Annotated in this window: 51 protein-coding genes and 2 pseudogenes (1 of these 53 running past the window's edge); 23 read left to right on the forward strand and 30 right to left on the reverse strand. The window is 44.2% G+C overall.

Annotation, left to right across the window (positions count from 1 at the left end; all coding sequences use genetic code 11):
* Positions 1-219, forward strand: a 219-nt coding sequence (locus G459_RS26735) for an integrase core domain-containing protein (RefSeq protein ID WP_035455166.1), incomplete at its 5' end; no start/stop codon positions are given.
* 95 nt (positions 220-314) lie between these two features.
* Positions 315-455, forward strand: coding sequence for a hypothetical protein (locus tag G459_RS29775; RefSeq protein ID WP_157373270.1), 141 nt, complete (start codon positions 315-317; stop codon positions 453-455).
* A 554-nt stretch (positions 456-1,009) separates the two neighbouring features.
* Here G459_RS29775 and G459_RS0104075 read toward each other — a convergent pair.
* On the reverse strand, positions 1,010-1,918 hold the full coding sequence (locus G459_RS0104075; RefSeq protein WP_026966502.1) for a helix-turn-helix domain-containing protein: 909 nt from the start codon (positions 1,916-1,918) through the stop codon (positions 1,010-1,012).
* A 430-nt stretch (positions 1,919-2,348) separates the two neighbouring features.
* Here G459_RS0104075 and G459_RS26740 point away from each other — a divergent pair.
* Positions 2,349-3,229: pseudogene (locus G459_RS26740) on the forward strand (aldo/keto reductase).
* Positions 3,230-3,381: 152 nt separating this feature from the next.
* Here G459_RS26740 and G459_RS26745 read toward each other — a convergent pair.
* Positions 3,382-4,200: an AraC family transcriptional regulator gene (locus G459_RS26745; protein ID WP_051315057.1), complete on the reverse strand. Its 819-nt coding sequence runs from the start codon at positions 4,198-4,200 to the stop codon at positions 3,382-3,384.
* A 207-nt stretch (positions 4,201-4,407) separates the two neighbouring features.
* Here G459_RS26745 and G459_RS26750 point away from each other — a divergent pair, with 207 nt between their 5' ends.
* Entirely contained in the window at positions 4,408-5,637 is a 1,230-nt protein-coding gene (locus G459_RS26750) for an aldo/keto reductase (RefSeq protein ID WP_245588122.1), read from the forward strand.
* Positions 5,638-5,649: 12 nt separating this feature from the next.
* On the forward strand, positions 5,650-6,168 hold the full coding sequence (locus tag G459_RS0104095) for a nuclear transport factor 2 family protein (protein ID WP_026966503.1): 519 nt from the start codon (positions 5,650-5,652) through the stop codon (positions 6,166-6,168).
* Positions 6,169-6,301: 133 nt separating this feature from the next.
* On the opposite strand, the gene G459_RS0104100 is transcribed toward G459_RS0104095, so the two are convergent.
* From G459_RS0104100 to G459_RS0104120, 6 genes are all read right to left on the reverse strand, one after another.
* Complete coding sequence (locus tag G459_RS0104100; RefSeq protein WP_026966504.1) at positions 6,302-6,778, reverse strand: (R)-mandelonitrile lyase; 477 nt, start codon at positions 6,776-6,778, stop codon at positions 6,302-6,304.
* Positions 6,779-6,789: 11 nt separating this feature from the next.
* Positions 6,790-7,884: an alpha/beta hydrolase gene (locus tag G459_RS0104105; protein ID WP_026966505.1), complete on the reverse strand. Its 1,095-nt coding sequence runs from the start codon at positions 7,882-7,884 to the stop codon at positions 6,790-6,792.
* A gap of 18 nt (positions 7,885-7,902) precedes the next feature.
* Positions 7,903-8,349, reverse strand: a complete 447-nt coding sequence (locus G459_RS30350) for a carboxymuconolactone decarboxylase family protein (RefSeq protein WP_245588123.1) — start codon at positions 8,347-8,349, stop codon at positions 7,903-7,905.
* 72 nt (positions 8,350-8,421) lie between these two features.
* On the reverse strand, positions 8,422-8,844 hold the full coding sequence (locus tag G459_RS30355) for a hypothetical protein (RefSeq protein WP_245588124.1): 423 nt from the start codon (positions 8,842-8,844) through the stop codon (positions 8,422-8,424).
* A 266-nt stretch (positions 8,845-9,110) separates the two neighbouring features.
* Positions 9,111-9,818 (reverse strand): LytR/AlgR family response regulator transcription factor, encoded by a 708-nt coding sequence (locus G459_RS0104115; protein WP_026966506.1) that lies wholly within the window; start codon positions 9,816-9,818, stop codon positions 9,111-9,113.
* On the reverse strand, positions 9,815-10,813 hold the full coding sequence (locus tag G459_RS0104120) for a sensor histidine kinase (protein WP_026966507.1): 999 nt from the start codon (positions 10,811-10,813) through the stop codon (positions 9,815-9,817). The genes G459_RS0104115 and G459_RS0104120 overlap by 4 nt, the downstream gene beginning before the upstream one ends.
* A gap of 390 nt (positions 10,814-11,203) precedes the next feature.
* Between G459_RS0104120 and G459_RS0104125 the strand changes: the two genes are divergently transcribed.
* From G459_RS0104125 to G459_RS0104180, 12 genes are all read left to right on the forward strand, one after another.
* Complete coding sequence (locus tag G459_RS0104125; protein WP_026966508.1) at positions 11,204-12,325, forward strand: alpha/beta hydrolase; 1,122 nt, start codon at positions 11,204-11,206, stop codon at positions 12,323-12,325.
* A gap of 28 nt (positions 12,326-12,353) precedes the next feature.
* On the forward strand, positions 12,354-12,803 hold the full coding sequence (locus G459_RS0104130) for a nuclear transport factor 2 family protein (protein WP_026966509.1): 450 nt from the start codon (positions 12,354-12,356) through the stop codon (positions 12,801-12,803).
* A gap of 99 nt (positions 12,804-12,902) precedes the next feature.
* Positions 12,903-13,349 carry a nuclear transport factor 2 family protein gene (locus G459_RS0104135; RefSeq protein ID WP_026966510.1) on the forward strand — a complete coding sequence of 149 codons (447 nt, stop codon included), beginning with the start codon at positions 12,903-12,905 and terminating at the stop codon, positions 13,347-13,349.
* A gap of 53 nt (positions 13,350-13,402) precedes the next feature.
* Positions 13,403-14,014, forward strand: coding sequence for a flavodoxin family protein (locus tag G459_RS0104140; RefSeq protein ID WP_026966511.1), 612 nt, complete (start codon positions 13,403-13,405; stop codon positions 14,012-14,014).
* Between the two features lie 67 nt (positions 14,015-14,081).
* Complete coding sequence (locus tag G459_RS26760) at positions 14,082-14,504, forward strand: helix-turn-helix domain-containing protein (RefSeq protein ID WP_051315058.1); 423 nt, start codon at positions 14,082-14,084, stop codon at positions 14,502-14,504.
* Between the two features lie 95 nt (positions 14,505-14,599).
* Positions 14,600-15,451, forward strand: a complete 852-nt coding sequence (locus G459_RS0104150; protein WP_026966512.1) for an aldo/keto reductase — start codon at positions 14,600-14,602, stop codon at positions 15,449-15,451.
* Between the two features lie 47 nt (positions 15,452-15,498).
* Positions 15,499-17,103: a carboxylesterase/lipase family protein gene (locus tag G459_RS0104155; protein WP_026966513.1), complete on the forward strand. Its 1,605-nt coding sequence runs from the start codon at positions 15,499-15,501 to the stop codon at positions 17,101-17,103.
* A gap of 46 nt (positions 17,104-17,149) precedes the next feature.
* Positions 17,150-18,397, forward strand: coding sequence for a PQQ-dependent sugar dehydrogenase (locus G459_RS0104160; RefSeq protein ID WP_026966514.1), 1,248 nt, complete (start codon positions 17,150-17,152; stop codon positions 18,395-18,397).
* A gap of 66 nt (positions 18,398-18,463) precedes the next feature.
* Entirely contained in the window at positions 18,464-19,582 is a 1,119-nt protein-coding gene (locus G459_RS0104165; protein WP_026966515.1) for an aldo/keto reductase, read from the forward strand.
* Between the two features lie 68 nt (positions 19,583-19,650).
* Positions 19,651-21,897 carry a xanthine dehydrogenase family protein molybdopterin-binding subunit gene (locus tag G459_RS0104170; RefSeq protein ID WP_026966516.1) on the forward strand — a complete coding sequence of 749 codons (2,247 nt, stop codon included), beginning with the start codon at positions 19,651-19,653 and terminating at the stop codon, positions 21,895-21,897.
* A gap of 157 nt (positions 21,898-22,054) precedes the next feature.
* Positions 22,055-22,513, forward strand: coding sequence for a (2Fe-2S)-binding protein (locus tag G459_RS0104175; RefSeq protein WP_026966517.1), 459 nt, complete (start codon positions 22,055-22,057; stop codon positions 22,511-22,513).
* A gap of 12 nt (positions 22,514-22,525) precedes the next feature.
* The gene (locus G459_RS0104180; RefSeq protein ID WP_026966518.1) at positions 22,526-24,793 is read left to right on the forward strand and encodes a xanthine dehydrogenase family protein molybdopterin-binding subunit; all 2,268 of its coding nucleotides are present in this window, start codon (positions 22,526-22,528) and stop codon (positions 24,791-24,793) included.
* Between the two features lie 410 nt (positions 24,794-25,203).
* Here G459_RS0104180 and G459_RS26765 read toward each other — a convergent pair whose 3' ends face one another.
* The 9 genes and pseudogenes from G459_RS26765 to G459_RS0104225 form a co-directional block, all read right to left on the reverse strand.
* Positions 25,204-25,410 (reverse strand): hypothetical protein, encoded by a 207-nt coding sequence (locus G459_RS26765; protein WP_245588125.1) that lies wholly within the window; start codon positions 25,408-25,410, stop codon positions 25,204-25,206.
* An 11-nt stretch (positions 25,411-25,421) separates the two neighbouring features.
* Complete coding sequence (locus G459_RS0104190) at positions 25,422-27,374, reverse strand: heavy metal translocating P-type ATPase (protein WP_026966519.1); 1,953 nt, start codon at positions 27,372-27,374, stop codon at positions 25,422-25,424.
* A gap of 13 nt (positions 27,375-27,387) precedes the next feature.
* Positions 27,388-28,005 carry a hypothetical protein gene (locus G459_RS0104195; RefSeq protein WP_026966520.1) on the reverse strand — a complete coding sequence of 206 codons (618 nt, stop codon included), beginning with the start codon at positions 28,003-28,005 and terminating at the stop codon, positions 27,388-27,390.
* A gap of 249 nt (positions 28,006-28,254) precedes the next feature.
* Positions 28,255-28,671 (reverse strand): Fur family transcriptional regulator, encoded by a 417-nt coding sequence (locus tag G459_RS0104200; RefSeq protein ID WP_035455170.1) that lies wholly within the window; start codon positions 28,669-28,671, stop codon positions 28,255-28,257.
* 12 nt (positions 28,672-28,683) lie between these two features.
* Positions 28,684-28,845 (reverse strand): hypothetical protein, encoded by a 162-nt coding sequence (locus tag G459_RS29780; RefSeq protein ID WP_211234386.1) that lies wholly within the window; start codon positions 28,843-28,845, stop codon positions 28,684-28,686.
* Positions 28,846-29,089: 244 nt separating this feature from the next.
* Positions 29,090-29,482, reverse strand: a complete 393-nt coding sequence (locus G459_RS0104210; RefSeq protein ID WP_026966522.1) for a helix-turn-helix domain-containing protein — start codon at positions 29,480-29,482, stop codon at positions 29,090-29,092.
* A gap of 177 nt (positions 29,483-29,659) precedes the next feature.
* Positions 29,660-29,818 (reverse strand): annotated as a pseudogene (locus tag G459_RS30585) (hypothetical protein); the annotation flags it as partial.
* A gap of 802 nt (positions 29,819-30,620) precedes the next feature.
* Positions 30,621-31,013 (reverse strand): helix-turn-helix domain-containing protein, encoded by a 393-nt coding sequence (locus G459_RS0104220; RefSeq protein WP_026966523.1) that lies wholly within the window; start codon positions 31,011-31,013, stop codon positions 30,621-30,623.
* 22 nt (positions 31,014-31,035) lie between these two features.
* Positions 31,036-31,341 (reverse strand): type II toxin-antitoxin system HigB family toxin, encoded by a 306-nt coding sequence (locus G459_RS0104225; RefSeq protein ID WP_026966524.1) that lies wholly within the window; start codon positions 31,339-31,341, stop codon positions 31,036-31,038.
* 339 nt (positions 31,342-31,680) lie between these two features.
* Here G459_RS0104225 and G459_RS0104230 point away from each other — a divergent pair, with 339 nt between their 5' ends.
* The gene (locus G459_RS0104230; protein ID WP_026966525.1) at positions 31,681-34,002 is read left to right on the forward strand and encodes a PKD domain-containing protein; all 2,322 of its coding nucleotides are present in this window, start codon (positions 31,681-31,683) and stop codon (positions 34,000-34,002) included.
* A gap of 209 nt (positions 34,003-34,211) precedes the next feature.
* Here G459_RS0104230 and G459_RS0104235 read toward each other — a convergent pair whose 3' ends face one another.
* From G459_RS0104235 to G459_RS0104265, 7 genes are all read right to left on the reverse strand, one after another.
* Entirely contained in the window at positions 34,212-34,793 is a 582-nt protein-coding gene (locus tag G459_RS0104235) for an RNA polymerase sigma factor (protein WP_051315060.1), read from the reverse strand.
* 69 nt (positions 34,794-34,862) lie between these two features.
* Entirely contained in the window at positions 34,863-35,033 is a 171-nt protein-coding gene (locus G459_RS29785; protein ID WP_157373271.1) for a hypothetical protein, read from the reverse strand.
* Positions 35,034-35,307: 274 nt separating this feature from the next.
* Positions 35,308-35,940 carry a response regulator gene (locus G459_RS0104240; protein ID WP_026966527.1) on the reverse strand — a complete coding sequence of 211 codons (633 nt, stop codon included), beginning with the start codon at positions 35,938-35,940 and terminating at the stop codon, positions 35,308-35,310.
* A gap of 65 nt (positions 35,941-36,005) precedes the next feature.
* A complete protein-coding gene (locus G459_RS0104245) occupies positions 36,006-39,002 on the reverse strand; it encodes a sensor histidine kinase (RefSeq protein WP_157373272.1) in 2,997 nt (998 codons plus the stop codon).
* 1,280 nt (positions 39,003-40,282) lie between these two features.
* Positions 40,283-41,122 (reverse strand): alpha/beta hydrolase, encoded by an 840-nt coding sequence (locus G459_RS0104255; protein WP_035455176.1) that lies wholly within the window; start codon positions 41,120-41,122, stop codon positions 40,283-40,285.
* Between the two features lie 7 nt (positions 41,123-41,129).
* Complete coding sequence (locus G459_RS0104260; RefSeq protein WP_026966530.1) at positions 41,130-41,522, reverse strand: helix-turn-helix domain-containing protein; 393 nt, start codon at positions 41,520-41,522, stop codon at positions 41,130-41,132.
* A 28-nt stretch (positions 41,523-41,550) separates the two neighbouring features.
* Positions 41,551-41,850 carry a type II toxin-antitoxin system HigB family toxin gene (locus G459_RS0104265; RefSeq protein ID WP_026966531.1) on the reverse strand — a complete coding sequence of 100 codons (300 nt, stop codon included), beginning with the start codon at positions 41,848-41,850 and terminating at the stop codon, positions 41,551-41,553.
* 486 nt (positions 41,851-42,336) lie between these two features.
* Here G459_RS0104265 and G459_RS26775 point away from each other — a divergent pair, with 486 nt between their 5' ends.
* The 4 genes from G459_RS26775 to G459_RS0104285 all read left to right on the forward strand — a co-directional run bounded on the left by G459_RS26775 (position 42,337) and on the right by G459_RS0104285 (position 46,683).
* Entirely contained in the window at positions 42,337-43,194 is an 858-nt protein-coding gene (locus G459_RS26775) for an ATP-binding cassette domain-containing protein (protein ID WP_051315061.1), read from the forward strand.
* The gene (locus G459_RS0104275) at positions 43,191-44,015 is read left to right on the forward strand and encodes a hypothetical protein (protein ID WP_026966532.1); all 825 of its coding nucleotides are present in this window, start codon (positions 43,191-43,193) and stop codon (positions 44,013-44,015) included. Before G459_RS26775 ends, G459_RS0104275 begins: the two co-directional genes overlap by 4 nt.
* Before the next feature lies 1 nt (position 44,016).
* Positions 44,017-44,397 (forward strand): GntR family transcriptional regulator, encoded by a 381-nt coding sequence (locus G459_RS0104280; RefSeq protein ID WP_026966533.1) that lies wholly within the window; start codon positions 44,017-44,019, stop codon positions 44,395-44,397.
* A 102-nt stretch (positions 44,398-44,499) separates the two neighbouring features.
* The gene (locus G459_RS0104285; RefSeq protein WP_026966534.1) at positions 44,500-46,683 is read left to right on the forward strand and encodes a S41 family peptidase; all 2,184 of its coding nucleotides are present in this window, start codon (positions 44,500-44,502) and stop codon (positions 46,681-46,683) included.
* Positions 46,684-47,091: 408 nt separating this feature from the next.
* Here the strand turns inward: G459_RS0104285 and G459_RS28800 are convergent, their stop codons facing one another.
* The 5 genes from G459_RS28800 to G459_RS26785 form a co-directional block, all read right to left on the reverse strand.
* The gene (locus G459_RS28800; protein WP_051315062.1) at positions 47,092-50,256 is read right to left on the reverse strand and encodes an AAA family ATPase; all 3,165 of its coding nucleotides are present in this window, start codon (positions 50,254-50,256) and stop codon (positions 47,092-47,094) included.
* Entirely contained in the window at positions 50,246-50,803 is a 558-nt protein-coding gene (locus tag G459_RS0104300) for an ABC-three component system middle component 1 (protein WP_026966535.1), read from the reverse strand. The genes G459_RS28800 and G459_RS0104300 overlap by 11 nt, the downstream gene beginning before the upstream one ends.
* Entirely contained in the window at positions 50,781-52,118 is a 1,338-nt protein-coding gene (locus G459_RS0104305) for an ABC-three component system protein (protein WP_026966536.1), read from the reverse strand. Before G459_RS0104305 ends, G459_RS0104300 begins: the two co-directional genes overlap by 23 nt.
* Positions 52,111-53,181, reverse strand: coding sequence for a ComEC/Rec2 family competence protein (locus G459_RS0104310; RefSeq protein ID WP_026966537.1), 1,071 nt, complete (start codon positions 53,179-53,181; stop codon positions 52,111-52,113). The genes G459_RS0104305 and G459_RS0104310 overlap by 8 nt, the downstream gene beginning before the upstream one ends.
* Positions 53,182-54,030: 849 nt before the next feature.
* The gene (locus tag G459_RS26785; protein WP_051315064.1) at positions 54,031-54,936 is read right to left on the reverse strand and encodes an ArdC family protein; all 906 of its coding nucleotides are present in this window, start codon (positions 54,934-54,936) and stop codon (positions 54,031-54,033) included.
* Between the two features lie 830 nt (positions 54,937-55,766).
* On the opposite strand from G459_RS26785, the gene G459_RS0104345 reads away from it, so the two are divergent.
* Positions 55,767-56,333 carry a DUF6933 domain-containing protein gene (locus G459_RS0104345; RefSeq protein ID WP_026966542.1) on the forward strand — a complete coding sequence of 189 codons (567 nt, stop codon included), beginning with the start codon at positions 55,767-55,769 and terminating at the stop codon, positions 56,331-56,333.
* 313 nt (positions 56,334-56,646) lie between these two features.
* Here the strand turns inward: G459_RS0104345 and G459_RS0104350 are convergent, their stop codons facing one another.
* On the reverse strand, positions 56,647-57,671 hold the 3' portion of the coding sequence (locus G459_RS0104350) for a PDDEXK-like family protein (protein ID WP_026966543.1). It continues 208 nt past the right edge of the window; only the last 1,025 of its 1,233 coding nucleotides appear in the window; the start codon falls outside the window, past its right edge — the gene reads right to left on this strand; it ends in the stop codon at positions 56,647-56,649.

The following is a 57,671-nucleotide window of genomic DNA, read 5'->3' on the forward strand; positions in this document are numbered from 1 at the left end:
AATGGAATTATCAAAGGAGAATACCTGGATTGCTATGAAGTAAATTCCATACAAGAGGCAAACGAGTTGCTTTCCCACGTTGTCAACCTCTACAACCAAGAACGACCTCATATGAGTATAGGAAACAAAACACCTGAGGAAATCCACCAAACCAATCAAAAAACAGATCGGTTGTGGAAAAACTACTATGCCAAAAATCGTACACTTGTAAACCTATAAAAGGACGAACCAAAAACAGTCAATCAGTATCAGGATTTAAACTATAACCTGTAAACTGTTTTTAGGACGAGTCACAGCCAAACACCGGTGCGCTCGTGAGGGTTAACTCGGATGGCACTTTCACCATCCTCCTCGACGGCCTTAATCAGCCGAGCTCCATGGAGCTCATAGGAAACACCGCTTATGTGGTCAGTCTGTTCGGCGAGGTCACGACAATTGAAAACATCACGCCCTAATGGCGAGTCAAATTGATTTTAACAATAATTTAAACTGCTTCAGCATACTACTTGAAAACAATTCTTGCTTCTAAAAGCATCCCCAACCAGCGCGGAAGTTTACCAGTCAACGCTAAACGCAGTGACGGTACGCTTCCGCGCAATTTCGTAAGAACGCAAAAAAGTCTTGAAAATACATCAGGAAGAATCAACTATTTAGTTGATAAAAATGGCTTGATCTGTTTTGATTGCTACGGCCTGAAAGCGCCGGATTATCTATCCCAAATACTAACCGATCTGAGCTTCGGAAATTTAAATTCAGTTGAATCGTTTCGGATTTCAGTCTCGAACAATTCGTACGGTACGAGGGGAACGACGTGTACGAGTGAATCATCTCCCGTTTTCTTTTTGCTGTTTAAGGAGTTTCCCATGACGCGCTCAACCCAACAATTTCAGTGACTTGAAATTCTTAAATTGTTTAGGCAATGAAGGATTGTAAACAAATAAGATAGGAAAAACCCCAAGCCCACGGGGCCTGGGCTTTCTTGTTAAACAATCTATCTATGTGAGTTCTTTTAAAGCGATGGCCCTTTTCTAAATTGGGTAGGATTGAGATTTAGCTGTTTTTTGAAGAAATTATTGAAATGGGTCACCTCGTTGAAGCCTAAGGAAAAGGCCACTTCGGAGATGCTCCAGGAGCTATGCTTCAAGAGGACCTTGGACTCTTGGAGAATCCTTTCGGAAATAAGCTGGGTGGTGGTTTTTTGAGTCACCGCCTTGACCGCACGGTTGAGGTGATTGACATGGACATTCAGCTGATCTGCAAAATCCGATGCAGAACGAAGGCCAATGCTAGTGTGATTTTCATCGATGGGAAACTGCCGCTCCAGCAATTCTGAAAACAGCGCAGCAATCCGCTGGGAGGCGTTGACGTGTTGTTTTTCGACCAATCCGGCAGGCTGCATCTTCAGGCCTAAATGGATCAGTTCAAAAATCAGATTGCGGATCAGGTCCAGCTTGTATTTATAATCGGAATTGAACTCGTTTTCCATTTTTCCGAATATCTCTCTGACCTCTTTAGCCTGCGGGTCGGTTAATTCAAACAGATGGATTCCTTGGGGTTGGAACACCTCGTACTCTTGAAACTGTCCAAACTGATGAAAAAGCTGGGGATTGAAGATGCAGTAAACTCCCTCTCTGATCCGGTCCAAATGCTCCCATTTATAGGGAATCATGGGATTGGAAAAGGAAAGAGCCTGGTTTTTGACTTCGTAAATCCTGTCAGCGTAGTGCACCTTGCTACCGCCTTTGACCAGCATGATCTTATAAAAATCACGGCGTTTGTAAGGGATCATGGTTGGTTTCCCTTCAACCAATGGCTCCAGACGAAACAGGTTGAAATGGCCGATTTCGCTGCCAAAACTCCCAGGCACACTTTCAAACTTTCGACAGTAAAACTCCTCCAGGCTTTCCGGCTTTTCCATAATTTACTTCCACTCGGGGAATTAGACTATTCTATTTTACAAAAATCCCCAATCTCTATTTTAGAAAGTAACAGGAATCAAATCAAAACTTACAGATTTCAAACAGTTTGGGAGTCCTCAAAGCACCTACGTTTTTCAAACCAAAAAAGAACTCTAAACTCGACCAAAAACGTGGATTCACCCCGGCCTTTGCACTAGTTTCTTTCACGCAATTGTTTGATTTTCATAAAGCATTGTTTGAAAAGAGTTAATTAATCTTGTTTGAAGTACTCAATTTTGTAAGACGTAACACACCAAGTGAATTCAAACAAAACCTACAGAAATCATGCAGACCAGAAAACTCGGAAACACCGGACTTGAAGTATCAGCCCTGGGCTTGGGCTGTATGGGAATGAGCTTTGGCTATGGTCCTCCAGCCGATAAAAACGAAATGATCGCTTTGATAAGGAAAGCGGTAGAATTGGGTGTTACTTTTTTTGACACCGCGGAAGTCTATGGGCCCTTTATCAACGAGGAATTGGTCGGTGAAGCCTTGGATCCTTTCAAAGGTAAAGTCGTGATCGCTACCAAATTCGGTTTTGCCCCGGATAAGGAAGGCCGTTGGAGTCAGCTTGACAGCCGACCGGAACATATCAAACTAGCAGTAGAAGGATCACTGAAGCGATTGAAGGTCGAATCAATTGACCTATTATACCAACATCGGGTAGATCCCAATGTACCTATTGAGGAAGTGGCCGGTGCGGTAAAGGACCTGATCCGGGAAGGGAAAGTGAAACACTTTGGGCTCTCTGAAGCCGGGGTAAAAACCATCCGGCGTGCTCATGCGGTGCAGCCAGTAGCTGCTTTGCAAAGCGAGTATTCCCTCTGGTGGAGAGAACGGAAGAGATTATTCCTACTTTGGAGGAACTGGGAATCGGTTTTGTCCCTTTCAGTCCTTTGGGAAAGGGATTCCTCACCGGAAAGATGGACGAAAAGACTGATTTTGCCCCGACGGATTTCAGAAATACCGTTCCCCGGTTTGCAGCAGAGGCCAGAAAAGCCAATCTGGAATTGGTTCATCAGCTGGAAATCCTGGCGGATGCCCAACGGGCAACCACGGCGCAGATCGCTCTAGCCTGGATCCTGGCTCAAAAACCTTGGATCGTTCCAATTCCGGGCACGACGAAGTTGCACCGATTGGAGGAAAATCTAGAAAGCACATCCGTCCAGCTTTCGACGAATGACCTGGCAATCGTTGATCAAGTTCTGGCTCAGTTGGACATCGTCGGAAAACGCTATTCTGAAGCTTCGCAGAAAATGATAGATCGTTAATCACACTACTAATTCACTGACTCCCGATACTCCTTTGGTGAAATTCCCACATGCTGCTTAAAAAGTCCGGGGAAATATTTAAAATACTTGGATCCCGAGCTATAGGCAATTTGCCGAGTGATTTTTCGGATCGTGGACTCCGAGCAAATGAATTACCCTTCCATCCGTTGTCGGTATTCTGAAGGGCTGACTCCTAAAGTCTTTTTCACATACCTGCTAAAGAATGATTGACTCGAAAAGTGCAATGTATCCGCGATTTCAGTGAAACTAAGATTGGGGGTTTTTAAAAGGATGATGAGTCTTTGGACGGTATAGTTTTGAATCCATTCAGACGATGTTTTTCCACTGGCTTTTTTGCAGACCTCCGTCAGGTACTTAGGTGTGATGGCGAGCAAACCGCTGTAAAACTCCACCTCCCGATGTTCCAGACAATGCCTTTGGACCAATTGTAAAAAGCGCTCAAAGAGAGAGCTTTTTTCTGTGCTGTTGAATCGTTTATCCATCTGATCAGCGAAAAGGTTCCACATCTCCATTACAAAGATTTGAAGCTGAAGGTTGACGATTTCAGTTCTAAAACGATGTGTCCGGCCTTCAAACTTCTCTTTGATTGAACTGAAATTTTGGCGGCATTTCTCGAAGTCAGGATCATTCAAGGCCATCACTGGATGTTCCTTGGAAAATAAAAATCCTTTGATAGCCCAGCCTATATCCGGATTGTTTTTACTCATCAAATCGAAGGAAACAAAAAGATACGTTGCCTTGAAGTCAGGTGAAAACATCACCCCATCGACCAGGCTGGCAGGAAGCCAGATCACCAAGTCATTTTTTTGGATTTGATACATTTTTCCTTCCAACTGGAATTGTCCGACTCCCTCATCGCAAAGAATATGAGTGAAATAATCATTAGAAAAATCACTCAGCCTAAGGTCTTTACTCAATTCTCCTGCCACCACGATGTCCATGTCTTCCATAATTCATCAATCAATCTTTTGCCAGCTCAACATACACGATATGTGGCAAACTTCCATTCCAAAAATGACACCTATTGGTAGTTCGAATTCATCTTAGTTAAAATTACCGTCATATGTGAAAGCATTACCGAAATATATGTCAGAGTAGTTGAAAAGGTGGTAGGTAGCTTTGTATCAGTAAGTTGAATATCCAAAAACATCCACGTCATGGAATCACAAAAACATCTTTTGGATCGCAGAGATTTTCTATCCAAATCCACGCAGGCTGCCTTCATCGCATTTAGCTCCGGCTCACTGCTTTCTGCTTCGATTTCTTTGGCTCAGGCAAAATCCCCGGAAAATAATCTCCTTAATACAACTGGTAAAGTGCAGGAATTTTCCTTGGGGAAAAGAAAGCTGGGATCGCTTGAAGTAAGCGAAATGGGCTTTGGTTGCATGAACATTGCCTGGGCTTATGGCAATCCACCAAGTAAGTCTGATTCGATCAAATTGATCCAAAGCGCTTATGAAGCGGGGCACCGGTTTTTCGATACCGCAGAGATATATGGCCCCCATACCAGTGAGCGCATTGTTGGTGAAGCTTTAAAGTCCTATCGGAATGACGTAGTCATTGCTTCCAAGATCGGTTTCGACATCGACTTCGAAACCGGCCAAATGAAAGGTGGCCTTAACAGCCAGCCCGCCCATATCAAACAGGCAGTGGACTATATGCTAAAACGACTGCAAACTGACCACATCGATTTATTGTATCAGCATCGAGTTGATCCAACAGTCCGAATTGAAGATGTAGCCGGAACAATGGCTGAATTGATCCAGGCTGGCAAAATCCGCCACTATGGACTTTCAGAAGCGGGAGAAGCCACTATACGCAGAGCACATGCTGAGCATCCTGTCACGGCTGTCCAAAACGAATATTCCTTTTGGACACGGGATCCCGAGGCTGAAGTGATTCCTACCTGTGAAGAATTGGGGATTGGATTCGTTCCCTGGAGTTCTCTCGGAATGGGATACCTGACTGGAAAAGTCACTCCAACGTACAATTTTGCAGCAGGAGACATTCGCAAATCGCTCAATTTCCCAAGGTTCACCGAAGAGGCATTGGTTAAAAACCGTAAGATCGTGGATTTGCTCCAACTGGTGGGAGAACGGTATCAGGCCAGTCCAGGGAAGATCGCTTTGGCATGGCAACTTGCCAAAAAACCATTCATTGTTCCGATACCGGGTACACGGCTCATTCCCCACATGCAGGAAAACATCGGAGCTGCAAACGTAAAACTTTCAGCTGCTGATTTGAATGAACTGGAAAATGGATTTACATCCATTGGAGTCTTTGGAGATCGTGCACCTGCACAGTTAAAAGAAGCACATGATATCGGTACCAGTTTGGGTACTTCTTCGAAAGGAACCCACGGAAAAACACCTTTACGTCAAAAATAAATTTCGCTAAATATGAAAAAACTAATCTCATTATTCGCTTTGCTCTTTGCAGTCAACAATTTAAATGCACAAACCATGGAAAAATCGCTTGAACAACGTCTTGCAGAAATCGAGGACAAAATGGCCATTAAATATGTGGTGGACCGATTTTCAAACTTGGCAGACACCAAAGAAATCGAAGAGCAGGTTCTACTCTTCACAGAAGATGGAGTCGTGGAATCTATTTCCAATGGCAATCAATCTTCGAAGTTGGTAGGCCGTCAGCAATTGAAAGAGGTGTTTTCTGGATTTTTGGCTGAATTCCATACTGTCTATCATCACAACGGTCAACAGACTATCGATTTACAGGGAGACAAGGCATCGGCAACTTCTTATTGCCATGTTATCCTCGTCGGAGAGCAAGAGGGGAAAACCATGAAAACAACCCTCTACACCATTTACAAGGATGAGTTTGTCAAGCAGAACGGTCAATGGCTGATCAAGCACCGAACTTCCAATTTTGTGTGGAGAGAAGTTGAGGAGGTGAACTAATTCTGATTCTTGGGCACCAAGGTCTGTAAGGAAACAGACCTTGGTGCGAAGCGGATTGCAAATCTTACGATTTGTAGTTCAAGTTTCCGTCACCAATTCGCTGAAAATCTTAAGCGGGTTAATTTCTGATAGGTTAACGATTATACTCTTCATCGGTCACTTCTTCCAACCAGACCGTTTCACCCTTTTCCCGTCCTGTGATCGCCACCTGCACAAAGGCGATGTCCACACTGGCCCCATGCCAATGAGGGACATTTGGCGGGCATTTTACAGTATCTCCTTTGCGAAGTGTCCTCTTGGACTGTCCTTTTTCCTGATAGTAACCAACACCATCAGTTACCAACAGTATTTGCCCTGCCGGATGGCTATGCCATTTAGTTCGCGCTCCTGGCTCAAAGGTCACATTGCCCACAGATACAGAATTGAGGCTGTCCGCGTCAACAAGCATCTGCAAGTAGGCGGTTCCTGTAAAATTGGTGTTGGTGATTTTCTCTCCCTGCGGAAAGACTAGTACGCTATGCTGATTTGATTCTTCCTTTTTAGGGTCGCTGTTACAAGCCGTGAAAAAGACAAGCGCCAGCGGCAAAATATATGTAAGGGAATACTTCATGGTTCCAAATTTTAAAGGTTGGTTTTATAAAATTCACTCAGTTTTTCTACAGCCTGCGATACATATACCGGATTCCAATAGGTCTGTATATGTGTAGCTCCTTCAATCAGGAACAGTTCCTTGTCTTTCGCATTGACCGCTTTGGCAAATGCTTCATCGGTCATATATTTTGTGTCTGCTTTGCTTCCCGCCATCATGAGCAAAGGCTGATCGATTAATTCAATCTGGTCGGTAGCATCCCAAGTCATTAAATCCATTAGGCTACTCGTGGTGTATAGAAAGGTGGAATTGGGATGGGCGTGGGTTCTGTAATAGTATTCGTAGCCTTCCCGGTACAAGTCGGTTGGAGTATTCGCGATTTCTTCATCCGTTATGCTTGCCACACCTGAATAAAGGGGCTTACCGCCAGTTTCTATGCGAGCATCTTCCTCAACTTTACCTCCTTCAGCTTCCTGAGCCCGGGCATCGGAAGCTTGTTTTAAGCGTTCCTGAATGGTATTCATTTGAGAATTTTGGAAACCATTTCTCCTTACCTCACCGGAATTGAACATACTCAGGGTAGCAACCGCTTTAAAGCGTTTGTCCGATTGGGCTGCCTTTAGGGTATAGCCACCGCCACCACAAATACCCAATACACCTAAGCGGTTGGCATCAACACCCGGATATTGGGTGATAAAATCTGCCGCTCCGTGTAAATCTTCAGTCCGGTTTTGCGGCTTGTCCGTATGACGGGGTTCTCCGCCACTTGCTCCCTGATAGGCAGCGTCAAAGGCAATAGTGATATAGCCAGCCTCAGCCAAACGTTGCGCATAAAGTCCCGCTGTCTGCTCCTTTATACCGCCGTTAGGGTGTGCCACCACTACTGCCGGATACGTTTTTGAAGCATCGTAATTGGCGGGTGTGTACACATTGGCTGCGATTTCGATCCCGTTGAGTTTATAGGTAACAGGATGGATGTTAACCTTTCCTTTTTCATTCCTGGTAATCGCTCCCTCATAGACCAATGTCCATGGATTGGACTCATACTTCTTTTGGTTTGATTGTGCAGTTGCCATAGTTATCACTGTGAATGCTGTCAATACAATTGCTAATGCTAATTTTTTCATCGTTAAATACTTTAAATTTTACTGTTTGCTTTTTAGCACTTCCTCCAAAACTATTTGCGCAGCTCTCGCTTCATTCTCTCCAATCGATGCTTGAATAAGCTCTATGAACTGCTTTAGCTGGTTGGGACTCAAGCCTACATTGAGGCAGATGTTTAAATGAGAGCGCAGCATCGGCTCGACTCCTCCGATACTGCTCAGTACCGATACAGTGATCAGCTCCCTTTCAGCATAGGTTAACACATCACGCTCAAAGATATCTGCGAAGAGATGCTCTTTGAGAAACACCTCAATCTCAGGCGCAAATGCTGCATATCCGGTCTTGGCGCCTGTTTCGGGTAAGCCTGTCAGTTCCTCCAATACTGCTTTACCCCTGTCATATTTGCTACCCTCCTTATCGATGGGCGATGCTGCTGCACCCATTTCGTCAGTGATGCCTTGAGCTTTCCGCTCATCCAATACTGTCATGAAAGTCTGCAATCCCCGAAGGCTCCGTGGAAATCCGGCATAAGCGTAAAGGTGAATCAGAGTTTCTTTGATCTAGTTTACAGTCACGTCCGCATCCAAGCCTGCATTGAGTTCATCTTGCAATTTTCCCAAATCACCCCTTGCAGTCACTGCAGCAATCCTAACAATAGCCTGTTGCTTGCTGTCTAATGTTTGCTTTTCGCCTGTTTGGGCATTCACGTTTGCCGTAACCAGCATGGTAAGCATAAACAGTATCGGTGCTAAGAATTTATCCATCATCAGTTTCATTTTGTTAAATACTAAACCGGTCCCTCTGCATCGATAGTCAGTTAGGGCTTTGTTTCCAAGACCAATCGGGCAGGGTGCCGAATGTGGTTTTAAAGTGCTTTTTTTTAAATCAACAGCCAAGTCCCAAGGATCATCCTGGACTCCCTTCCGATTGGCCGATACGATTTCGTTGCTGTCTCGATTATTGTACAGACCCTGATGGGTCATAGACGCTTAGTCTATTATTCAGGAACTTTCCTGAGCTGTGAATTTGCGGATCCAAAGTTGTGAACTGTGGCTGTCAAGGATGACTCGATCGCGTTTCCGTCCTGTCGGCACAGACAACTGCTATATCCTCTCCTTCACAAAAGGGTAAAGCGCGCCGGACAGAACCGCCTTTCCGGTTTTACCGAAATTAACCAAGAAGACTTAGCGCCCTGAGGCGTATCCGAATGAAGCTTTGATATTCATAATCATCTCTTTTAAGGCAGTTTCTACAACAACTTTCTGTCGCCCAGTTTCTTAAAAAACTCGTCGCGATAGTTCCTGCTGATCGAGTATAACTCCTTTCCAATCAAAACTTCGTTGGACTGGACTTCATCGATATGCCGCATATTGATGATAAAGGAGCGGTGAATCCGGACAAACTCGCCTGGCAAGGCATTGGCAATGCTGGTCAGCGAGACCAGCGACATCACTTTCCTGGTCGCTGTGATGATCTTGATATATTCCCGCTGTGCTTCGATAGCCTGGATTTCCGAAAACAAAAACTTCACTATCCGGGTATCGGTCTTGATAAAGAAGTAATCAACCTTTTCGGCAGGTGGATCCGACCCCACTTGGACAGAAAGGTAGTCGATAGCCTTGTCCACGGCTTTCTTGAACCGCTCATAGGAAACGGGCTTCATCAGGTAGTCGATCACATCCAGCTCATAGCCCTTCAGCGCATAGTCCTCGTAAGCCGTCACAAAGATGGTCAGTGGCTTTTCCGGAAGTTCATTCAGCAAATCCACTCCCGTCATCAGTGGCATCCGGATATCAAGAAAGAGGATATCCACGGGAAACTCCTGCAAAAACCGTAAAGCCTCGGCACCGTTGCTGCATACTCCGGCCAGCTCCAGACTGGGAGTTTTGGAGACGTAGTCTGAGAGCAGCTTTCTGGCTGGCGGCTCGTCATCAACGATGAGACAGCGGTAGGTCATTGCAGATCGATGGTTAATTTAACTTCAAAAGAGGTTGGGTTTTGCTCTAACGCCAAGGTATGCTTATCGGGATAGATCAAATTCAGTCTTTTGCGGACATTGCTCAGTCCCACTCCACTTTCCTCCTCGGCAGTCTTGCGGGCATTGATGATGTCATTCTTGATGTGAAAATAAAGCTGATCGTCGGCGTCGACAGTGATCGCAACTGTGATCGCCCCATCGATGGTATTGCCGTGTTTGAACGCGTTTTCCAGAAAGACCAGAAAGATCAAATGGGCAACTCGATGCCGGTCTTTGATTCCCGTATGGGTGAAAACTATCTTCGGCTTTTCATCCAATTTCAGTCTCCAGAGTTCGATGAAGTTTCCCATAAAAGCGATCTCCCTGGCCAGAGACACAAACTTTCCCTGGTCCTCATAGAGCATGTGGCGCATCATCTCGGACAACTTCATGATCGCCGGAGCAGTATTATTGTCTTTGAAATACGCCATCGAATAGATGTTGTTCAGCGTATTAAACAAGAAATGAGGGCTGAGCTGCAGCTTCAGAAACTTGAGTTCGGAAGCCAACTGGCTGTTCCGGAGTTCGATCTCATTCCGTTGGGCAGAGATCAGGTTCACAATAAACCAGATCACGGTAGAGCTCAGATAAAATCCGATCGCCGGCACTGATCTTATGAAATAGGTGTAGGAAACAGACCGATGCGAGATTCCCTGTATGTGCACCCTGAACAATACCACCAAGACGATCAAAGCAATGGACAACAGGATATACTGGCCATATTTCCCCTTGCCATAAACCTGGGGCAGCAGCCAATAGTAGGTAAGATAGGCAACTGCCGAAGATGCCAAGACATCAGAAAGTATCGCATTCCACAATTCAAAATCAGAATCGATCCAATTGCTCAGCGAGGCATACAAGATCGCGCCATAGCCTATCCAAAAAAGGATATGCAGCGCATAAAATGCCGGTCGCGATATGAATCGGGTTTTCATGTATTGATTATTGTTTTTCAATGGCTACATGGAATCTCGCATGGGCAATAATCATCCGTTTGTCTGACACTTGAGTAATGCTCGATTTCATGCAGGAAATGTAGGACTTTTACTTACACGGGATTTTAACAATCATCGAACAGACCTCTTCAATCTACAGAAGGCAGGTTTTCTCCAATGAGAGGTAAATATCAGCCTCGGATCAAACTTTTGAAAGCCCCATCTTCCATTCGTAGATAGAATCGGTTGTTCGGGTGAAAGAACCCTGCATTCCATTGATTTCCGCCAAACGGCAGGATTATTTTTCGTCAATTAGTACTGTGGCAAAGAGTGGCAACCAAGCTGGGGCTGTTAAAATCCTTGTCGCAGAGTTATTTACCTAAACAGCGTATGACAATCAGATCTAACCCAACAAAAGTGTTTTCCAAGCTGACAGCCGGTGTTATACTTATAATACTGGCATTTAGCAGCGCATTGCCTGCCTTTGCACAAAAGCGTCCTATAATCATTGAAGATCAGGGGAGCTTTGCAGTGGGCGGAACGGTGAAAACCAGTCCCGGAGTATTTGACCCCATCAAACACGGAGCCTTCAATCCCGCCAATCAAAATCAGGAAGGACAGACCCTGCACGGAGATCACGCCTATGTATTCTATCAAATCCCGGAAAAAGCGAAAGGACTTCCTTTGGTCTTCTGGCATGGCTATGGTCAGTTTTCCAAAACATGGGAAACCACCCCTGATGGGCGCGAGGGATTTCAGAATATTTTCCTGAGAAAGAACTATCCGGTTTATATGATCGATCAGCCAAGACGCGGAAGAGCCGCACGAAGTACTGTCCCTGGAACGATCTCAGCAGCTACAGATGATCAGTTGTGGTTTGGGATTTTTCGCTTGGGAGTCGGCACGGAGTTTTATCCGGGCGTTCAGTTTCCCAAAGACGAGGCATCCCTGGATCAGTTTTACCGGCAAATGACCCCCGACACAGGTCCCATTGACATGAATGTGAATACGACCGCCGTAGCTGCTCTTTTTGAAAAGATCGGCAATGGCATTTTGGTCACCCATTCACACAGCGGCGGGCAAGGTTGGCTGACCGCACTTAAAACAGACCAGATCAAAGGAATCATCTCCTATGAGCCCGGAAGCAATTTCATATTTCCGGAAGGCAACGTCCCAGAACCCATTCCCTATGTAGGCGGAACACTGCGGGCAGTGGGCGTGCCGATGAATGAATTCAAAAAACTAACCCAGATCCCGATTATCATCTACTATGGGGACTTCATTCCATCCGAGCCTGTGGAAAATCCAGCACAGGAGCAGTGGCGGGCGGCTCTTCAGATGGCGAAAATTTGGACAAAAACAGTGAATGAAAACGGTGGGGATGTGACTCTAGTCCACCTGCCGGAAATCGGCATCAAGGGCAATACCCACTTTCCTTTTTCAGATCTAAATAATATCGAGATCGCTGATCTGATGTCGAAATGGCTGAAAGAAAAAGGCCTGGATAAATAATCAACAACAGCTACAAACTATAACAATTATGAAAAAGTACCTCCTCGTATTTACCCTGTTTCTGCTTAGCGCATCTTTCTCTTTTGCTCAGTCCGCCGCCGAGCAGGAAATTAAAAAAATCTCCATGGACAAGTGGCAGTGGATGGCTGACAAGGACATCGCCAAACTCACTCCCCTTTTCCACCCACAGGCCAAATTCGTGCACATGAGCGGCACCTGGACTACCGCCCGCGAACTGGAAATCATCGAAACGGGCAGCATCTGGTACAAAAAAGCGGATGTGAAAGATACCGCGATAGAGATCGTCGGCAATACAGCCGTGGTTTGGAATCGAATCACGCTTACTGCCAATGTAAGAGGCAGTGATGTGGTGACGGAATTTACGGTGACCGAAGTCTATCAGAAAGAAGGTTCAGACTGGAAGATGCTGGCATTGACCTTCAGCAGTGTGCGCGACACGCATGAGCTTGAGAAGTAATCCACAGCCCCGGTTAGTGTCTTCACTAACCGGAAATTGAAAAATAAAATCAAGTGAGTGAGGACACTCACTTGGGCACTCCACATAAACCAAATGACCATGAAAAATACCCTCATCACATTGCTTGTTCTGCTACTCGGAATGCAGGCAACACTCGCTCAAAACTCTCCTGAGCAACAGGAAATCATCGAGCTCTCCAAGACCAAATGGCAATGGATGGCAGACAAAGAGGCGGACAAACTCGCCGAGCTCTTTGACGACAAATCCGTCTTTGTCCACATGGGCGGCGCCTGGGGCAAGGAGCAGGAAGTCAACATCATCCGCAGCGGAGGAATCTGGTACAAGAAGGCCGACATTCATGAGGTTTCGGTACAGATCATAGACAACACCGCCATCCTGCTGAACAGAATCACACTGATCGCCGAAGTGGGCGGAAATGAAGTCACCAATCCTTTTGAAGTCACCGAAGTGTACATCAAAAAAGCGGATGGCTGGAAACTGGGCTCGCTTTCCTTCACAAAACTGATGACACCCGGCGGGCAGTAATCACACTCCTTCATGCTCCTTGGGATTTGTAATCCCATTTGACAAAAAATCCAATGAAACTCTTCCTCCTCGGCCTTTTTCTTTTGACATCCCTGACCAGCTCCTGTCAAGCACAGACAGCTGATCCGCAGGGAATGGCTCCCATGGATTCAGAGAAAATCCTCATTGTCTATCTCACCCGCACCAAAAATACCAAAGCCGTCGCCGAAATGATTCATGAGCAGGTCGGCGGAACCATGGTCGAACTGGAACTTGTGACCCCCTATCCGGAAAACTATCGGGAGATTGTAGCTCAGGTTGCCCGGGAAAATGAATCCGGCTTCCTTCCTCCTCTGAAAACCAAAATCACGAATCTGGATCAGTACGAGGTGGTTTTTGTGGGTTTCCCGACCTGGGGAATGCAGTTGCCACCACCCATGAAAAGCTTTCTAACCGAGAATAATCTGAGCGGAAAAACAGTCGTCCCCTTCAACACCAACGGAGGTTATGGCATCGGAAGCAGCTTTGACAAGGTCGCGGAGCTTTGTCCCAACAGTGAGATTCTGGAGGGATTTTCGGTTCGTGGCGGATCAGAACGGGACGGGGTCCTCTTTGTAATGGACGGAGAAAAAGAAGTGGAAGTCAGGCAGGAAGTGGAGAAATGGCTGGACAGACTGGCATTCTAGAGAGTTTGATTCGAAAATTCAACGAGATCATTAAGATTAAAAAATTGAATCAGGAACTGTTAAACCAATGAGTTATTCAAGCACCGAAATCGGAGCAACTATTGAAGAAAAAGAGTCACCGGGGACTGCTGCCCTTCGGATCAGTTCGGCTTTCTTGAAACTTCTGGAAGGACAATTTCCGATCGACAACCTGGGGAGAACTTTAAAATTGAGATCAGCCTCTGATTTCGCCCAGCAATTAAACATCCATGTAAACCATCTGAACAGAGCGGTGAAAGCTGTTAGAAACACCCCCACCACAGTCGTCATCAATACCAGAATTCTAGCTGAATCCCAACGCCTATTGCAGCATAGTGACTGGAATGTATCGGATATAGCCGATGGGTTGGGTTTTACCGAAGTGACACATTTCAATAATTTCTTCAAGAGAAAAACGAATATGAGTCCTACACAATTTCGGAAATCGTCGATTGGACATAAAGACATATAAATAGACCGGGTGACAAGAAACTCCGAGCCCGCGTGGGCTTGGATTTTCTGATTCAATCTTTAACTGAAAACAAGACTTTAACACCAACTACAGAGATGCAAACTGTAACACTGAGCAACGGAATCGAAATGCCCATCTTGGGATTTGGTGTCTTCCAGATCGCCGACTTGGCACAATGTGAACAAAGCGTGGTAGATGCCATTCAGACAGGCTATCGCCTGATTGACACTGCCGCATCCTACCAAAATGAAGAAGCGGTAGGCAAGGCAATCCGAAGAAGCGGGGTATCCCGGGAAGAGCTCTTCCTGACCACCAAACTTTGGATTCATGACGCAGGGTATGAAAAAACCAAGATCGCTTTTGAGAAATCTCTGAAGCGTCTGAACGTCGAATATCTGGATCTCTACCTGATCCACCAGCCATACGGCGACGTCCACGGGTCTTGGAAGGCGATGGAAGAACTCTACAAAGGCGGGAAAATCCGCGCCATCGGCGTCAGCAATTTCCAGCCCGATCGGGTAATGGACTTGATCTGCTTCAATGAAATCGTCCCCGCCGTCAATCAGATCGAGACTCATCCCTTTCACCAGCAGGTCGAAACCCAGAAATTTCTGAAGGAAAACGACGTCCAAATCGAATCTTGGGGACCCTTTGCCGAAGGGAAAAACGGCCTGTTTTCCAATGAACTTCTTGCCTCTATCGGAGAGCAACACCACAAATCCATTGCTCAGGTGGTCCTTCGCTGGCTGATCCAGCGTGGCGTCATCGCCATCCCGAAATCCGTCAGAAAAGAACGGATTGAAGAAAATTTCAAGGTGTTTGATTTTCAGCTCAGCGAAGAAGAAATGGAGTCCATCAAAATGCTCCACCAGGACGAAAGCTCCTTTTTCGACCACCGGGATCCAAAGATCATCCAGTGGTTGGCAAACAGAAAACTCGATATCTAAACAATCCCAGATACAACCCAACACCAAAGACCTAACCATAACCTTACATGAAGAAGATCCTAATTTTAAGTTTCTCCATCCTTGTCACTCTGGCATCGTACGGCCAAGGGCCTTCCGTCCAGACTCACTCCGGAACGGTCCGCGGAGCGACCGAGGGAGATGTCTCCAGTTTCAAGGGGATCCCTTTCGCAGCACCTCCTGTGGGTGAATTCCGCTGGAGACCGCCCCAGCCTGTCAAGGCCTGGGAAGGCGTCCGGGATGCGACGAAATATTGCGCAGATTGTCCGCAGCGGACTTGGCCGGGTTCAACAGCGGTCACGTCTGAGGATTGCCTTTTCCTAAATGTGTGGGCTCCGGCTTCAGCAAGCAAGGATTCCAAGTTGCCGGTGATGGTATGGATCCACGGGGGTGGATTTACCGGAGGCAGCGGCGCTGGTCCCGGATCTGCCGGAGATGCATTTGCCAAGCAGGGCGTCATTCTCGCGACGGTCAATTACAGACTCGGACGTCTGGGGCATTTTGCTTTCCCGGCTTTGAGCCAAGAGCATCCGGAGGAATTCAAAGGCAGCTACGCTTACATGGATCAGATTGCCGCCCTGAAGTGGATTCAGGATAATATTGCGGCCTTTGGAGGCGATCCAAACAACGTGACGATCTTCGGATTTTCAGCGGGTGGAGTTTCGGTCCATTCACTTTTGACTATACCGGCGGCAAAAGGACTTTTCCATAAGGCTATCGGAGAATCAAGTGGTGGCCGTGACGGCGTCTTGACCGGAAGGCCTATAAATAAGGATAATGCCGACGAACTTTATACAATTTCAGCTGAAACGATCGGTGTCAACTTTGCAAAAAGACATCAAATCGAAGGAACCGATCAGGCTGCTTTGGCCAAGCTTCGCGCTTTGCCTGTGGATCAAATTATAGATGGCGGACAAGAAGCCGACAGCCTGGGCAACCGAACCTATTCCGGTCCGATCTTCGACGGCAAACTGGTCGTGGAAACTGCAGAAACTGCCTACAAAGCTGGAAGGCAGGCCAAAGTTCCGCTGATGATCGGAAATTCCAGCGCCGAAATCGGCGGAGCTTTTGTGAGCAGCAGTACTTCCAAAGAACAACTTTTCTCAACTTTTGGCGATCTGGCAGCAGAGGCGAAAGCTGCCTTCGATCCTGAGGGAAGTAAAGATTTCGCTGAGGTCATCACCAAGTTTAACACCGACTGGGTCTGGGGTGAACCGGCACGAATGACGGCAAGAACTTTCGTAGCCGAAAACGAACCCGTTTACATGTTTCAGTTCGGGTATGTACCTGTTGCAAATAGGGAACGGTCTCCGTATGGAGCCGGTCACGGGTCTGAAGTCTCCTTTGTATTCAACACGCTCAATGCCCGATGGGGACCTCCGGCTGAGCCAACTCCTGCAGAGAAAGAACTGGCGAGGATCATGAACTCGTATTGGGCAAACTTCGCCAAGACAGGAGATCCAAATGGAGACAATCTGCCAACATGGCCGCTTTATGATTTGCAAAAAGAAGAGATTCTTGATGTCAGCTTGGACGGTCAAGTGACCAGCCAGCCCGATCCCCGAAAGGCCAGATTTGACGTAGTCGAAAAGGCATTTAAGAATCGCGCCCGCCTGCAATCAAGGGGTATTTAACCAGCTTAAAGTCAATTGTTTTAGAATCATCATTAAAAATCTGACCATGAAAACTTCAAAATTCATTTTCCTATTTTCCATCGCCAGCTTAGGACTCCATGCGAGTTGCTCGGCCGATGAGGCGGTGATGGATGATCAAGACGCTGGTCAAGAGCAAGAAGCAGGCGCTCCTGTCGAAACCAACCGACCAAATGCCACCTACCAGCCCGCCTTCGAAGGTCAGATACGGATTGGCGGAGTGAAAACAGCCACTCCTATCAAGGCCGAGGTTATCTCTTCAGGACTAACGGCACCGTGGGGCATCACCCCTCTTCCGGATGGCAGATTGCTGATAACCCAGAAAGCCGGGCAGATGCGTATCGCTACCACATCGGGTGAATTGAGTGCCCCTATCACAGGTCTTCCTGCTGTAAACCCAGCTAGACAGGGAGGATTGCTCGGCTTGTGCATTGATCCAGATTTCAGCTCAAACAGAATGGTCTATTGGGTCTTTTCTGAGCAAACCGCCAGCGGAAATTTGACAGCAGTCGCTAAGGGGAGACTTTCGGATAATGAAACCACTATAGAAAATCCATCGATAATCTATCGGGCCACTCCGGCGGATAACAGCGATGCACATTATGGAGGACGTATCCTCTTTGATGCCACCGGTAACTTGTTGGTCAGCACCGGTGAGCGCGCCTGGCCAGCCACCCGGGATTTGGCTCAATCAGTTACAACTGGACTGGGTAAGGTTGTCCGTATTACAACCGATGGACAGCCTGCACCTGGAAACCCAACATTCAGCACCGCGGGTGCACTGCCAGAATTATACAGTATTGGTCATAGAAATCCCCAAGGCCTGGCCATTCATCCAACAACCGGTGACTTATGGTTAAGTGAATTTGGACCCAGGGGCGGAGACGAGATCAATCTTGTACAGGCAGGGGCAAACTATGGCTGGCCCGTGATCACCTATGGGATAGATTACAACGGTCAGCCGATGGGTGCGGCAATCCAGCGTCAGGAAGGTTTGGAGCAACCGGTTTATTATTGGGATCCGGTCATTTCGCCCAGCGGAATTACATTTTACAAAGGAAACCGAATCCCGGAATGGGAGAATAATCTCTTCGTCGGAGCTCTGAGCGGGACGCACATCGCCCGCCTTGTCATCGACTCCAACAACAAAGTGGTCGGAGAAGAACGATTATTGGTCGGCGAAAATCAGCGATTCCGGGATATCACCCAAGGCTTGGATAACGCGCTTTATGCGATTACCGATGCTGGTAGGTTGTACAAGATTGACAGAGAGTAGAGTGAGATTGAGTTAGCGCCTAGCGAGGCCAAATTTCAAAATCAGACAGATTAAAATCGACAGAACATGAAGCATCAAACAATATCCAACCGCCGGGAGTTTTTCAGGAATGCGGCAATGGCCGGAGCTGGACTGGTGATGACCCCTACCCTAGCAATGGGTTCAGGCGATGACACCATACCGCACCTGAAAAATTCCTCTCCGGCTCTTTCCACCCGAAAACTCGGGGGATTGGAAGTGTCGGGAATAGGGCTGGGATGCATGAGCATGATAGCGGGCACTTACAATCCTACACCTCCAAAGGATGAGATGGTCGCCCATCTTCGTAAAGCGGTGGAAAGAGGCGTTACCTTCTTTGACACTGCAGAGGTGTACGGGCCGCACGGAAGTGAAGAGGTCGTCGGCGAAGGTTTGGAGCCATTTAAAGGCCAGATCAAGATCGCAACCAAGATCGGTTTTGAGATCCAAAACGGTCAGCGGCGGGGACGAAACAGCAATCCTGAGTCGCTTAAAAAAGCGGCGGAAGGTTGCCTAAAAAGACTTCGGATTGAGACCATTGACCTGCTTTACCTTCACCGATGGGATCCACAGGTTCCGATTGAGGATGTAGCTGGAGCAATGAAGGATTTGATTGCTGCGGGAAAAGCCGCGCATTGGGGACTGTCGGAGGTAGCTCCAGACACCTTGCGAAAAGCCCACGCGGTACTTCCTGTTGCAGCCCTACAGTCGGAATACAACATGGCCGAACGGGTGGTCGAAAACCAAATTCTCGACACCTGTGAGGAGCTCGGAGTTGGTTTTGTTCCCTGGGGTCCGACACACCGTTCCTTTCTCACGGGACGATTCAACGAATACAGCAGATTTGACGACCTGGACCGCAGGTCGCAGCTTCCATTCTTCTCAAAAGAAGGCTTTGAACAAAATATGCCCTTCCTGAGAATCGTCAGAAAATGGTCTCAGGCAAAAGGAATCACCATGGCCCAGTTTTCACTGGCTTGGCTATTGGCCCAAAAACCCTTTATCGTACCGATCCCTGGGACAACAAGTCCACAACATTTGGCTGAAAATATCGGAGCACTGGAAGTGAAATTTACGGCGGCTGAATTGAATGAAATCCGGGCAGAAATCGAGAACTTCAAGCTACTTGGTGTCCGGGCACCTGAGACGGCTTTGGTGGATCAATAAAAAGCAATCCTTAAATCGAAGAGGCGTTTTTGAACAAATAAACCAAATCAGTACTAAATCATCCAAACATGACCAATTCCAACGGAAAACTCAACCGAAGATCCTTCCTCAAAGTCTCTGCTTTGGCGGGCGGGGGTATGATGCTGAGCTTTAACTTGCTGGCAGGTTGCAAACCCAACTCGGAGGAAACTCTTGGTCTACCCAAGGAATGGTTTAGGCTAAACGGTTTTATCAAAGTCGGTGAAAATGGGTTGGTCACACTCATGTCTCCCAATCCCGAGGGCGGACAAAACATCAAGACTTCCATGCCCCTGATCGTCGCAGAGGAACTAGATGCCGACTGGACCAAAGTGGTAGTGGAACAAGCACCGCTGGACACGGATAATTTTACCCGTCAATTTATCGGTGGAAGTCAGGCCATCCGTACGGGTTGGACGGTGCTCCGCACTGCCGGTGCCACTGCACGCCACTTATTGATCCAAGCAGCCGCCCAAACCTGGAAGGTTGAGGCTTCGGAGATCACGACCGAACCCGGATTTTTGGTCCATAAATCAAGCGGTAAAAAAGCCCATTTCGGAGAGATGGCATCCTTGGCGGCTACATTGCCCGTCCCTGAAGAGGTTCCCCTGAAGGAGATCTCCCAATTCAGGCTGATAGGCAAATCCCACAAAAATGTAGAAGCCAAAAACATCGTGACAGGAAAACCACTTTTTGGGATTGATTACAAAAAAGCTGGAATGCTCTATGCCATGATCATCCACCCTCCTGCCCACGGCATGAAGTTGAAGTCATTTGATGGTGCGGCAGCCAAAAATCTTCCGGGTGTCCGGGACATTTTCCAGATCAAATCCCATCAGGATGACTATGAGCGTACCTTTTTCGACACCACCAGTTTCACGGATTTGGTCGCCATCGTGGGCAATTCCACTTGGGAAGTGATGAATGCCAAAAAGGCCGTAAGGGTGGAATGGGAGCCTTTTTCCACCTACGAAGAAAAACGGGATTGGGGAGGAAGAAAGGAAAACCGGACCATCCCCGGCCAATTGGAAAGTGAGCCGGAACAAAGGCTAAAAATGGCCGAATCTTCCAAGAAAGCCAGAACGGTCCGGAAAGACGGCGATCCTGAATCGGCATTTATATCCGCTGCCAAAGTCATAGAACGAACCTATAATGGCCCCTTTTTGGCCCACAACTGCATGGAGCCGATGAATTTCTTTGCACATGTGCAGGGAGACAAAGTCGATTGTGCAGGTCCACTTCAAAAGCCTGAACTGACCGAACAGGCTCTTTCCTCACGACTGGAAATCCCTGTCGAAAACATTAGCATCGAAATGACGCGACTGGGCGGAGGCTACGGCCGTCGCTCCTATGCGCATTGGCTGATCGAGGCGGCTGTAATTTCCCAGAAAGTCAATGCCCCGGTCAAGTTAATTTATACCCGGGAGGACGACATGACCGGAGGAATCTACCGCCCCATGTATCAGGCTACCTATCGCGCGGCCTTGGACAAAGACAACAACCTGATCGGGTTTCATGTGAATGCAGGCGGTTTGGTAGAGCCTCCCTTGTATGCCAACCGATTCCCGGCAGGTGCGGTGGAGCATTATTGGGCGGAGGAATGGACCGTCCCTTCCAATATCACGGTGGGTTCTTTTCGGGCTCCAAGATCCAACTTTATTGCTGCGGCCGAGCAGTCTTTCTTGGACGAAGTAGCCGAGGCGGCAGGAAAAGATCCGATTGATTTCCGTCTGGAGCTTTTACAAAAAGCCAAAGACAAGCCGGTTGGTGAAAACAACGACTACGATGCGGAGCGATTCTCCAAAGTATTGGAACTGCTAAAGGAAAAGGCAAATTGGGGTCAAGCTCCGACGGGAATTTCGCGCGGAGTTTCCGCTTACTTCTGTCACAACAGCTATGCAGCTCAGGTCGTAGATCTAAAAGTAAAAAATGGGCAAGTCGAGGTTGAAAAAGTTATTCAGGCCGTCGATTGCGGCTTAGTTGTCAATCCTGATGCTGCAAAAAACCTATGTGAAGGTGCGGCTATAGACGGAATTGGTACGGCGCTGTTTGGAGAATTGAAGTTCGAGAATGGGGTGCCGGACCGGAGCAATTTTGACCGGTATCGGATGATCCGGATGACAGAAGCTCCAAAAGCGATTGAGACCTATTTTGTGGAAAATCAGCTTGACCCTACGGGTTTGGGCGAACCTGCCTATCCACCGGTATTTGCCGCTTTGGCCAATGCCCTGTATCAGGCGACTGGCAAGCGGCTTTACGATCAGCCTTTTGCAAAGCAATTGGAGGATTTGAGCTAAATCAGTTGTCTGTGGTAACACAGACCAAGGTAAAAGCATCTCAATACATCTGAGGTGCATTTCTGCCCAGATCCGCTTGATTTATAAAAACTTATGTTTGATTTCCGTAAGTCATCCAAAACGGAAAACCTTAAATTAACACCTAAAATTTATAGCTATGGCCATTTTCAATCTCAACATCAACGGTAAATCCCAACAGGTGGATGCGGATCCCAACACGCCCATGCTATGGGTATTGAGAGATCACCTGGACTTGGTGGGCACCAAATTCGGCTGCGGCATTGCCCAGTGCGGAGCCTGCACCATCCACATGGACGGGAATGCAGTTCGCTCGTGCCAGCTGCCGGTCTCTTCCGCGCAAGATTCTCAGATCACCACCATCGAAGGGCTTTCCGAAGCTGGGGATCATCCCGTACAAAAAGCCTGGATGGAACACGACGTACCTCAGTGTGGGTATTGCCAAGCCGGTCAGATCATGACTGCGGCAGCCTTGCTTCAGCAAAACCCAAATCCCTCTGAGGAAGAAATCGAAAATGCCATGAACGGCAATATCTGCAGATGCGGGACTTATACCCGAATCAAGGCCGCTGTGATCACTGCCTCCCAAAACCTTTAATCCGATAACCGTATGGCAACTTTAAATAAAAAATTGGACCGCAGGTCATTTTTGAAAGTGTCAGCGCTGGCTGGCGGAGGCATGGTGCTCAGCTTTAGCTGGCTGGCAGGGTGTAAACCCACATCAGAAGAGGAGCTTTTGGCTATGCCAAAAGAATGGTTTGAGCTCAACAGCTACATCAAAATCGGGGAAAACGGCGTGGTGACGCTCTTCTCCCCCAACCCTGAATTTGGCTCCAATGTCAAGACTTCCATGCCCATGATTCTGGCCGAAGAACTGGACACCGACTGGAAGAATGTGATGGTCGAGCAGGCGAATTTTTATCCTGAGCGATATGACCGTCAGTTTACTGGAGGAAGCCAGGGAATCCGCCAAGGCTGGACACCCTTACGAACTGCCGGAGCAGCTGCCCGACACCTTTTGGTAGCAGCTGCTGCACAGACCTGGAGTGTTCCAGCATCTGAAATAACCACCGCTGCAGGCATAATTGAGCATAAAGCCAGTGGAAAAAAAGCGCACTACGGAGAGATGGCATCCCTTGCTGCTACTCTGAAAGTGCCTGAAGAAGTGCCTTTGAAAGAGCTGAAGGACTTCAAAATCGTCGGAAACTCGAAAAAGAATGTTGACGCTCAGAAAATCGTAAGCGGAAAACCTCTCTTCGCCCTAGATCACAAAGTCGAAGGAATGAAATATGCAGCCATCGTGCATCCTCCTGCATTTGGAATGAAGCTGAAATCCTTTGACAAAAGTTCTGTCAGTGGAATGGCGGGGATTCAGGATGTTTTCTCTATCCAACTTTTCAAAGACGATTATGGAAGAAACTTTTTCGACACAACTACTTTTCCTGAGATAGTTGCCATTGTGGGCAATTCCACCTGGGAAGTGATGCAGGCAAAGAAAAACTTGGCAGTGGATTGGGAACCCGCTCCTGAATCCGGTTTCGAAATGGCAGGATTTGGTGGCCGGGAAAACATAAAAGTCACTGTACCATCCGGGCTAGAAAACACCAATCGCCACAAAGAACAAATGAAGGAATTCATCACCAAACCTGGGAATGTGGCCAGGAAAGACGGTGACCCGGAAGGCGCGTTCAAAAAAGCCGCGAAAGTGATTGAAAAAACCTATTCTGCTCCTTTCCTGGCACACAATACCATGGAGCCGATGAACTGCTTTGCAGACGTCAAAGGCGACAAAGCAGTCATCTACGGCCCCACTCAGGCTCCGGAGTCTATCATGGGCACCTTGGTTCAGGCTTTGGGATTGCCTAAAGAAAACATCCAGATCAATCTGGCAAGAATGGGAGGAGGCTTTGGTAGAAGGGCGTATAGCCATCACATGACCGAGGCGGCCTTGATCTCACAAAAAATCCAAGCTCCGGTAAAGATGGTTTATACACGTGAAGACGATATGTCGGCGGGTGTATATCGTCCAGCCTATTCTGCAACCTATCGGGCAGCATTGGATGAAAACAATAACCTGCTTGCTCTCCATGTAAAAGCCGGTGGAATTCCTGAATCTCCACTTCACGCCAATCGCTTCCCTGCTGGAGCTTTGGACAACTATCTGGCAGAAAGCTGGGATATCCCATCTAATATTACCATTGGAGCTTTCCGAGCGCCGCGGTCTAACTTTATCGCCGCAGCAGAGCAGAGTTTCTTGGATGAGTTGGCAGAAGAGATGGGCAAAGACCCTATTGAATTCCGTCTGGAGCTATTGAAAAGAGCCGAAAACAATCCTGTGGGCGAGCGAAACGACTACGATGCCAAGCGCTATGCGGGTGTTTTGGAATTAGTCCGTGACAAGTCCAACTGGAACACTCCTGCTGCTGGGGTTCACCGCGGGGTTTCCGCTTATTTCTGTCACAATTCCTATGTGGCCGAGGTAGTGGATACTAAGATTGTGGATTCGAAACCTGTAGTTGAGAAAGTGTTTGCAGCCGTCGACTGCGGAGTCGTGGTCAACCCAGACGCTGCTATCAACATGGGTGAAGGCGCAATCATCGATGGTATTGGAAATGCCTTCTTTGGGGAAATGGCTTTTGAGAACGGTACTCCTTCAAAAACGAATTTCGACAAATACCGCATGATCCGTCACAAGGAAGCTCCAAAATCCATCGAAGTACACTTTGTGGACAGCAAAGAAGATCCGACAGGACTGGGCGAACCCTTCTTCCCTCCTGTCTTTGCAGCTTTGGCCAACTCGCTCTACAAGGCTACCGGAAAAAGGTACTACGAGCAACCATTTGCGCCGCAACTTGAGATGCAGAATCTAAAGATGTAATTGACAACTCAAGGTCGGTGGATAAACAACTACCAATCTGATAAACCAAAGCCTGAGCGAAATCTCAGGCTTTGGTTTTTTATATAAACACGTCTTTATTCATTTACATCTTCGAGGTCACTGATTTAAATTAAAATCACAGGAGATCTAGTTGAATAACAACGTGGCGACTATGTGCCCGACAAAAGGAGGAACCGATAATTTTAATTCATTTGAATCGTTTCGAATTTTCAATCCGTGAACAATTCGTACGGTACTAGGTGTGCGAGGCGTAAGAACTTTACGATTGAGGGCATCCTTCTTTTTCTTTTCGCTGTTTTGATGAGTTTTCCACGCCACTTTCACCCACCTAATTTTTCGGATCCGATCCTTGGTTGGGGAGATTCTAGCCCAGAATTTTCCGTTCCTGACTAAACGCGTACTTTTTCCTGTTTTCCATCCAGCTCATAGGGTTGGATAAGCACTTCAACCGGCAGCTTTAATAAAGCTGATAGATTTCTGATCATTTCAATCGTCAACGCCCGCTTCCTATTTAAAACGAGGCTCACTGTGGTCTTACTTCCAATCGCCGGGATGAGATCTTTTTCCTTGTAGATATGTGCAATAGCAAAGTTCATTGACCCTGCCTTTATGATCGCTGTATCCTAACCGCATTCAAGATCGCCAGCAATGCCACTCCAACGTCAGCAAATACTGCCTCCCACATGGTGGCTATTCCTCCGGCTCCCAGTGCCAGTACAATAACCTTCACTCCAAAAGCCAGGCTGATATTTTGCCATACGATCCGTTTTGTCTGTTTGCCCAACTGAATGGCAGTTGCAATTTTTGAGGGCTGGTCAGTCTGAATCACCACATCAGCTGTCTCAATGGCTGCATCGCTACCTAAACCACCCATTGCAATTCCCACATCGGCCAGAGCAAGGACAGGAGCGTCGTTGATGCCATCACCCACAAAAGCAATGACCCGGCTGGCATCTTTTTTCAGTTCTTCTACTTTTTCCACCTTTTGCTCAGGCAGCAAATCACCAAAGGCTTTATCTATTCCGAGTGATTTTGCCACCTGTTGGGTCACTGCATCCTTGTCTCCTGACAGCATGATCAATTCCTGAACTCCTAATTGATGTAGCCCCTTGATGGCCTGAGCAGCATCTTCTTTGAGTTCATCCGCGATCACTATATATCCCGCATATTTTTGGTCTACTGCTACATGGATAACGGTATTGGCCTCCCCGGATGCATCGGTATGAGTAACTATCCCCTCCCTGTCCAGCAGTTTTTGATTGCCGACCAGCACCTGCTTGCCATTTACAATTCCTTTCAGTCCGTGCCCGGCAATTTCCTCCTGTTGTTCGGGTTCTGAGACCTTCCCTCCTTGCTTTTTAGCATACTCTGTAATGGCTTTTGCAATGGGATGGGTAGATTTACTTTCCATTGCCGCAGCCAAACTCAGCCAATCTGTAGTTATTCCGTCCATGGTCACTGCTTTCTGAACCTCAAACACTCCCTTGGTAAGTGTGCCTGTTTTGTCCATCACCACGGTATTTACACGGGTCATGAGGTCAAGAAAGTTGGAACCTTTGAACAGGATGCCTTTTCGGGAGGCTGCACCAATCCCTCCGAAATAACCAAGTGGGATAGAAACTACCAACGCGCAGGGGCATGAGATCACCAAAAAGATTAAGGCCCGATAAAGCCATGCTTCAAACACATAGTCTTCCACAAAGAAATAAGGCAGGAAGGCCAAGCCGAGGGCCAGAAAGGTGACAATGGGCGTATAGACCCGCGCAAACTTGCGGATGAACTGTTCGGTTTTTGCCTTGCGTGAGGTGGCGTTCTGGACAAGCTCTAGGATGCGTGCAATCGAACTTTCATTAAACCGTCTGATGACTTTCAATTCAATCAGCCTGTCGAGGTTCACCATCCCAGCCAGTACATTTTCTCCCTTGTTGTAGGTCGCAGGTTTGCTTTCGCCAGTGAGGGCTGAGGTATTGAAGCTGCCTTTTTCACTGATCATTTCCCCATCGAGGGGTACTTTTTCTCCGGGTTTCACCTGTATGGTTTCCCCAATCTGTACTTCCTCCGGGTGTACAGACACCGTTTGTCCACCTCTACAAACCGAAGCCGAATCGGGGCGGATGTCCAACAGGGCTTTGATGTTACGCTTGGCCCGGTTCACGGCCGCATCCTGAAACAACTCACCGATGGCATAGAAAAGCATCACTGCCACAGCCTCCGGATATTCACCTATGGCAAACGCCCCCAATGTGGCTATGCCCATGAGGAAAAATTCAGTGAACACATCACCTTTTAAGATGGACTTCCAGCCTTTGACCAATACCGGCCATCCCACGGGCAAATAGGCCAGCACATACCACCCAATGCGGATCCATCCCTGGAAAAATGCTGGCTGTCCCCACTGGTCAGCGGCTATTCCAGCAAGCAGCATGACAAAGCTCACCACACCACTACCCCAAGTCTGCAGGAAAGTTGGGGAGTTTTTTTCCTCTTCTTTTTTTGGTTTGCCTGGATGCTGGTCAATGCTGCAGCAGGCTTTATCGTCTAAGTGATTTGTATCAGTCATCGTCTAATCTGTTTTAATGTGTGAAAAAGGAGATCATGCCAGTGAGAATAAGTATGCCACCGGAAATCAGTCCTGCATTGTGTTCCAATTTGTGCCAGTTGAATCGGTGCAGTCCTTTTTGGGCCAGGTAAACCCAAAAAGTAATACCTAACACGGAAACGATGGTGTAGAGCAGGCCCACTGCCAGGATCATCGGAAAGCCGTGAGTTCCTGCCATTAGGAAGTAGGCTTCAATTTCCAGGCAGGGCGAAAGAAACATGGTGAATACCAGCAAGGTCACAACCTGCGCTGCACCTGCTTTTTCCAGCTTTTGTTTTTCAGCAATGTGAAAGTGGTGGTGACGGTGGTGTTGAATGACAAAATATAAGCCGATGGCTATAAGCAATCCAGGAATGACCCAACGGGTGTAACTGTGTAGTTTTTCCGAAAGTGACAAGCTGAACAAACCCAAAAACACTCCTAACAAAAAAGTACTCAACGAGTGAGCCAAAGCTGCCACCGCCGCAATGCGAACCGTCTTGATTCCCTCCCATCCAAACTTTTCTTTCAGCGCCAGCACCGGCAGCCAATGGCTGGGAATAAGTCCATGAAGGAGACTGAGCATTATTGTGCCGGTGAGTAGAGCGGTCATCTTTTTAATAATTTGGCTTTAACCCTTCCGGCATTGTGGTGCGAAATTTCATGTGTTTGTAATCTATTTTTTAATGGCCACATGGAATGCCCTGAACAATCATCCCCCTGCGTGAGAAGCCTTTCTCATGGGCATTTCATAGGCGTATCATCATCCCAGGGTGAGATGTTTTACTTGATGATCAATTCCAACTCATTGGATATTTGACCCGAAATTACGCGTAGATCCAATGCACAGTAATTGCAATGTTCATTCTGCACATTTCCCGCAAATCCCCTTTACTACCAAGTTGGCTTCTTCTCCTTTGAACATGCTCGGCAGTTCAATTTCCGGGATTTTATACTTGGGCAAACAAAAGGTTTCGCTACACACCCGACAGTGAAAATGCACATGGAGGTCCCTTTCGATATCGCAATTGCAACCCTCTGCGCAAAGGGCATACTTTGGAGCGCCTGTCCCATCGTCTATGCTGTGTACCAGTCCATTTTCCTGAAAAGTCTTCAGAGTGCGGAAAAGTGTCACCCGGTCTGACTTTTCAAAGGTCTTTTCCAAATCGGAAAGGCTGATGGCCGCCTTCTGAACTACCAGTGCTTCCAATACCAACAGCCTCATGGCTGTTGGTCGGATGTCTTTCTGCTTGAGTTTATCTTCGAGTTCTTTAATCATAAGGGTGATTCATTAAAGTCCATGTCCTCCTTCTTCTTCCGTATTTTTGGCCTCAGCCAACAAAGCGCAATCACCTTTCGTGACCAGTTGTATGGCACTCAAGTCCCGCGTTGTGTCTGCCAACGAAATCCGCGTATAGCCGTCTTCGGTACATCCTTTGACGACTTTTAGCATTTAAACGAATTCTTCTGGCTTCAACCATTCATCGGGGGAATTTGCCAAGGTAAATATTCGCACTGTCTGAGACGGGCCAGGTTCGCAAAGGGAATCCACGTATTGGAAGTTACGGATAATGGAAGCCCGTCGTTAAGCAGCTATGCGCGACTGATATTATGGTAAATTAACAGCAAGCGATTGGATTCAATTGGAATCAAAAAAGGTATCCAAACACCTACCCAGAATATTTTTCCGTCTCTGGCTACACGCCCATTTTTTCTTGTTTTCCATCCAGCCCATAGGGTTGAATAAGCACTTCAACCTGCAGCTTTAATAAAGCTGACAAATTTCTGATCATTTCGATCGTCAGCGCCCGCTTCCTATTTAAAACGAGGCTCACTGTGGTTTTAATTCCAATTGCCGGGATAAGATTTTTGTCCTTGAGATCTTTTCTGTCCATTGTTTCTTTTATGGCCTCGATGGGATCGGGTAAGGCAATAGGGTAATGTTCCCTTTCGTATTTTTCAATTAAAGTCACCAGCAATTCTGCCTCCATCCCTTCAGCACTTTCAGGATCCGCTTCGAAGATTTTAGAAAGCCTGGCAAGGGATTCTTCATACTCCTTTTCTGTCGTAATTGTCTTTTCCCATTTCATCTGTTTATAATTTTACTCGATGGCCAGATACCCTGTCCCGATTTTTCTTCGGGAGAATCTCGCAGTGTCGGCATTCATATCAGTATGTGATGTTTTCGCCATGCTCGATTTCATGATTTCAGTTGATTTACGATTTTGAAATTGTTCAACCGTACTTGCGCCCACCTTGTCATATTCTGAGTGTGTCCCGATGAATTTAGTAAACACCCACTGCCGCAAATAGCTGATCTGGACGATTGGCCGATATTTTATAAAAATTCTGTATTTCAATTTCAGCAAATTCGAATCTATTTGAATGGTTTGGAATTTGTCCTCTAACCTCTCAAAATTTACCAAATGCTACCGTTTCACTGAGCATCGCCAATTAGCCGGACACAAAAAGAAAGCTAACGGCTGGACTCCCTCTCTTCCAATCGGGTAATTCCTGTTTGAATTCTAGTTCAATTAAAATGGATTCAAAAAACTGAAGAATGAATCAAAAACTGGGACAAATTCTGGGACAAAAAATGGGACAAGTTTGAGCTATTCAAAACCAATTGGAATTAACGCGAATCCACAACCTGCATCAGAAACCCTATAAAACACAAAAAGTTGACCGTAAAACGATCAACTAATTGTTTAGTAGCGGGAACAGCGCTACAAACTTGTCTTGATTTTCAGTTACTTACGGAAATACTGGGACAAAAACTGGGACAGGTTCATTTTGCTTTTACAATTTTAAATTTATTTGAATCGTATCATTTTGAACCCTTTAAAATGTGCCTTTAAACGTTGTACAGCCCATTTTGTGTTTTTGGTTTTTGAATGATCTTTTTTCTTTTTGATGTGAAAATCAGAAAACGAACCTATTTTATGTATGGTCTAAATTAGAAAATGAACCTTTGAATTCCCCGCTTATTTGAATGTTTTCGCGTTTCTGAGATTTGAATCCCTTTGAATGTTTTTGACTCTCATTTCCACTTCGTAAAACTCGTACGGTACGAGGGGTACGAGCCGTACGAACCGTACGAGTGAAGCACCTCCCTCCTTTTTCTTTTGCTGTTTTGATAAGTTTTCCATGACACTGTCACCTGGCTAATTTTTCGGATCCGATCCTTGGTTGCAGAGATTCTAGCCCGGAATATTTTTCCGTTCCTGACTAGACACGTACTTTTTCCTGCTTTCCATCCAATTCATAGGGTTGGATAAGCACTTCAACCGGAAGTTTTAATAAAGCTGATAGATTTCTAATCATCTCGATCGTCAACGTCCTTTTCCTATTTAAAACGAGGCTGACCGTAGTTTTACTTCCAATAGCCGGGATAAGATCTTTGTCCTTGAGACCTTTTCTGTCCATCGTTTCTTTTATGGCCTCAATGGGATCGGGCAAGGCAATAGGGTAATGTTCCTTTTCATATTTTTCGATTAAAGTCACCAGCAATTCTGCCTCCATCCCTTCAGCACTGTCGGGATCTGCTACGAAGATTTTAGAAAGCCTGGCAAGGGATTCTTCATACTCCTTTTCTGTCGTGATTGTCTTTTCCCACTTCATGATTTCACTTTGATTTACGATTTTAAAATTGTTCAACCGTACTTGCGTCCACCTTGTCATATTCTGAGTGCGTCCCGATGAATTTAATAAACACCCACTGCCTCAAATAGCTGATTTGAACGATTAACCGATATTTATTCCGTGCAATGTTAAACACCACCCGATTGTTTTTAACAGGATCTGCATCCGGAAAATCCTGAACCACATCCGAGGGCTTTTGCCATACTGCGTGTTTTATGACAGCAATCCAGGTTTCTATGCTTGATTTTGAATCTGGATGCTTCTGGTAAAACTCCGTCAGATTTTTGATGGCAATAATGTTTTTCAAAGCAAGCTTTTTAATAAACGGTCGAAGATATTAAAAAGTTTTCATTCTGAAAACTTTTAGCGTTAATTTCCCATTCTCTAAACCTTATATGTTTCTAAATACGACCTAGCGGACATCCTTTACAGGAAACTTTTCAACGCTCGGCTTTAGAAATTTAAACTCCTTTGAATCGCTTCGAATTTCCATCCTCGAAAATTCGTAAGGTAGGAGAAGTGAGACAGCGATAGGTACGGATGTAAGATGGTCTTGTCCCCCAACTTTTTTAGACCGATGCAACCCTTCTTGTCATTTTTCAATCATGCTGTGGAAAGTCACTTTTAAAAACTAAACCAACAAACTATGATGACTAAAATCAGACAGATGGCATTTGTGCTGTTTGCTATTTTTGCTTTGACGAGTTGTGAAGAGGAGGATAAAAACCCTATCAATCCCCTCACAGCCCATGCCGGAGATCCTACAGAAGGATTCGTCGGGTACTCCACCATTTTGGATGGCAGTAAGTCCACCAACGCAAGTGGCAAACCGATCTCCTACAAATGGGAGGTTAGCGTAAAACCAGCTGGTGCCACCGCCTCTATCGAAGGACAACAAGAGGTTTTGGCAAAATTCACGGGCAGTCTTCCAGGGGAATACGTCGTTCGCCTCAGCATCTCTTACCAAAGTTGGAAAGACGAAGACACAGTAATCATTACACTGTCGGATGATGGGGAACCCACCTTACTTGCAGACGCTGGAGAAGACCGAAATCTTGAAATCGGTCAAGCTGTAACTTTGGATGCAGCTCTTTCTACTTTTGAGGGAACTGGCGTTCAGATCCTTTGGGAGATCGTCTCTAAACCGGAATCCAGCATAGTCGCTATTCATAATTCCACCAATTTACAGGCCACATTTAATCCTGATAATGCAGGTGAATATGTGTTTAAATTGACGATGACCAAAGGGTCTTTGAAATCCCAGGATGTGGTGAAGATCACAGTATTGGCCAATGGAACAGGTGGTCCAATCATTATCAACGAGGACATCCTTCAGGATCGAACCCTCAGCAATGTGTTTACTTCCGATCCGGATAAGCTTGATTACCTTGTCACTAAGGATATAACAGTTCGTGGAGCAAAACTAACCATAGAACCGGGGGTGCGAATCGGCTTCGAAGAAGGCACGGGATTGGTGATTGGAGAAAATGGATCTTTGAAAGCCTATACCATGCTTTTCGAGACCCTGCCGATCATTTTCCAGGGAAAAGAGGCTCAAAAAGGATACTGGGATGGAATTCACATTTTATCACAGAATCCTGCTGAATACATCACAGGCATTACTGTCCGTGACGCCGGAAAATTGGGCTATGGAATCAAAGTCGAACCAGGAGCCAACCTATACCTGACCCACGCTAACATTCACCACAATGAAGGCATTGGAATTCAATTCGAAATCGGATCAACTATTTCTGAATTCAAAGCCAATAAGATCAACGACAACAGCCAAGCTCCACTCCGTATCCCTGCCAGACTGATGGGCCAGCTCAACTGGTACTCTGAGATCGAGGGGGGAGCAATTCAGATCACCGACGGGAAAATCCTAAGTGGGACGGAAAATTACTGGACAAGCTATGCTGAGGGATACGATATTTTAGAAGACTTAGTAATCTACAATAGCTCCACGCTAGTCCTAGGCCCAGACACTCACCTCTATATGCCAAATGACAAAGCTATTCGAGTCATTTCGGGTTCAGCGCTTCGGATTGTGGGAGAAGAAAACAGTCCAGTTATCATAGAAGGAAAGACTAAGTCAAAAGGCTCTTGGAGGGGTATCTTTATTGAAAATTCACAAGGCAAAGTAAGTAGCATAGGCTTCGGTCATATCAAGCACGCCGGCAGCAATGCAATCGCAGGTCAGGAACCAGCAACCATCAAATTAGGAAATGGAGGAAACCTGAAGATTTTCAACACCACTTTGGACGAAGGAAATGGGTATGGTTTGGAAGCGGTTGCCAGCAATATGAAGCTTGAAATGACTGACAACACGATCAAAAACCACCTGAAAAACCCAATTTCAGTGACTGCTCAAATGGTTGAACACCTTGACTATCTCACCAGAATGGAAGAAAATGGCCAAAATGAAGTCTTGGTAGATGGGTCTACTGCTTTGGCCAAGGACGGAGGTGAGATTGTTTGGAAAGGATTTGCCCAGCGTGCTCCTTACTTGGTAAAAGGGATGGGCAGGGATCTACGAATCCAGTCCGGAATGAGAATCAAAGCAGGTGTGGTTATCAAAATGCAGGATGGATCCCGAATCGATGTTCAGGATGCCAATGGTCGACTGGCCTATTTGAATGTGGAAGGGTTACCAGGCAATCCAGTCATTATCCAAGGAGTTAATGACGTCTCCGGATCTTGGTATGGCATCACCTACTCTACCAATCACGCCCAAAATGTGATTAATCAGGCAATAATTGGCAATGCTGGCAAAACGATGGGCAACAACTTTTCGGCAGCCATCACAGTGGACAATGTCCCTCAGGGTTCCCTCCTTATTCAGAACACAAAAATTACAAAATCAGGCCAGCACGGAATCGCTGTGACTAAGCAGTTTTTGGACTTCTTGAGGGTTACTAATCTGACTTTTGAAGGAATTGCCGGTGAGGAAATTTATAACTGGCAATAGTATTTTTAAAAAGGTTATTTTTCAAAGACCTCTTCCATTTGGTAGAGGTCTTTTTCATTTATTTTTTTTCATAAGATCCTGAACTACCCGATCAAAAAAAGACGAGAACCCACAATCAGCGGTGGGGTTCTCGATCAAGTTATCCTGTTGCAAGGATATTGTTTTTTAAACCTGTTTTTTCAGGCTGGGTAAGCAAATTCAACTCAGTTTCAGTTTTGCCTCGGATCAAATTGAAGCAGTTTCTGAAGCTGTGCTCTTGCGCGACTGAGCTGGGACTTCGAGGTATTTTCGGAAATACTGAGTTGCTTTCCAATCTCTAGGTGACTCCAGCCTTCCAGCACGAAAAGTTCGAATACTTTGCGATAACCGGAGGGCAATTGCTGCATGGTATTGATCAGATCTTCCCAATGCAACCGGTCATCAGGACCGGAATGGTTTGCCGGGAAATTGATTTTTTCCAATGCAACTTCTTTCCACCAGTGCGATTCCTTTTCCAAATGCATCAGGCATTCATTGACAACGATTCTCCTGATCCACCCTTCAAAACTGCCGGTGTTTTTGAATTGAGAAATTCGTTCGAAGACCTTTCGAAATGCAACCAAAAGGACATCCTCTGCTGCGGCTGTGTCTTTTACATACCGAAAGCAAATGTTTCGCATTTTGGGATAAAGCCGATCAAACAGCTCGCGCTGAGTCCGGGAATTTTGAGCCAAACAGCCTAAGTAAAGCTCTTCAATTGGAATAATGGTAAGCGTGGGTATGACTTGCCATGTGGCCAAAGGGTTTTCCATAACAAATAGTTGGATAGTTTTCAAAAGTTGGTTTCATTTTCAAAAAGGGCCTTTGGTTGATAGAATCTTTCACGCTTTTCGGGACACCCTGGATGTGGGATTGACCTCACATAAATGTGTGGTTTTATACGCAAGAGATGCTTTGACAGGGGTTTTGTCGGGAGTGGTTTCCTGACTTTGTCCACCTATACAAACCGTCAAAGCCCAAACCAGCAAGATGATCTTAAAAAACGTCTTCATCTGTTCATATTTTGTTTTTCAGTGTCAGATGGAATCTCGCGTTTTGAATATTTATCCCTGTGGGACGTACTCATCACGCTCGATTTCATGTGATTATAATTTGTCCTTGATTTTCAATGAGTACAGGACAAAATTGATCAGAATAACACCTCACCGAAATCACATAAATGGGTGGAAAAAAGCGAGTTAAGATGTGCTTCCTTTAGAATATGTGATGCCTAAAAACGAAAAAAGCTCCATCGCTGGAGCTCAAAAAAGTATCGATAAAAATAGACTAGACGATGTTATCCCGAAAGGCCTTTGCAACGGCCTCACTTTTGGAGTTTACATGGAGTTTTTCATAGATCTTCTTGATATGGGACCGAACCGTATCCATGGCGATAAACATCTCCGAAGCGATCATTTTGTAGGAATACCCATTCACCAGCCATTGAAGCACTTCCTTTTCTCTTTCTGTCAGGTTGTAGTCTTTTTCAGCTACTGTGTTCAGTTGAGAAAACATCTTCAGAACTTGGGCGGCTACTGAAGAAGTCATGGGTGCTCCGCCGGTAGAAGCTTCCTGAATGTATTCAAGCAACCTGGCAGGAGGAGTTTTTTTCAAAATGTATCCGTTTGCCCCGCTTTTCAGCGCATCAAAGATGTTTTGGTGGTCATCGAATACCGTTAGCATTAGCACCTTGACTTGATCTTCTGTCTGTCGGATGATTTTTAATCCTTCCAATCCATTTACCCCCGGCATATCAATATCCATCAGGACTACATCCGGGCGGAAAATTTTGATTTCATGAGCGACGTTCGAGCAATTTTTAAAAGCGGCCAACACGCTAAACCCCTCACTCCCATCGATCAGCATGGTCAACCCTTCCCTGAGCTGGGGATTATCTTCGTATATCAGCAGCTTTATCATGTCTAAACAGAATAGTTAAAATTACGGAGGCTACAGCGCTCCATCAATCACATATTGATGTGGAATTATAGCGTTATTCTCAAAATCAACTCAGTTCCATCTCCCGGTTTTGAGTTGATTATCAGCGAGCCATTCAAATTTACAGCGCGTTTTTTCATGTTTTCCAGCCCATTGCCCTCATCGAGATCATTGATATCAAACCCCACCCCATAATCTTTGATCTTTAGGGTGAAGTAGCTTCGTTCCAAAGAAAATGAAATAAAAAGCCTTGTGGCTTTGGAATACTTCGCTGCATTGTTGATTCCTTCCTTGAATATCAAAAACAAATCCCGACGGGCATCCATGGTGAGTTTCATGCCGAAGACTTTTTCATCGATTTCCATGTTGAACAGGATGTCCTTGCTTTCCAGCGCTTGATTTGCAAATTCTCTCATCCGGGCAATGAGTTTTTCCATCGTATCATTTTGCGGCTTTATGCTCCACACGATGTCATCCATGGCTTCCATCATCCGCTGACTATTCTCTGAAATCTTGGAAATGTATTCGCTCGATTTGGCTGGATCGGTTCCGATTTTGGTTTTGGCCATGGAGCTCAGAATGTTGATCGTACTCAATGTAGAGCCCATGTCGTCGTGGAGATCTCTCGCCAGCCGAGTTCGGAGATTGACCACAGCTAGGATCCGATTGACATTCATGCGATAGATGAGGTAAACGATCCCTAGAAAAATCAAGCCTAGCAGAGCTTTGAACCACCAGGTCTGAACCAAACTTGGCTTGATCTGAAAAGGATAGGCAGCAATTTCAGAGACAACCCCAAGTTCATTGGCGGTTTTTACCTCAAACTGATAATCTCCAGGAGGCAAAAGAGAATAAACTGCCTGAAAACTCCCTTTAGCAACAACCCAATTCGGATCTGCTCCAACCAGCCGGTAGTGGTAAGAAAAGCGGTCCTGAAGCTGGAAATTGAGCAAATTGAAATCAAAAGTGAGGCTGTTTTCCTGGGAAGAAAATTCACGGCGGGACTTATCTACAGTGCCGTCTCCTACATATTCTCCAAATAAACTGACCGTCGTGATGGTCGGTTTGGGTGGAGAGAGATTGCGGTCGAACTGCTCCGGATCAAAAATCAGCAATGAATTATTGCTGACAAAAGCCAGTTGCCCATCTGAAAATTGGGTGCCGGAATAGCCATTTGTAGGAAGGCCTGCAAAGAAATGGTTTCTTCCAAAAGAAAAAAATGTATTGGTCAGCGCATCAAACCGCGTCATTCCGTTTTGAGTATAGATCCAAGCTAACCCCGAAGCGTCGGACTCAATATGTGAAATGGCATTGCTGGTCATTCCTTCAGAATAGGAAAACACTTGATTTTTATCCGTAACTGCATTGTACTTATTGAGCAGTTCAAAGCCCATGAGGAAAATACTGTCATTGAGCTGATGAATTCTTTCGATTTTATTTGAGCTGAGAATCCGGTCATCAAGATGCTTGATGACTTTTCCATCCACCGGATTTAACACATAAACTCCCTCGTTTACTGTTGCTGTCCAGATATTTCGATCCTTGCTTACGAGTAATTGGGGAATGGAGCCGCCCAATTTTTTAACTCTTCGAAAACCATCATTGCGAAAACCTTCCCCCGAAAAACTGACCACTAACCCATTTTGAGTACCAAACCACAAGTTTCCCTGATTATCCTGGTCGATCGTCCGGATCGTCGACTCTTCAAAGACCTCAGGATTCAGAAAAATGGATTTTTTAGTCTCTAAATCAATAATTTGAAGATTTCCTTTCTGCAATCCTACCCAAACTACTCCTCTCCTTTTATCCTGAAAAATATCCCAAACCTGCCGAAACTCTGGGCCTTGTGGTAAATTCCGCTGTGTCCACTCAGAATCTGTTTGTCCGGATTGAGGTTTATAGATTTTTATGCCTTTTCCCCAGCTTCCGACCCAAACGGTCGTATCACCTTGATAAATGACCTCTTCTACTGCCTGAAGTTCATTATTGCCTTCTTGTGTATTTAGCTGTAAAAAATAGATATCCGGGGTGTCAAAATGGATAAAATATAGCCCATGATCCGTCCCGAGCCACAATCCTCCTGAAGGGTCCCAAATTGCTTTGGATATCCTGTCAAAATTGAGATCACTTTGGACTAACCGAGAAAACCGGCCGGTTCCTCGATCAAAATCTGCCAAGGTCTGGATTCCATAGCGCCAAATTCGACCGTTTGGCAATTCAATGACCCCGTATGCTTCCTGGTAATTGTCATTTCCCGGATCGATTTCGGTAATGTGATTTTTATAACTATTTGTCTTTGGGTCGTAGGAAACCAAAAATTCATTTGGCCCCCAATAATTCACCCAAAAAAGTCCTTCCTGATCTTCATATACATTGACTACTTGCTTTAAACCAGAATTATTCAACAGCGGCAGGTTTTCAGGATTGTTGGTTGAGGTGTGGATCTTCCCCGTGTTAGGATCATAGACAGCAATCCCTTCCATGCAACTCACCCAATAGCGACCTTGTTTATCCTCAAATATTGAACTCGGTCGCCAACCGTCAGGGATTTTAATCGGTAAATTTTTATCGGTGATGACACCCTTTTCCTGATCAATCCACAGGATTTTGTCACCTTGAAAAATCACAAAGACATTTCCATTGCTATCTATCCAAAGGGATTCTCCCCTTGCTCGGGTTTGTTCATTTTCAAAGCCAAAAGGAGTGAACTGCTCCAATTCGGGAATATAGGTCCCGTATTCATTTCCGACCCTGAGCCACAATTTTCCGGTGGGATCTTCCTGAATTTCATATACCGGAAGGCTGGGCTGGGCCTTCCCTTCTTTTTTTATCTGATAGTTCATGAATTTCCGCCCATCAAAACGCTGCAGCCCGTTGATTGTGCCGACCCAAAGAAACCGGTTTCGATCCTGATGAATAGTGAGGACCTGATTCGCTGACAATCCCTCCGAAAGTCCAAATCGGTTTACAAAAAATCGCTTGGCTTCTGCAAAAGCCAATGTGGACAGTAACCCAAAAATGCAGATCAGGAATATTTTTTTCAAAAGTTTAGAATTGGCTTTTTTGATCCGACCCGACTGTGGTCATGCAGGTAAAATCGTACCACCTTAAAATTACAGGTTTAGCTAAATTTTAATTCACAAGGCCTCACAAATCACATTATTATGTGAGGACTATTCCGGCAATTTTCCGGGCTGAGTCAGGAGAATCCAGCATTGAGGAAAATCACCTTAGTGAGGGTTCAATTTTTCCTAAAACCACACCACCTTTATTCGACACGTTTTTTAAGGATCGATGCACTCAGCATCTTGCACTCAACGTCCAGCATTAATTAACTTGCTATGACCGGTGCGCTTGGAGCGGAGAACCCGTTTCCTCATTTATGCTGTAGCTCAGGTGATATGGATTGTATATATCCTTACCATTCGGTCAAAGAGAAAACCTAGACTTACAATAACGATTAACCGATATTTTCTATAAAAATTCAGCATCTTAATTTCAGCAAATTCGAATCTATTTGAATGGTTTGGAATTTGTCCTCTAACCTCTCAAAATTCGCCAAATGCTACCGTTTCACTGAGCATCGCCAATTAGCCGGCCACAAAATAAAAGCTAACGGCTGGACTCCCCTCTCTTCCAATCGGGTAATTCCTGTTGAATTCAAGTTCAATTGAAATGGATTCAAAAAATGAAGAATGAATCAAAAACTGGGACAAATTCTGGGACAAAAAATGGGACAAGTTTGAGCTATTCAAAACCAATTGGAATTAACGCGAATCCACAACCTGCATCAGAAACCCTATAAAACACAAAAAGTTGACCGTAAAACGATCAACTAATTGTTTAGTAGCGGGAACAGGACTATTTTATGGTATTGATTTATAGGAATTTATGAATATATGGGGACAAATCGGGGGACAGGTTCATTTTGCTTTTACAATTTTAAATTTATTTGAATCGTATCATTTTGAACCTCTTCAAATGTGCCCCTAATCGCCGTATAACCCATTTTGTGTTTTTGGTTTTTGAATGACCTTTTTTCTTTTTGATGTGAAAAGCAGAAAAAGACTCTATTCTGTGAGGGTCAAATTTTAGAAAATGAACCTTTGAAGTTTCTGCTTATTTGAATGTTTTCGCGTTTTTAGAATTGAACCCATTGGATGGTCCTTACTCTCATTGCCACTTCGTAAAATTCGTACGGCGCGAGGGGTACGAGCCGTACGAGGCGTACGAGTAAAGCACCTCTCCTTTTTCCTTTTGCTGTTTAACAATCATTCATTGGCTCTTTTACATAACAAGGTTTCCCGATTTGATTCCCTTTATGCTAACAAGCCGTTGCTTTTCCCAAAAATCTATCTACCTGATCCACAAACCATCCACCAAATCCCTTATTGTCATAATCCACCTGAAATCCGGTTAGGTGATCACCTTCATATTGGATTATCGAGCAATTAGTGCCAAGTTTCTCCTGAAATTTCAACGCTGAATTGTGAGTCGTAACATCATCATTCGATGCTGTTAGAATCAATAGGGGACAGTCGATGGATTCAATAGATTTTTTAAACTCACTGCTGTTTTCTGGAAGGAGAATCTCTTTACCTTGTTGTCTATAGTAGCCCACAATTCCATCCGGATCTGTAACAAAGCCTTCTCCAATGATAAAATCAATATGATCCTTTATCTGGGGATATGCCCTTGAGGCTATGGTTGTTCCCATCGACATTGCCCAGATTCCTAGTTTCTTGTTTGGGATCTCTTTTGAAATGGTTTCTACAACAGCTTCAAGATCCAAAGCAAATTCTTTATAGTAAAGGAGTTCCTTCTGAATTTCAAAATCTTGGCTTTTTCCGAATCCTCGATAATCAAATGTGACTACGGTATAGCCAGAGTTTGCTAAGATCATCGAATGGTAAACGAAATAGGACATATTCCCCGCATCGGGATAAGCTAGAATCAATACTGTGTCCTTGTCATTTTCCGGCTTGGCCTGGTAAATCCAAGTATTGATACGAAAACCATCACTGGTTTGGATGTCAAGTTGCTGGTAATTCCATTTGACTGAATCTGGGGTACGGATGTATTCTCTGTCTGGGTTGATAGCAAAGACGGGATTGACTTGAAATAACGTAATGATTAATATAAAAGCTGAGGCTATTCTTTTCATAGTAGGTTTATAAGCTTACTTTTTCCTGTTTTCCATCCAGCTCATACGGTTGGATAAGCACTTCAACCGGCAGCTTTAATAAAGGCGAGAGATTTCTGATCATTTCGATCGTCAGCGCCCTTTTCCTATTTAAAACGAGGCTGACCGTAGTTTTACTTCCAATTGCAGAGATGAGATGTTTGTCCTTAAAACCTTTTCTGTCCATTGTTTCTTTTATGGCCTCGATGGGATCAGGCAAGGCAATAGGGTAATGCTCCTTTTCGTACTTTTCAATTAAAGTCACCAGCAATTCTGCCTCCATCCCTTCGGCGCTGTCGGGATCTGCTTCGAAGATTTTAGAAAGCCGGGCAAGGGTTTCCTTATACTCTTTTTCTGTCGTAATTGTCTTTTCCCACTTCATGATTTCACTTTGATTTACGATTTTAAAATTATCCAACCGTACTTACGTCCACCTTGTCATATTCTGAGTGTGTCCCGATGAATTTAATAAAGACCCACTGCCTCAAATAGCTGATTTGAACGATTAACCGATATTTATTCCGTGCAATGTTAAACACCACCCGATTGTTTTTAACAGGATCTGCGTCCGGAAAATCCCGAACCACATCCGAAGGTTTTTGCCATACAGATTGTTTTGTGACAGCAATCCAGGTTTCAATGCTCGATTTTGAATCTGGATGCTTCTGGTAAAACTCCGTCAAATTTTTGATGGCAATAATGTTTTTCAAAGCAAGCTGTTTAATTAAACGGTCAAAGATGGCTAAAAGTTTTCAGTCTGAAAACTTTTAGCGTTAATTTCCCATTCTCTGGATCTCTAATGTCGATAAATCTCACCCAGTGGACATCCTTTACAGGAAACACTGAAACGCAATTCTCAGCTTTGGAAAATTAGACTCATTTAAATGGTTTCGACTTTGAATCCTCGAAAAATCCGTACGGTACGAGGTGTACGAAGCGTACCGAAAACGTAAGATCTACAAAAAGATAAAAAAAAGGAAACTTGCTGAAACCGAGAAGTAATGGATCTTCATTCTCTCTTTTCATGGATGGGAAGCTAAGGGGGCTTGACTCTCTGTCCAATCAAATGCAGTAGATCCAATCCCGCCATAAATTCCTAGCGCTGCAGACCTTGCTTGAATTTCGGAACTGATTTTTTTGATTTTTGAAATTTGTTTTTAGATTAGTGTCATAATACACTATGACAGCAAAACACTATGTTTATTTCAGTTGATGATCTACACTTTTCTTACTCCAAAAACAACGTGCTTTTCAATGGGTTGGATTGGAATTGTGCAGCTGGATCCATTGTGGGGCTCTTTGGAAAAAATGGAGCTGGTAAATCCACATTATTGAGGTTACTTATCGGATTGTTGTTTCCAAAAGGTGGCAGGGTGAAAATTGGCGATCACTATCCCAAAGAAAGAGAGCCGGATTTTTTAGAACAGGTTTATTTGCTTTCTGATGAAATGAAATATCCTGCTTCGATGAGAGTAAAGTCCTATGTAGAGACAATGGCTTCTTTCTATCCTCTTTTTAGCTTCAGTCAATTTGATAAAATTCTAATTGATTTTGGGATAGATAGGTCAAGCAAGCTGGGAGCACTGTCTCTAGGGCAACGGAAAAAAGTATTTCTTTCATTTGCTCTGAGTACCAACTGCAAGCTTTTACTGTTCGATGAGCCGACTAACGGCTTGGACATTCCTTCAAAAAGCGTGTTCCGGAAGGTAGTTGTTGGCAATCTAACAGAGGATCAAACGATGATTATTTCTACCCATCTCGTGGCAGATGTGGAAAAACTAATTGATAGAGTTGCAATTCTAAAAGAAGGAAAATTAGCGCTGGATGCCGATCTGATGGAACTCTCTGACAGATTTTATTTTGGCAATTCATCAGGGATGGAGGAAGGGGCTTTGTATTCTGAAAAGCACCTGACTGGGTACCAGTTCATCCGGGATAGAAAAGATCAAGAGAAACAAACTCCTATAAATCTCGAACTGCTTTTCAACGCCGTTCTGAACCGAAGTTTGGGTGAATATTCGATTTTCCAATCTCAAAACAGCTACGCTCAATGAATACGAATTCAATAAAACTGCACCGTTTGAAAAATCTTGCTCACTATGAATGGGCAATTGACAGGAAATTTTATCAACAAGGCATACTTGGCGTTTTCATATTCATAGTGGGTGTCTTTCTGACCATTTGGTTTAATAATATCAAAGGATTCATTTGGAGTTCCACGGATTACAATCAAATCTTTTTTGGGGGATTCATTTTTCTGTCAGTATTTGGAATTAGTCATAGTTTCATTGATCTCAGAGAGAAAAACACTTCCATTCGCTACCTCACTTTGCCCGCAAGTGCTATTGAAAAATACCTTGTTCAAGTTTGTTTCCGGTTGGTTCTGCCTCTAATTCTTTACCCCATTCTCTTTTGGCTGGGAGCAAATTTATCCGTAGATGCATATTATTTCATCCAGCATTCGCTATTGAATAAGACTTTGCTTCCTGAGATCGAAAAAGCAGAGATTTTGTATTTATACTGGATTCCAAAATCAAATATGGAGTTGGTGTATTGGGCCATTTTTGGTTCAATTGCTTTAATTCCCACGCTTATGTTCTTGGGAGGCATACTGTTTGGCAAGTGGAATTTTATTGTGATGCCAGCTGCTGTCTCAATAATCCTAGCATTGTTTTTAGGAAGTTATTTTGGCCTGAGTTGGCTTGTGAATGCAAGCGCATTTGGTGCAGAGGGTAATTACGCTATCCGATTTGATTATCCTGAGATTATGGATGGTGTACCCTTACTAGTATTTATTTTAACGATCTTGGTCTGGCTGGGCTTTTTCCTAACATTTCTATTAACCTATCTGAAACTTAAAGAACGCGAGGTTTAAGATGGAGTTTAGCGAATCAAAAAACATATTTCTCCAGATCCGAGATTGGATAGCCGACCAGATTCTACAAGGAAAAATTGTAGCAGGCGAGAAGATTCCTTCGGTACGAGAACTGGCGATGGATATGGAAGTAAACCGAAATACGGTGATGCGAAGCTATAGTTTTATGGAAGAGGAAGGGATTATCGAAAACAAGCGCGGAATAGGTTTTTTCGTAGCTGTAGATGCGAAACGAAATCTACTCAAAAAGCAAAAACAGACATTTTTAAAGGACGAATTACCTTCTATTCTACATCGGATAGAAGTGCTAAAACTTAATTCTGAGGATCTAAAAATCCTCATCCAAACCATTCAATCCAACGATCATGAAAACCAGCAATAAAATTATCGTATCCTTTTTGATTTTCGCTTGGCTTTGTTTTATGACTACTCTATTGATTTCTCATCGATTCGCTTCGTTGCCTATATTTTAAACTATTCCATCATGAAAAATATTTTTGTATTACTAATTCTATCTATATCTCTCAATTGTCATGCTCAAAAAGCGGACAAATTCAATCTTGGATTTGAGAATCAAGAGGAAGGGGATGCTCTTTCAACTGGCTGGTTCCAGTGGGGAGAATATTATTTGAGCACAGATTCTTCAAATTATACTGGAGAAAAGGCAGGAAAAATAGCTTCTGGGGATAAAGTCAATTCTTTTGGTGGAATCGCTTATAAAATTCCTGCCTACTATTCGGGTAGATCCATTACACTAGAAGGATTAATTAAGGTCAATCAGGTACAAAATGGTTATGCAGGCTTATTGATGCGAATTGACGGGAACGGAAGTGTTTTAGCTTTTGAAAATATGGAAAAGCAAAAGGTGACGGGAACAAAAGATTGGGAAAAGTATAGGATTACGCTTAATTACCCAGAACAGGCTGAGCAAATATTTGTTGCCGGGATGCTTATTGGAACAGGTGAAGCTTGGTTTGATGATTTTGTAGTAACTATTGACGGTGAAGATATCCAAGCAATTGAATTGCCTAATGCTATAAGCGATAATGAATTTGATCACGGATCAACTATTGAGCTTGGAGAATTGTCTGCAGAATATGTTTCGGATTTAGAGCTTCTTGGAAGAGTTTGGGGATTTTTGAAATATCATCATCCTGAGATCGCTTTGGGCAATTATAATTGGGATTATGAATTATTTAGATTCCTGCCAAAGTATATGCAAGCTTTTACTAGGAATGATAGGACGGATCTTTTGGTTGCCTGGATCGGTTCTTTAGGGCAATTGGAAAAATGTGAGACATGTGAAATTTCGGTTGAGAATGTATATGTTTCAACAGATTTAACATGGATTGAGGAACAGTCAGAAGATCTGAGAAATGCGTTGTTGACTGTATATGACAGTCGCGCACAAGAAGGTAATTTCTACGTGAGGATAAATCCCAATAACGGTAGCCCAGTTTTTACCAATGAAAATGGTCACACTCAAATGGCTTATCCAGATGATGGCTTTAGATTGTTGGCCCTTTTCAGGTATTGGAATATGGTCAACTATTTTTTTCCATCTAAATATTTAATGGACTATGATTGGGGGCTAGCCTTGAAAAAGTTCATTCCTGTTATCGTTGATGCAAAGAATGAACTAGAATACGAATTGGCTTTTCTTGAAATAGTGGAACATATCCAGGACTCCCATGCATATTTGGGCGGAGCTGCCGATCAAATACGTGCATGGAAAGGTTTGAATTTTCCGCCTGTAAAAGTGAATTTTGTAGAAGGCAAACTATTGGTAACGGAATATCATAGTCCAAGTCTAATGGAAAAAGTAGGGTTAAAGGTTGGAGATATTATTACTGAGATAAATGGTGAAAGTATTGAAGATATTATTGAAAAGAAATCAAAGTATTTTCCAGCGTCCAACCACCCAACAAAACTTAGGAATATTTCATCAGACATCCTACGTTCAAACTCTAGGGAGCTCTCCATTAAATATATATCGCAGGACTCAATAGAGCAAACTAAAACTATTGATTTATATCCGATCGACAGTCTTGAAGTTTCACAAAGAAAAGTTGAAAGATCCTACAAAATGATAAATGATTCTATAGGATATATTACCCTTGAGACGATTAAAGATGAGGATATTGCTCCTATTAAATCGCAATTCAAAAACAATACGGGGATTATTATCGACCTTCGAAACTACCCCGCACTCAATGTAGCCTATAAACTCGGGGAATACTTTGTCTCCTCTCCAACTCCCTTTGTGCAGTTTAGTGTAGGAATGGTGGGGAATCCCGGCACTTTCTATCTTTCAAACAGTATGGAATTAAAAAACAATGGAGAGTTTTACAAAGGGAAGCTAGTCGTGTTGGTTAATGAGGTAACCCAAAGTCTTGGTGAGTTCATCGCCATGTCTTTGCGGGCAGGAAACAATACTACAGTGATAGGAAGTACCACAGCCGGAGCAGATGGGGATGTGTCAACTATTATTCTTCCAGGCGGACTCCAGACCGGTATGTCAGGGGTTGGAGTTTATTATCCCGATGGAAGCGAAACTCAGAGGGTCGGGATTGTACCTGATATTCTAGTTACACCGACTATTGAAGGTATCAGAGGAGGCAGAGATGAATTACTAGAGAAGGCAATCAGGGTGATTTTAAATGACTGATCGTTTTGATATTTCTATTTAATGGAGAGAATCGTCCCAAGTAGAAATACTCTTCATCTCGACAGATTGATTCTCGAAAATTGAAGAGTCATAATTGGAAAACGAACCTTTGAAATTTCTGCATATTAAAAGGTATTTGAGCACAATAACTATTCAAGGATGGAAATTACTCCATGATTTCGAAACAAGTACAGCTCAACTTAAAAGAGCACGAGCAGCTTTTGACAGCTTTAAGGAAAAACATTTCAAAAATTGGGAAGACTGAGGAATGGTTTTTTGCGAGGTTTGACGAAAGTCAAAATGAGAAATAAAGCTAGAATCTACTTACCCTTCCCTTACACACTTTTCGGGACACTACCTTCTGGACAGTTTAATTTCCCCTGGCCTTGGAACGGGTCGGACATTATCCTAATTTAATTCTTCCCGCTTCACCTTACCAAAAGTCTCTAGTTCTATGAATTTGGAATCAAAGAGATTTGTCGGTATTTTTTTCTGTAACAAATTATGGAAATTATCATCGTGTGTTGACAGAATAATTTGTTTCTTATTATTGTAGACCAGGCTTCGGAGCAAATCGATAGTAGATAAAATATTAATACTGTCCATGCTCTGGATCGGATCGTCGATAAAAATACAGTCCACGTACTTGCCACTCTTATCGGTTACGTTTAGCGCTTTGGCTAAAAATATGCTCAGGCTGAGAATATTCAACTGGGCGGTACTGAAATAGAGGTTCGGGATGAGCATTTCTTCTCCGGTACCTCCAACTACGCAAACATTGAGCTTGGGCTTATCGTCCTTAAAATCACACAGGAAGCGGATTTTGCGGTAAGTTGGATGCGGATCGATCTTTTCGTACAGGTCGTTGATCAGGTCCTGGTAGAAGAATGAACTGATCTCTTTGTCCAGGTGTGCTGCTACTTTATTCTTTTCGGTGTTTAGCCGTTTTCTGACGGTATCTTTCAGAAATCCGAGCTGTTCCCTGAGATCCCGCTCTTCCCGTACGGACATCTGATATTTCAAATATGGCAATACTGCTTTGAGCTGCTCTTTTAGCACCTGGAGATCTAGCTGTGTCCTTTGGTCTTTTTCGATATCGCTTTTCAGGCGTCTGTCGAATTCCAGAAGAAAATCTTTTGCAGTATTTGGTTCATCTGGAAAGTAACTGAATTCCCTAATTAGGAAGGATTCGAAGGAACTGATGGCTTCTTCAGCCTGGTTTAAAGATTTTCTTGCCTGTCGCACCTGTGCGTCCACGTCTTCCCGGTTCATGCCAATGATGGGTGCAGAGGTTTCTGCTACCATTAGAGCTTTTTCTGCTCGCTGTTTTTCCAGATCATCTTTTGCATGGTCGAGTTTTGTTGAAAAGGCTTCTAACTCTTCCGGGTCTGGAGTTCCTAGCTCTAGGTTTTTTAGGGAATATTCCAGTACACGGAGATAGTCCTGCCGCTCGGCCAATTCTTCCTGGCGGCTTACAAAGAGCTCGATCTGTTTTTTTGTGGTTTCGAATTTTTCTCTGGCCAGGTCTGCCTTGGCTTTAGCCTCAATCGTATTTTCCTTGGCTGTTGTCAGTTCTTTTTCCTGTTGTCCGATTTGGCGATCTAATTCGGACAGGTACTCTGCGTATGTGTTATTGTTTAAAAGTCCTTTAAAATCAAGCTTGGTCTGGTTGATCTCCGCAAGAGCTCTATCGATAGTTTCCAAGTCTCTTTTCATCGAAGACTCTTCGGCAAGCTGTTTTTTCAGTTTATCGTCAAAGCCGTCCAATTCATTCCTGAAATCAGCTTCCATTTCTTGACGCAGCTGATTGATCGTTTCGAGCGTCTGGTTTTGCTGCTGCTGAAGAATGGTACGCTGTTCCAGCATTATCTGGAGGTCTTTAGCTAGCAGTGTATTTCCGGCAATGTTGCTGGCTAGATCAGAATAAGTTTTGAAATCATGGTTGCACAACGGGCATTCGCTGGTCTGGGTTCTGTTAACGATCTGTGATCCCAAGGCTACCAGTCTTTCAATTTCACTGTTGAATTCTTCCCTGCTTTGGATCTGCGTGTCCAGGTTGATGAGTTGTGCGCGGATTTGATCGTTTCGTTTCTGCTCTTGTTCGGCTTTTTCAATACGTTCTACAAAACTGGCGTATTGTTGATCCGCGGTATTTGGGTATTTTCCGATGGAAAGGCCGGTTAAATTATCCTCGACACGTTTAATGTGTTGCTGCGTGGTAACGATTTTTTGACCGATCTCCGTTAACTTGTCCTGCTCATCGCTTTTTTGGTTGAACAGCTTAGTTTCCTCTGACTGATCCTGTTTTACTTTTTGCTCGATAGACTGGGCATCTTTTTTTCGGTTCAGAGTCGCGGAAATCTGGTTCAGTTTATTGTTTTCCGCTTCTGCAGCCTTTAGGATTGCATTATTCGCTTCAGCAAGCGAAGCCTCAGCCTTATCACGTTGATCCGCTGCATTTCGGGCATTGGTTTTTTCTGCATCAATTTCTTTTTGGGTCTGGACGTATCCAGGAAAAATGCGCTGGATTTCCTTTACTTCTGCCTGGCTCTTCTGGATTTCTGCGACCTGATCAAGCAGGACGTTCAGCTCGTCATTCAATTTGCTCAAGTCGTCGAAACTATTCAGTCGGGATTTGTAGGTTTCGTATAGTTTTCGCACTTCGGGCATTCTTGCCTGCTGGGCCTCGTATTGGTTCAGGCCTAATACCTCTTCGTTACCTTGAAAAGCAAGTTTTATCACATTCAGGACGCCGTTATTTTTGTTGAGCTGGAAGACTAGGGCATGCTGTAATTCGATCAACTGGCTATCATAGTGCACAAAATCTTTATCGCTAAAGTCAGAATCGATCAGCGTTAGCTCACTATAAATGCTTCTAAGGCCGGTGATTTTATCGTTGACCTTTTTCAGGATTTCATGGTCGCCGTTGAACTGGATTTCTTTTTGGACACCTTTAAGATCTGTGGTTAACTGCTTTATCTTCGCATCTGTGGTTTTGATCAGGCTGACTATCGAAGTATAGTACTTATCGAGTTGCTGGTTGCCAAAATAGCTAATAAAGGTTTTGTAACGTTCTGCTGCATCATCTTCTTTTAAAAATGCATCAATCCATTCCTGGGAAAGGATAACTTTCTGGAAAAAATCGTTTTCTGTTTCCTTGCTGTCGAACTTATAATCGACCATACCACTCCGGGGTATGGGGATGTTGCGGACGGTTGGTTTATCAGAATTTGTGGTAAAGAGCTTTACATATCCTTGGGTGGCATCGTCGGCATTGTGGTTGCGCAGAATCTGGTACTTGCTTTTGTGCTCAGGGCTACCTTCCTCGCTGTTAATGTTCTTTTGAGACTTGCTGCTTTCTTGGTTGAATTTCTGCTTTCTCAGGAAACGGTGGATATTGCTGGTATATCCCCATTCTACCGCGTCGTAAAAAGAGGTCTTACCGAATCCGTTTGGAGCATAGATGGAAATGAAGTCCGCATTGCGCTGGTTATTCAGCTGAAAATCAAATGTTCCGTCTTCGGCTTTATCATAAGCACGGAAGGCCTGTATCTCGACTTTTTTAAATTTCATCCTTAAAGCTCCTTTCTATTTTTTTTAGCAGGTCATCATAATCAATCGCTTTTTTCTTTTTATCATCACCGTCAGCGAGAATCTTGTTAAGCACTGCAGTGATTGCCTGATCCTGTACAAATGGACTCGGCGCCGGCTGCGGGGTATTGATGGTGAGGCTGGAATTAGTGATATGGTTAGAAATAATTTCCTCCATTTTTCCGCGATCAAGCGCTCCATTAAATTCTTCTATCACGATCTTCCTGCTGGAGATCGGATCATTTTCTATCCGGTATTTTAATCCTTTCTCCATCTTTTGCTTGCTCAGGTAAAAAAGATAAAGGTTCCAGCGCTCAAAATCAGTTTCGATTTTGGTCTGGTAATATAATGCGACAGCATTGGAAATTTCTTCCCATAGCAACTGGATCAGTTCGTCCGATTCAAACCGGACGAATACCGTTGTTACCCATCCACCATATTCAATCCGGTGGAATTCAACTGTTGCCCCTGGGAAAAGGTCTTTTAATATCTCTATCGCTTTATTTCTAAGGATTAAATACTGCTCCATATTCTAGTTTTAATTTATCTAGGTATTCCTGGTCGGTTTCCAGCGCACTGTACTCGTCATGTTTTCTACTGATGGATTTTCCTTTGAAATAATCCATGTGTACGAACTTGTAGTGATCGAAGGGAAAGATCTTTCCATCGTTAATCTTTAGTTTGTGTCTTTCTCTTGTTTTTCTAGCGCTGGCGATCAGGGGAATGTTACCATCAATAATATACTGATCATCTCTTGCTGGCGGTTTACGGGTAGAAATTACTACCGTTCCCTCATCTGCGAGCCCCAGATAGTCGGAATAGGCGATATTGGAGAGTTCGCTGCTCCAGTCTTTATCCGAATCGGAGTGTAACAGGCGGACGGTATTGAACAAGTCTTCCAGATCCTTCTCCGCTATTATCCTGTCTTGAATGATTTGCATGACTGTTATGAATTCCAGCCAGATTTTCCAGATTTCCTTGCCCTGAAGGATTTCTTCTTTTTGCTCTGCTATCAGCAGCCTTTTTGCAAATTGTTTTTTGATTATGTGTGGCGCTGCCCCGCTTTGGGTAACTGATCTCGCCTTATCTAGCAGAAAAGCTTTTATGCCCGCGATATTGTCTTGCGAAAACCCGGCATCCAGATCGAAAGCCTCGTCCATCAGGAAGGAGAAACAGCTTAGGTGTGCTGGTAACAGCTGGCAAAGTGTATCAGGATTTTGATCAATGATTTCATCGAAGGATGTTAGGGGGAAAAATTCTGCTCTGCCCATGTTTTCTCCAAATGCCCTGGCCATATTGGTTTCAATGCCTGCAATCATTACGTTATTTTGGTGAAGAATAAGTACGGGACCACCGGACTGTCCAGTCACTTCCTCCTGATTGGCGTTCCCTGCTAAGGTAAATTCTCTGGCGTTGTCATTGTGGCCCATGATCTGCGTAATTGCATCTGAACGGAACCAAAGACTTTTGTTGGCTAAATTCGCTTGTCTTCTGGTGGCGGGGTATCCTAATAAAGCATAACCTGCGTTCATTTGCTCATTAAGTTCGTCGCTACGGTAAATTGAGCTGACTCCTTGAATGCGAGGTACGGTGATGATGGCGATATCCAGCTGGGGATGAGGAAAATAGTTTTGACCGAGCGCCAGAGGCTGGAAAGGTATTTCTCTTGCTGTCCAGCTCGCACCGTTTTGTTCAAACCGGGTGAGCATGTTCAGCTGATCGCCCTCATCTAACAGATTGTGCTTTGCGGTAAGGATATAGCTATAGCCGATATCCATTGGCTGAAAGATGCACCCACTGCCGTTATTGACGATCACCACATATGGTCTAAGCTGATCACTCATATATATTGATGTCGTTTGCGTCAAAAAACTGGAATTTATTATAATCTATCCTGTCCTGTGGATTAAAAATTAGACCGGTCAGCTCAGGATAATTGAAATATATCCTGGATTCCGGGTTATTCTCGATGATCCTCGCCAAAAGCACTTTGTCCGGATGACCGTGGCTAAGGCCATGGGCACTGATCACGTACCTATCGGTAGCAATTGCTCTGAGGAGTTCTGAACTCGTGTTCGCTTTACTTCCGTGATGTGAGATCTTGACAAATTTTACCGGTAGGGGATTACTTTTGTTGTATCCCAGTTCATTCAACTGTTTGAGCACAACTCCTGGATGACTGTCCCCTAAAAAGAGATATTTGTCCTGATTTTTGTACGTCAGAATAAATGCGATGGAGCTCCCATTGGCGACACGGTCATCTTCTTCAAAAGTGTCTTTTGCAAGGCATTCTTTTAGAGTTTCTGAGTAGCCTGCATATTTGGCTGAGGTATTGTAATTGGGATCTTCTTTCTTCCAGAGTGTTAACAATTTGGTCATTTTATCTATGTCAGGTGAGAGAAACTCAAATTTGAGCTCACCTAATTCTATACTCTTGCCTCCAAAAATTACAATTCCATCGATCAGGTTATTTTCCTCTAGCCATTTGTTGAAGGTTGCTCCCTGGGGAATACTGGTTTTATAATCCGCTTTGATGTGTAACGAGATCTCAAGCTCTGGATTTTCCGCCATCGCCAAGTGCGCCGCGATGATCTTGCCAGAGTTGAACCAGACCTTACCAATAACTTCGTGAGCACGGGAATCGTCTTGGATCCAGGAGAGGATTCCATCGATGTGGTCATCATCCACGTGAGTCAATATCAAAAGGTCGATTTTTAAATCATGACATCGCAGCTCCTGAACCAATAAATGAAGTTCACCGTATTCTGGCTTGCCTTTTTTGCCTTTGCGTAGGTAGGTTTGCGATGGCCCCCCGTCAATTAGAATGTTTCTACGGACACCGTCCTTATCTCTATAAGAGATTAGAATAGCGTCCCCGTTAAATGCTTTGAGAAATTTTACGTTCAATTTTGTGAAATATTTTTGATACAAACTCCAAATTAACAAGGGTTCCAAATGTGGCTAGTCACATTCTAAATCCTAAGTTAACGATATGTTTGAAAAACATTTTAATGTAAAAGTAAATCAGTTTTTTATCTCACTAAATGAATGATAAAAGGACGAATGTGAATAATGTCTCAATAAAACACTGGTTCAGTCAGCCTTGCTAATTCAATTGAAACTAAATCCCACCATTTTAAGACTCCGAAAAGAATCCTGATTATTAAATAATTAGACCTCTGTTTCAATAAAAAAATCAAAACATCTTTGTGCTTTTATATAAATATACATTTACATTTTTAAATGCAACAACTTTGAATTAGGATCGTAAATTCTTATAATGAAATCTTGAATGCTTGACTATGTGGAATACAATTAAATTTTTAGGAACCCTTTTCATCAGCTTCATTGCGATGATCGGGGCGCTGGGAGCGGAAAATCCATTCCTACTTTTTGCTGTCGCCTGGGGGATATGGATCATTTATATCATCAGCTTGCGATCAAAAAGAAAAAAAGAACCGGACAAAGAGCGACTGATTCGAGAAATTCTGGATAAACTCTAAAAGCCAAAAAGGAATTTCAGTGACGCAAAAGATCCCAAAAGGAAAAAGCAGAATGATGCAACACTGACCAACCGAAACCCCATTCTGGAAAGGAATGGCTTTTTCAAGTGTGCGTCTTGGACCAGTGAAAGAATAAATCCAGTTCCCAGAAATAGGGCAACGATCAGAAGAGAATTCAACATGTTAACTCAAACGGTTAGAACTAAATATGAGTTAAGAAAAAAAATACAACAATCCCAGAAGAAATAGGGGATTACTCCTCCCCTTCTTGGTCAATTCCAAGGATGTAATTGGCTGCTTGGTGAGCCTTTTGAGCAGCATAGATCAGCATTTTTGGATCTTCCTGCAGTGGCTTAAACCATCCTTTCAGATAGGCCAAGGAGTTTTTGAAATTTGCATCCTTGATTCCGGCAAGAGCATTCAAAAAACTGGCTCCCATTTCGGCGATCAATTCCTCTTTTGAATATTCCACAGAACCAAAACCAACCAAAGCCGGTCTTTCTGCAAATCTTCCTAATCTGCTGGAGTGGCCAGTAGAGTGGATCATTTCATGGAATAGGACTGAATAATATTGCTCGTCTCCTTTGAAGGATTCCATATTCGGCATATTGATAAAATCTCTGGAAGGGCTGTAAAATGCATCGTCACCTTCATGAACAATATTCGGACAGGTGGTGTAACCTGAAATGATGGATTCGCAAGTTTCGATTGGGGAAAAAACCCTTTCCCCGGCACCTTCAATGGGAAAATCGATACCTTCAATTTGGTCGATATTAAAAACCGTCCAGATAAATGGAGTAAACTTCCTTCCATAGAGATCCTCGTCTTCTCCAGCTTCGTTTGTGCTTTGCCCTTTGACAAATTTTGAGATCTTCCAGAACACGACTTTTGACCCTTTTTCGCCTTTTTTGACGTTTCCTCTAAGCTGCTTTGCTTGTTTGAAGGTCAGGAAGTAGGGATGGCTGAATTTCTTGGATATCGTCACCCAAGCAAGCCAGAGTGCATTAAAACCCAAGTACGGGCGATTTGAGGCATAATTCTTAGGTGCATTTTTAGGATTCCAGACTTGTTCCCAAGTAAGGTTTTCATTTTGGATACCTTCGATGATTTCATTGGTAACAGTTTCCGCTAATTGGTTGAAATTTTCCCAAGCTTTCATAGATGTAGAGTTTTAAAGTGTGACGGAAAAGGATTGATAAAGAGATTATTTAGTTGTCTATCAGCCACATAAAGCCCAGCTATATCCAAGGATATTAGGAAGATCGACCCGACACTAAATCCAAGATTTTTCCCGAGTACAAGGGGTAATTTTTTGGAAGTGAAGGGCGATATGTGGGCATGAAGTGACATTTTTTTTTTATCCACTGGTATTGAGGTTCTGACCGACATGCAACCCATAGGGTGTGGTTCTGCAAAGGGCAAAAGCCTGGGATAAAAAACTGGGAGGCAGTCCGAAGGAGACCCTGTTTTTTAGCTCAGGGCGAAGCGTACTTTTGACTAATGCAGGTTCACACTCAACCTTTGCATCGTCGTTTCATACACTTGAGACCGGGGGATTTAGAAGGAAAAAATGGAACGGAGCGCTCACCGACCGAAACGGACAAAAATCTCGATGTGCTCGGAAGAAAAGTCGGAAAAAGGCTTGCCCCCCAAAAAGGAGGCTCAGGCTACGGCTTCACGAAACGGCCTTCCCGAGTCCCAGGCTTGCCGGGACTCTGGAGAAGGGTAAGTGGAGTGAAGCGGTAGCCGTGGGGAGTGAAAGCCCTTTCCTGGAGTGGAGAGAAAAGAGCTGTCATTTGAAAAATGGCGCGAATGAATCGGAACGAAAGGAGTGGGCGAAACGGGGGAAAAAGGCTTAAGGATAGAAGCGGAAATCCCTTCTTACCCAAAAAAAGAAAGATTGACAGCGGATAGCCTGGCCGAAGGAAAGCCCAAAAAAACCGATAACCTTCCAAAATTTCACATCTTTACAACTTAGACCTTTTTGCCATGTCAACAGCCATCTATGTCAGCAAAAAGCTGGAAAAACTGATCAAAAAGTACATCACTAATACTGGTTCGGCTGAAAACATAGGAATCTTGGGAAAATGGAACGCTACGGTCTTTTTTACCAATCGGAGGAAAAACTGGCTGCTTTACAATCCAAAATCTCACTATTCCTTGATTTTGGAAAACCTCTCCGCGAAAGACTTGCCGAACATTCGGGAAGTTATTGCCGAAGAGTTCCAACTCCAGCTAACAGTGGATGGTATCGATGCAACTCAAGCGCAAGTCAACTGGCTTTTGGATGAAATCAACTTCCTGCCCACAGATGCTGATCGGAGCGCAACTGCTCATATCAACCAGCTCTTGTTTATCATAGAGTTTCATCAACATACTGATTACTACAAGAGCCTCGCCGAAATCAACCTAGATCTAAACGACAGGATTTTCAGCTTGGACGGCTCATCAAAATACACTCGACTCACAAAACCAAGAGAGGAGATGGAAAAAATTCTAAACCTCTATCTAGCTTCAAAACAGGACAGGCCCACTGATCCAAGCCAGTTGAATTGATTATTAAAAAACATTTTTATATAAAAGTATCATTAAATAAATACACTTTTCTTTTGCCGTTTGGACAAAATTTCATAAACCACGAAAAGGAGTGGGCGAAACGGATGGATGCAGCTTAAGAATGGAATGGGAAATCCATTTTGAAAACCTAAAGGGAGGATCTAAAATAAATATCAAGGGGATTCTAAACCCACTTGGTAAGGTTCGAATCTTGCATTACAATATCTCAAATTCGTTGATTCAAGTAGGTACACTACCCAACAGCATCTAATTTCCCAGGTAAAAACAAATATTCTAACCATACTTTGAGATCTTATTTCCGGAAAGGTCGGGCCATTTCTTTTTGGACCTCTTTATAAGCATTAGCGATAGCCTTTACCCATCCAGCCACTTCTTCTGCAAATTCCTTACTCCGAAATTTCTCCCATGATTCAAACGAAAGCTGTGGTTCATTTTTAAGCAGTTTTACTTCAGAAATCCAAAACCAATTGTGGTAAGCCTCTCCGACTTGAAGATATTTTCCAACACTTAAATTGCCTACCAACGTTTCATAAAATCTATTTCTAACTTCTATAGGCACCACTAAAGGGGATATATTTAAATCCACGTGCATACCTATGGCAACAGTACCGCTGCTTAACCAGTACAATCGAATTCTTTCTGTACGACTTCCCTTTATCCAGAATGATATTTCAGCATCCGACTTTGGGATATTTTTTCCACTAAAATCAATATCAAAGTGATCTTCAAAGTCGGAAATACCTTTTAACGATTTTACAAGTTCTTCTCCAAACTGCTGGTAAAGCTTGTATTCAGTTGATTTTAAAGAATTAAATGCCTTAAAGGACTCTGAATTTCTTGTAATTTGTTTTATTATTTCGTCACTCATCTGATCGTCTGGGTTTTGGTTAGTAAGTCTTTTGATATTGGCGATGTACTGCGTTAATGTTTCCCGGATAATGGGTTGATCGATTGAAGCTAACCGACACGTCTCGATCCATTTATGGATATGTTCCCTGAAGGAAACTTTCTCATACACTTTAAAATCAACATAATACTGACTCTCATCTCCCACAAGAGTCAAAAAACACACTTTTGATTCGCTTGATTTAAAGTTGTTTTTCAGGTAGTTGTAATAGCGATGAAGTTGCTTTTGTTGCTCCACAGCATAAATTTTTAATTCAATAGCAATACCAATATTTTTGTATGGATTTGAGATCAATAAGTCGATTCTTCCCCCTTCAATATTTTCCCAATCTCTTTTGCCTACATGCTTCTCTATCTCAACAGTGAAGCCATCAGTGTCTTCTTTGATTCCGATGGCTTCAAAGAATAGTT

Origin of the sequence: Algoriphagus terrigena DSM 22685 (genome assembly GCF_000429445.1) — a bacterium.
Lineage (GTDB): Bacteria > Bacteroidota > Bacteroidia > Cytophagales > Cyclobacteriaceae > Algoriphagus > Algoriphagus terrigena.

Bases quoted from the DNA above. Each gene is read 5' to 3' on its own strand.
- G459_RS0104075 (WP_026966502.1), bottom strand. From the start codon at position 1,918: ATGGAAAAGCCGGAAAGCCTGGAGGAGTTTTACTGTCGAAAGTTTGAA.
- G459_RS26745 (WP_051315057.1), bottom strand. From the start codon at position 4,200: ATGGAAGACATGGACATCGTGGTGGCAGGAGAATTGAGTAAAGACCTT.
- G459_RS26750 (WP_245588122.1), top strand. From the start codon at position 4,408: ATGGAATCACAAAAACATCTTTTGGATCGCAGAGATTTTCTATCCAAA.
- G459_RS0104095 (WP_026966503.1), top strand. From the start codon at position 5,650: ATGAAAAAACTAATCTCATTATTCGCTTTGCTCTTTGCAGTCAACAAT.
- G459_RS0104100 (WP_026966504.1), bottom strand. From the start codon at position 6,778: ATGAAGTATTCCCTTACATATATTTTGCCGCTGGCGCTTGTCTTTTTC.
- G459_RS0104105 (WP_026966505.1), bottom strand. From the start codon at position 7,884: ATGAAAAAATTAGCATTAGCAATTGTATTGACAGCATTCACAGTGATA.
- G459_RS30350 (WP_245588123.1), bottom strand. From the start codon at position 8,349: ATGACAGTATTGGATGAGCGGAAAGCTCAAGGCATCACTGACGAAATG.
- G459_RS30355 (WP_245588124.1), bottom strand. From the start codon at position 8,844: ATGACCCATCAGGGTCTGTACAATAATCGAGACAGCAACGAAATCGTA.
- G459_RS0104115 (WP_026966506.1), bottom strand. From the start codon at position 9,818: ATGACCTACCGCTGTCTCATCGTTGATGACGAGCCGCCAGCCAGAAAG.
- G459_RS0104120 (WP_026966507.1), bottom strand. From the start codon at position 10,813: ATGAAAACCCGATTCATATCGCGACCGGCATTTTATGCGCTGCATATC.
- G459_RS0104125 (WP_026966508.1), top strand. From the start codon at position 11,204: ATGACAATCAGATCTAACCCAACAAAAGTGTTTTCCAAGCTGACAGCC.
- G459_RS0104130 (WP_026966509.1), top strand. From the start codon at position 12,354: ATGAAAAAGTACCTCCTCGTATTTACCCTGTTTCTGCTTAGCGCATCT.
- G459_RS0104135 (WP_026966510.1), top strand. From the start codon at position 12,903: ATGAAAAATACCCTCATCACATTGCTTGTTCTGCTACTCGGAATGCAG.
- G459_RS0104140 (WP_026966511.1), top strand. From the start codon at position 13,403: ATGAAACTCTTCCTCCTCGGCCTTTTTCTTTTGACATCCCTGACCAGC.
- G459_RS26760 (WP_051315058.1), top strand. From the start codon at position 14,082: ATGAGTTATTCAAGCACCGAAATCGGAGCAACTATTGAAGAAAAAGAG.
- G459_RS0104150 (WP_026966512.1), top strand. From the start codon at position 14,600: ATGCAAACTGTAACACTGAGCAACGGAATCGAAATGCCCATCTTGGGA.
- G459_RS0104155 (WP_026966513.1), top strand. From the start codon at position 15,499: ATGAAGAAGATCCTAATTTTAAGTTTCTCCATCCTTGTCACTCTGGCA.
- G459_RS0104160 (WP_026966514.1), top strand. From the start codon at position 17,150: ATGAAAACTTCAAAATTCATTTTCCTATTTTCCATCGCCAGCTTAGGA.
- G459_RS0104165 (WP_026966515.1), top strand. From the start codon at position 18,464: ATGAAGCATCAAACAATATCCAACCGCCGGGAGTTTTTCAGGAATGCG.
- G459_RS0104170 (WP_026966516.1), top strand. From the start codon at position 19,651: ATGACCAATTCCAACGGAAAACTCAACCGAAGATCCTTCCTCAAAGTC.
- G459_RS0104175 (WP_026966517.1), top strand. From the start codon at position 22,055: ATGGCCATTTTCAATCTCAACATCAACGGTAAATCCCAACAGGTGGAT.
- G459_RS0104180 (WP_026966518.1), top strand. From the start codon at position 22,526: ATGGCAACTTTAAATAAAAAATTGGACCGCAGGTCATTTTTGAAAGTG.
- G459_RS26765 (WP_245588125.1), bottom strand. From the start codon at position 25,410: ATGAACTTTGCTATTGCACATATCTACAAGGAAAAAGATCTCATCCCG.
- G459_RS0104190 (WP_026966519.1), bottom strand. From the start codon at position 27,374: ATGACTGATACAAATCACTTAGACGATAAAGCCTGCTGCAGCATTGAC.
- G459_RS0104195 (WP_026966520.1), bottom strand. From the start codon at position 28,005: ATGACCGCTCTACTCACCGGCACAATAATGCTCAGTCTCCTTCATGGA.
- G459_RS0104200 (WP_035455170.1), bottom strand. From the start codon at position 28,671: ATGATTAAAGAACTCGAAGATAAACTCAAGCAGAAAGACATCCGACCA.
- G459_RS29780 (WP_211234386.1), bottom strand. From the start codon at position 28,845: ATGCTAAAAGTCGTCAAAGGATGTACCGAAGACGGCTATACGCGGATT.
- G459_RS0104210 (WP_026966522.1), bottom strand. From the start codon at position 29,482: ATGAAATGGGAAAAGACAATTACGACAGAAAAGGAGTATGAAGAATCC.
- G459_RS0104220 (WP_026966523.1), bottom strand. From the start codon at position 31,013: ATGAAGTGGGAAAAGACAATCACGACAGAAAAGGAGTATGAAGAATCC.
- G459_RS0104230 (WP_026966525.1), top strand. From the start codon at position 31,681: ATGATGACTAAAATCAGACAGATGGCATTTGTGCTGTTTGCTATTTTT.
- G459_RS0104235 (WP_051315060.1), bottom strand. From the start codon at position 34,793: ATGGAAAACCCTTTGGCCACATGGCAAGTCATACCCACGCTTACCATT.
- G459_RS29785 (WP_157373271.1), bottom strand. From the start codon at position 35,033: ATGAAGACGTTTTTTAAGATCATCTTGCTGGTTTGGGCTTTGACGGTT.
- G459_RS0104240 (WP_026966527.1), bottom strand. From the start codon at position 35,940: ATGATAAAGCTGCTGATATACGAAGATAATCCCCAGCTCAGGGAAGGG.
- G459_RS0104255 (WP_035455176.1), bottom strand. From the start codon at position 41,122: ATGAAAAGAATAGCCTCAGCTTTTATATTAATCATTACGTTATTTCAA.
- G459_RS0104260 (WP_026966530.1), bottom strand. From the start codon at position 41,522: ATGAAGTGGGAAAAGACAATTACGACAGAAAAAGAGTATAAGGAAACC.
- G459_RS26775 (WP_051315061.1), top strand. From the start codon at position 42,337: ATGTTTATTTCAGTTGATGATCTACACTTTTCTTACTCCAAAAACAAC.
- G459_RS0104275 (WP_026966532.1), top strand. From the start codon at position 43,191: ATGAATACGAATTCAATAAAACTGCACCGTTTGAAAAATCTTGCTCAC.
- G459_RS0104280 (WP_026966533.1), top strand. From the start codon at position 44,017: ATGGAGTTTAGCGAATCAAAAAACATATTTCTCCAGATCCGAGATTGG.
- G459_RS0104285 (WP_026966534.1), top strand. From the start codon at position 44,500: ATGAAAAATATTTTTGTATTACTAATTCTATCTATATCTCTCAATTGT.
- G459_RS28800 (WP_051315062.1), bottom strand. From the start codon at position 50,256: ATGAAATTTAAAAAAGTCGAGATACAGGCCTTCCGTGCTTATGATAAA.
- G459_RS0104300 (WP_026966535.1), bottom strand. From the start codon at position 50,803: ATGGAGCAGTATTTAATCCTTAGAAATAAAGCGATAGAGATATTAAAA.
- G459_RS0104305 (WP_026966536.1), bottom strand. From the start codon at position 52,118: ATGAGTGATCAGCTTAGACCATATGTGGTGATCGTCAATAACGGCAGT.
- G459_RS26785 (WP_051315064.1), bottom strand. From the start codon at position 54,936: ATGAAAGCTTGGGAAAATTTCAACCAATTAGCGGAAACTGTTACCAAT.
- G459_RS0104345 (WP_026966542.1), top strand. From the start codon at position 55,767: ATGTCAACAGCCATCTATGTCAGCAAAAAGCTGGAAAAACTGATCAAA.